A 57,671-nucleotide genomic window follows, 5' to 3' on the forward strand; every position below is an offset into this window, starting at 1 on the left:
CTGCCCCTGGACCTGCTGGTTCGGGGTCTGCTGACCCGGAACCTGCTGGTCGGGCGACAGCTGGCGCTGGGGCTGCTGACCGGGGTTCTGCTGGTCGGGAGCGTGCTGTCCGGGCGACTGCTGGTTCGGCGACTGCTGATTCGGGGACTGCTCGCCGACCGGCTGCTGGGCAGGCGGCTGCTCGACGGGCGTGTGCCGCACCGGCGGCTGCTCGGCGGACGGCTGGGCCTGGGGATTCTGGTCACCGACCGCCGGATCCACGCCCTGCGGCGCGTTTCCGTGCGGCGTCGTCGTGTCGAAGCCGGGCAAGCCCTGGTTCGAGCCGACGTCCTGCGGCGTGCCGGAGACCGGCGGCTGGCCGGCCGGTTGCTCCACCGAAACCGGTCCGGTTTCGATGCCCGCGGGTGGCGGCGTTTCCCCGCCGACGCCCGGGGGCGGAGACACCACCGGCGGAGCCGAAGCGGGTGGCGGAGAACCCACAGGCGGAGCCGACACAGGCGGTGGCGAGCCCGCAGGCGGAGACCCCACAGGCGACACACCCGCCGGCGGCGGAGCCGAACCGGGCCGAGAGCCCGCCGGTGGCGGAGCCGAACCAGGCGGTGGAGAACCCACAGGCGACACACCCGCGGGCGGTGGAACCGAACCAGGCGGCGGGGAGCCCGCAGGCTGCTCCGCGGCCGGGGGCTGGTACGCGGGCGGCGGTTCCTCGGACGGGGGCTGGTATGCGGGCGGGGGCTGTTCGTTCCCCCACACCTCGTTGGACGGTGGCGCCTCACCACGCGGCGAGTACGGGGGCGGCGGGACGTCGGAAGGCTTCCCGTCCGGGGAATCCGCAGGCGTCTTTGTGTCCGACCCGACCGGCGGATTCTTTGAGTCCGACCCAACGGGCGGCACCTTGGAATCCGCCCCGCCCGGCGGCGGGGCCTTCGAATCCGATCCGACCGGCGGCACCTTCGTGTCCGACCCAACCGGCGGCACCTTCGAATCCGACCCTCCACCGGGAGTGTCCTCGCCGCCGGGCAGGCCCTTGCCGTCCGGGTTGTAGGAGGGCGGGGGCGACTGGTTCGGGCCTCCGGTCGGCGAGTTGTTCGTGTTCCGGTTGTTCCGCCACTCACGCGACCTGATCTGCGCGTCCTTCTCGATCGTGCCCATCGTGACACTCGAGATATAGGTCTGGAACGGGTCGAAATTGCCGCCGGCGAGCGTGATGACCATCCCCTCGGCCGGCACCTCCGCAGCCGCATCAAGCTGCCCCGTCCCGATCGGCTTGCGCACGAAATCGTCCGTGTGCCTGTTCAGCTTCGCGAGACGGTGCAAGATCATAGCGTTGAACGCGGCATCGGCCCCCACGGCGCCCTCCAGCGCCATGCCCTTCACGTCCCAGCCGTTCTTGCGGTTGCCGTTCGCCGTCGTGATCCCCTGGGGCAAGAATGCCTGGAAGAACTCCTCACCGAACTCCTGAACGGGCTCCCACGCCATCCGCAACTGCCCGGAGAGCGTCGTGGCCTGTTGCTTGGCCGTCGCGATGATCTGGGAGAGATGCCGACGCCCAGCCGCGATCCATGCCGGGATCGCCTCGAAGAACCCGCTCAGATAAAGCCCGAGGATCGTGGATGCGAAAAACGCCAGGCCGATGAGGATGTCGTACTCGGCCTCCTCCCCGTTCAACCCGAACTCGTCCACCATGTCCGCCGCGTACCGCAACGCCGCCGCCCGCGCCTGAACCGGATCGGTCAACCCCCGAACGTGATCATCGAACGCTTTCGCGGTCTCACCCTCAAGATTCGCCCGCACACCAGACGACAACGAATTGACATTGCTCGTGGTGTTCACGTCAGCGTCCGCGTTGTCCCGCATCTCACGGGCCAACGCGTACATATCGTTCGAGATCACCAACGGCGGCTTCTCGATCAGCGCAGTTAGCGAATAGTAAATAGGCGCCCAGACACCATCCTGGGGAATCTGGATCTCACCCATCGCTCACCACACCATCCGATTCGGACTCGCACCGCCGACCACACCACCGCACGCCCGGGCTATCAGCTACTTGCGGAAGCGGAAGAAACTCGGTTCCCCGTCGCGGGGGAATTCCATGTAGACCTGCTCGTCGAACGACTTCCCGGGCTGCTGCGATCCGGGCTTCTCCGTGACCAGGAAGTGCCGCTCCCCGTCCTCGGTCGGGTAGGGCTTCGACCCGGACGGGTTGTTCGGGTCGTCGAGCGTCAGATCGCGGCCGTTCAGCGGCGTGATGTCGGAGTAGCCGTCGACGCCGATCCGCACCGCCCCGTTCGACAGTTCGGTGGCGCTGACGATGTGCTGCCCCTCGCCCAGCGGGTGGCCGTACACCATGGGCTGCTCATTCTCCCGCAGAGCGCGCAGGCGCATCGCGGAGGTCATTCCCGGCTTGCGAACCTCCACGTCCTCCGGTTTGAGCCCGTTCAGCGGGTATCCGCGGTCGGAAACGGGCAGCTGTGGCTTGAGGCCCTCGTTCGCGCGCCCGCCGGCGGGAACGGCACGCTGCGACTTCACGAACGTCCTCTTTTCTGAAGGCTTATTCGGCTCGACACCGCGGTTCGGCGCTAGCGCCTTCGAGGCCTTGGCCGCTACGTGGGCGGTCGATCCCTTCAGCGGGACGTCCTTCTGAGCGGGAACGTTGTGACCCGTCGACTTCACGGGCACGTTGACGGTCGAACCCTTCAGCGGGACGTCCTTCTGAGCGGGAATGTTGTGACCCGTCGGCTTCTGGGAATCGCCGGAACCGTTCTCGCCCGCGGTCTTGAACTTGTGCGACAGCTGGTCGGCCTCGTCCCGCGACCCGCCGTACATCTTCCCGTTCTCGTACAGGCCGTCGCTGATGTAGCCCAACGATTTGGCCTGGTGTTCGACCCCGTTGAGGAACTTCTCCTGGCCGTCTTTGAAGTTCTGGAAGAACTCGCGGCCCTCGTCATCGTCGCCGAAACTCGCCTGGTACCGGGCGCCGAGCTGAGCGGCCCGTTGCCGGAGCGCCAGCAACCTCGCCTGCACCTCTCCGTAACCCTGACCGCTCTTGCTCAGGTTCTCCGGATCCACCCAGAACTGGTTCATGGTCCTCATTCCTCCACTCACGCCCGTAGTCGAATCCGGTCCCGTTACCGCTTCTCCGGGGCGAACGAACCGCAAAACCCTTGCACGGCCGCGAAAGCGCGGCGGGCAGGTCTCAGCGCCGGTTCAGCCGCTCCCTGAGCAGCGGCGGCAGCTTGGACTCGTCGGGGGCCAGCTTCTCTGCGCTGATCTCCCCGTTCAGCATGGCTTTCACGTCCAGCCCGGGCGGCATCATCGGCGTCATGATCTCCGCGAGCTGGTCGTTCAGCTTGGCCCGGGCGTCGGCGATCGTGCTGGTCACCAGCTCCGACAACTCGTTCTTCGCCAGCCGGCGGTACGCGCTGGACAGGAACTTCAGCTCGGTGATCACGCCCTGCGGGCCGACCGTGACCGACAGCTCGCGGCGCGGGGACACCGCGGTCGCCGAGGCCTCGCTGATCCGCCGCTGCGACTCGGCAAGGCCGGTGACCTGGCGTTCGTACTCCTCCCGCAACATCTCCACGTTGCGACGATCCACTTCGGACATTCGAGCCTCCTGAAAGCTTTCCGAATCAAGTCAACGGCATGAGGAGCCGCTCCTGGTCGACGCGGGCCGACCAGGAGTCCTCCGGGCACGAGGTCTGCCCGGACCGCCACCTCAGCCGACCGAGGTCAGCCCACCGACCGCGGGCACGACCCGCGCCAGGCCCGCCAGGTCGGCGGCGGCCAGCGTGCGCGAAGCCGCCATCCTGGCCAGGTGCCGGGTGAGCCGGTGAACGCCGTGCACCGTGGTCTCCCCGGACGCCTCGATGTGCGCGCGCATCGCGGCGCGCACGTCGTCGGGCACCTCGTGGCCGCGTTCGCGCAGCTGCCGGACGGCGATGGCGGCCAGGTCAGCCGCGGAGTACGCGTCGATCTCCCACCATTCCCCGAAGGAGTCGCGCAGCTGCGGCACGCTGCCGAACAGGCGCTCCACACCGGGGCGGGTGCCGGTCAGCACCACCACCGGATCGGCGGCGTGATAGCGCAATGCGACCAGCAGCGCCTCCGCCTCCTCCGGCTGGGGCTCGCCGTCCGCGTCGACGTCCACCACGAGGAGTCCACCCTGCGCGTCCTGGAACGCCCTGTGCACCAAGGTTTCCGCCTGTCCCGGCCACGCCGGGCGCAGGTCCTCGGTGAGCGATGCGCGCACCACCTGGCCGATGCCGACCAGCCCCAGCTCGGCAAGCCCCTGGGCGTAGAGCCGGGCGAGTTCCCGCCTGCCGCTGCCCCGCGGTCCGGTCAGCACCGCGTTGCCGTGCTGGCCGATGGCCCGGCGGTGATTCCGGCGCTCGCACAGCGAAACGAGCAACGCGGCGACCGACTGGCGCGGACCTTCGAGCCCGATCAGGTCGGACATCCGCCGCCACGCCCGGCTGGCCCGCACCGCCTCGGTGGGATCGGTGGCGGCGTCGGGAGACGCCGTCTCCTCGGCGGGCAGTTGTTCCAGCATCGCGCTCTGCGGGGCGATGTCCGCCGCCGTCAGCCGGCTGAAGTCGGTGTCCCTGGCGGGCGGGCTCTGGGCGAGCCGGGACGCCTGGGTGCTGATCATCGACTCGAAGAGCTTGCGGGCGACGCGGCCGTTGCCGAAGGTCTCGCCCTTGGGCACCCGGGTGAAGTACTCGGTCAGCTCCTCCACCGCGTCGTCGGTGAGCTCGTAGTAGTGCTTGCGGCAGAGGTTGGTCGTGATCGTGACCAGTTCTTCGACGCTGTAGTTCGGGAACTCGATGGTCCGGGTGAACCGGGAGGCCAGACCGGGGTTGGACTGGAGGAACTTCTCCATCAGCTCGGAGTAGCCGGCGACGATCACCACCAGCTCGTCGCGGTGGTCCTCCATCATCTTCATCAGCGCGTCAACGGCTTCCTGGCCGAAGTCCGGGCCGACGCCGCCGGTGCTGGCGGTCAGGGTGTACGCCTCGTCGATGAACAGCACCCCGCCGATCGCCTTGGTCACCAGCTCGGTCGTCTTGATGGCGGTGGATCCGATGTACTGCCCGACGAGGTCCGCGCGGGCGGCCTCGATCATGTGGCCGCTGGAGAGGATGCCGAGCTCGCCGAGCACCGCCCCGTAGAGCCGCGCGACCGTCGTCTTACCGGTGCCGGGCGGCCCGGCGAACACCAGGTGCCGGCTCATCGGCGGCATCGGCAGGCCCATCTCCTGCCGCACCTGCGACATCCGGATCAGGTTGATCAGCCCGCGCACTTCCTGCTTGACGCCTTCCAGGCCGATGAGCGAGTCGAGCTCGGCGAGCGGGCCGTCGAGCACCGCGCCGCCCGCCTCGCGAAGGCTTGCATCGCCCTGCCCGGCGGCGTCGGGTTCCGGCTGCGGCCCGTCGTTCCCCGTCGGCCGCGGCGTGCTGCTCGCGGACTGGGTCACCAGGTTCTCCACCACGACCTGGCGGTCGTCCGACGGCCGCCGGACCGCCATGCCGCCGCTGTTCTTCACCACGCATTGGCTCAACCGCACCGGTTCGGTGGTCTCCAGGTGCGCGCCGTTCCCGCCGCTGTCGAGCAGTTCGCACTCCGCCAGCTCCGCGCGGGCGCCGTCGGCGACGCGGATGCCGTGCCCGCTCGCCCCGCGAATCCGGCAGCGGGTGCCGGTGATCGATCCGCCCCGGCCGACCCGGACGCCGTCCGAGGACACGTCGACGATCTCGGTGTCCCGCATCACGACCTCGGCGGAACCGACCGCCAGCCCGCCGCCGCGCAGCATCGACGAGATCAGCTCCGCGCGCCCGTTGCCGGTGAGCGCGACGGCCGATTCGGCGCCGGTGCTGATCGTGACGTCGGTGAGCTTCGCCTTCGCCGTCCCCGAAAGCTCCACCGCCGTGGCGGCGCCGGTCTCGATCGAGGCGTAGTCGAACTCGACCACGCCGCCGTCGACCAGCAGGCCGGCGCCTTCGGTCGCGTTGGCCCGGAAACCGGAGAAGTGCACCGACGCGGCCGTGGACAGCTGCGCGATCGCCTCGGTCGTCCCGCGCACGGAGGTCTTCTCGAACCTGGGCGACGCTTCGCCGTCCACGATGAGCCCCACCGGGGAGTCCGCCAGGACGCACTCGATGAGCCTGGCCGCCGCCTGCCCCGTCACCTGCACCGCGTTGCGCCCGGCGCCGGTGAAGGTGCAGCCGCGCAGCACCGGCCGCGCGGCGCCCGAGATGTGCGCGGCCTGCACCGCGGCGCCGGAGAACGTGGACTCGGCGATGGTGATCGAGGAGCCGCCGGTCAAGTAGAGATCGACGTTCGCGCCGTCCTGCACCGTGAGGTTGCTGACGTCGAGGCTGCCCTCCTGCTCCACGACGATCGCGGGCTTCGCGGCGGCGGTGATCACGCCCTGGCCGATGACGCACCGGCCGCGCCCGTTCACGCAGATGCCGTTGCCGACCGGCCGCTGGATCACGATCCGGCGCAGCGTCAGGGAACCGTCCTCGCCGACGACGGCGGCCGACGAGGCCACGTCGGCCACGACCGTGTCCTCCACGGTGCTCGGCGACGAGGAGGTGATCACGATGCCGGCGCCGCCGGTGTTGGTCACCTCGCACCCGCGCATGGCCAGCGATCCCGTTCCCCTGGTCAGCAGGGCCGCCCACGACGAGCCCGCCACCCAGCAGCCGTCGAGGGCGACCTCGCCGTGCCGCACGTCCACCGCCGCGACGGTGGCGTCATCGCAGGCCAGCCGCAGGCCCCGGAGCTGGACGCCGCCGGCGTCGACCACCAGCGCGCTGCCCTCGGCGGCGTGCACCTCCACCGTGCCGTCGCCGTCCTCGGCGGCGATGCTGACCATCCGGTTCACGACGAGGTTCTCCTCGTACCGGCCGGCGCGGACGCTGATCATCGCCCCGTCGGGGGCCGCCGCGAGGGCCGAGGCGATCGTGGGGTGCGCCCCCGCCCGATCTCCGCCCACCACCAGCAGTTCACGGTTCATCGCCCGTCATCCTCTCTCCGCCGCCCTCGATGCTTCCGCGCGAAATCGCCGTTCTCCCCCGCCATCACCGCTGCACCAGCCCCGGCATCCAGCCGAACCGGCGGGTGGCGGACTCCCCCACCACGCCTCGGGGCTGGGCCGCCGACCAGCGCTCGACGCAGCGCCGCAGGGACGTGATCGCCAGCTCGTCCAGCGACCCCCGCGCGGCCACCCGTCCAGATTCGTCCACTTCGGACTCCGCCAGTTCGCGGAGGAGGATCCGGCCGCGCGTGCCGTCGGCTCCCGGCTCCGCCAGTTCCAGGATCTTGAAGCTGGTGCCGGGCACGAAGACGACGCGGTTGTCGACCTCGTCGGCACCGCCCGGTTCGAGGAGCTTCGTGCGGCGGGCCGTCATCGACCACACCAGCACGTCGACCTCGCCCTGCTGGTCCGGGCTGGGCTCGGTCAGCGCGTGGATGAAGCTCCAGTCGGTCACCAGCCGCCGCTGCTCGTAGAGCTCCCACTGCTGCGGGGTCGGCGATGCCGTGAACGTGGTCGCGCCGCGGTGCGACGGCAGCCGGGTCAGCCCGGAGACCACGCAGCGGGAGAAGGGCACGTGCGGCCCGTTCTCGCCGGTCCGCAGGGCCTGGTCGATCGCCTCGCCGCGCTCCGAGAGGTGCAGCCGGACGGCGACGGCATCGGTCAGCACGTCGGCGGACGACCGGCCGTCGGAGCCCTGGAAACCGGGGTGTTCCGAGAGGATCCGGGAGGTCGAGTGGGACATGGTGTCGAAATCGCGGCTCAGCGTCCGGCGCAACCAGGCGCGCTCCTCGGTGAGGCCGTGGTCGGCCACCAGCGCCGACGCCGCGGGTTTCGGAATGGGCTGGAGCCGCGGTTCGGCGGGCTCCTCCGGCGCTTCCGCGCGGCCGCCTTCTGCCGGTTCCGGTTCCGGTTCCGGAGCCGGGGTGGGGTCCGGCGCGGGGGTGGCGCTCGGCGCGGGCGGCTCCGGCGCCGACGGCGCGGTGACGGCCGGCCGTGGCGCGGGCGGTTCGCCGACGGTGGGAACCGGCGAGCTCTCCAGGCGGATCGCCATCGCCGAAGCCGGGCCGGCTTCGGGCCGCGGCTCGGTCGCGGGCACTGCGGGGACGGGTGCGGGCGGCGCCTCGGCAACGGCCGCTGACGCGGCGGGTGCGGGCGGGACCTCGGCAACGGCCACGACGACGTCGTCGACCGGCGACCCGGTGTCGAGGGAAATCCCGGCATCGACCGGGGTTTCGGCGACCGGGATTTCAGCGACCGGGCTCGCGACGACCGCAGGCCCATCGGTGTCGGTGCGCACCGCGTCCAGCACCACGGGCAGCTGCACGGTGTCGGTCACCGACGAGTTGCCGGCCGCCCGCCCGGACGGCTGCTCTGCCTCGGCGACCAGCTCGCCCTGCGCGGGACCGGCGATGCGGATCTCCGCCCGGCCCACTTCCGAGGCCGGCACGAGCCGGCACCGCACCCGGGTGGCGGGGTCCAGCCGGGCCAGCACGTCCTGGGCGAGCAGCCGCATGCGCTCGGCGCGCTTCTCGTCGGTGGCGTCGAAGGCCAGGATGTTGACGTCGGCGCGTGGCGGCTCGGCTCGCACCGCCGCCGCGTTCTGCGCGCCCTCCGGCGGGCGCACCCACAAGCCGGACTGCACGACCTCCAGCACCGCGTCGGGCGTGTACCAGTAGACCGCCGGTGCGACCTGTTCCACCCCGCTGACCGGGATGCGGTGCGACAGCAGCGCGGGGGTCTCCCGGAACGCCGGGTCCGTCCTCGGCAGGTACCCGACCTCGCGGGCGAAGGCGTGCCAGCCGAGCCCGCCGTCCGCGCACACCGTGTAGATGTCCGGGGTCGTCGTCGAGCCGACCGGCATTCCCGTGTAGCAGACGACCCGGCTTTCGAGCAGGTCCGCGAGCGCCTGCCCGAGCGTGCCGCCCTGCGGCAGCCGGACGGGGCCGTACTGCACGAAGCGGACCTTCTCCCGGATCTGGCCGTCGAGCTGCCGCCAGAACCGGCTCACGTCATCGAGCGAAAGCGGCGGCGTGCCCGGGCAACCGAGCACGACGGTGAGCACGTCCGGTTGGCAGGGCATGCTGCTCACCAGCCGCGACCAGTGCTCGCCCGACTCGGTGTCGCGGGCGGCGGCGTGGATCCACACCCCGCCCGGGATCGGGTCGGCCATGCCGACGGCGCTGGTGGGCAGGGGGTCGGTGGCGCCGGAATCCCAGGAGGGCCGGGGAAAGCGCTTCGCCTCCCACTCCGGCGGCCGGCCCGGCCGGAACCGGACCCAGCCGCTGCCCTTGCCGGAATGGACGAACAACGTCCCGCCCACGCCCGGGAAGATCGCCCCGTCCGGGGCCACCACGGTGCGCCCGATGCGCTCCGACAACCACTGGCCGGTCAGGGCGGTGGCCTCCCGGGGGCGGCCGCCGAGGATGAGCCGGACCCCGCGGCGCCGCCGCGGCAGCAGCTCGGCGACGGAATCCCAGGCCGAGACCGGGACGCCGACGGGAAGGTCGACGACCACCATCTCGTGCTCGTCGTCGGGGGCCACGGACATGGCCAGCGCCTGCGCCTCCGGGGTCATCCTCTTCTCCGGGCACACCACGAGCACGTTGCCGACGGTGTGCCTGGCGAGCGCGAGCTCCGGCACGCCGCGGCGACGCCGGTTCAGCGGGGACAACGAGGACCGTGCGGCCATCACTTTCATCCCTTCCTGGTCGCGCCGACCGCGGCCTGGCTCAACGCCGGGCCGCTCGGCACGGTGGCGAGCAGATCGTTCGCGATGGGCCGCACCGGCACTCCGGCGTAACCCAGCGCCCGCATCGAGTCGTCGTCCGGCAGCAGGTACTTGCTGTCGCCGGTGATGAGGTAGCGGTCGGGAACGCGCTGGCCGGGCGGGATCGGCAGCGCCGCTACCACCACGCCGGTCCCCGGTCGCATGTGGACACCGCCCGCGGCGGCGCCCGGGCCCGCGAAGACCACCTCGCTGGCGATCCGCGGTCCGACGGGAGCCTGCCGGAGGCAGATCGCGGCCGGGCCGTGGTCCTGCCACCGAGCGCCGCTGAGGTCGGGGAGCCTCCCGAGGAGCGACCGGTCTGCCGAGCGCGGCGCCGAGGCGACGGCCGCCGGGTCGATCCGGGCCGGTTCCGGTGTGCCGGGGGCGACTTCGAGCAGCATGAACTCGGTCCGGCTGATCGGCGCCAGGCCCTCGCGGCGAAGCACGAACGTCTGCACGTCGCCGTTCGCGGAGCGCTGCTCGAAGAGCTGGCCCACCCGGTACGCCTTGCCGCCGATGGAGGGCCCCGAGGTGCCGCTGCCGTCGATCTGGGCCGACGCGAGCACCGGACCGTCTGGCAGCGCATCGAGCCACGGCTGCGGCGCCGGTACGGGCCGCGCGGCCGCCATGCCCAGCGCGATCGGCACGGTCGGCTCGGCCACCTGGTGCTTCGCGCCGCCCCAGAGCACGTACTGCGTGCCCTCCGGCGACTGCACGAGCGCGTACCGATCCGGGGGCAGCGGCGCGGCGGGAGCGCCGGGGTCGAAGTTCAGGGTCAGTTCCGGCGAGCCGGGCGCGACAGCGCCGGCCGAACCAGGCAGGCAGGTCAGCCAGTTCGAACCGACCAGGTCCTGCGCCGCCGGCAAGATCTGCGGCGCGTTCGGGATGCCCAGCGGCGCGCCGCGCGGCGCGTCCGCCAAGGACGCCCGGGAAAGCAACGTCACCTTGGCGCCTGCGTTCGGTCCCTGCAGCAGCTTCGCCGAGGCGTAGTTCAGCGTCGGGTGCAGCACGCCGTCCACGTTGACGTAGCGGGTGCCGGTCTCCTTCTCCACGACGATCGCGCCCTGCGCCCGCCAGGAGTTGTTGCCACCGGGGACGAGCCACCCGTAGATGCCGAAGCCGACGGCGATCAGCAATGCCAGCACCAGTCCGATGTAGACGCCGACCGCGGCCCGCCGGGCGGGCACCTCGACGCTGGCGGGATCGCCGAGCACCAGGGCGGAACTCATCCGGCCCATCAGGAACTGGTAGGCGTGCACGTGGTCTCGCTGGGTCTGCATGGTCCGCCCCTCACCCGGCCAGTCCGCGCGCCCAGGCGTACACGCCGAGCAGCTGGAGCAGCAGCGGCACCACCGCGAGCGCGGTGCAGGTGTCGAAGATGTTCGCCAGGTGTCCCCAGATCGGCAGCATCCGCCGCGTCTCGGGCCGCAGGGCGGCCTTGACCAAGGCGAACAGCACCAGGAGCAGCCCGAGCAGCAGGACGGTGCGCCACCCCGGCGAGAACTCCTGCGCGAAGTAGAGGACCACCAGGCCCAGGCCGAACGTGCCCGCCGCGGCCAGCGAAACCCGTTGCCAGGCACCGAGGAAGTTGCGGGAGCGCAGCAGCACCGCGCAGGCCAGCAGGCTCACCATGGCCCACGAGATCCAGCCCGGCTCGGCCAGGATGAACGGGAACGCCCCGACGAAGACGGTGGCGGCGACGACCATCGCCACGCTGATGTACCGGTCCGCCGCCGCCGTCCTGGCGAACACGTCGTCGGCGGGTGCGGGGTCGATGTCCTGCTGGAGGTCGTCGGCGTTGCGCGGCAGCTGCGGCCCGCGCAGGTAAGCGGCCCGGATGGTCAGCTTCGGCACGAAGACGACCACGCCGAACAGCACGGTGGCCAGCACCCCGGCGACCTGGCCGACCGCCAGGCCGAATCCCGCGCCCAGCCAGACGCCGCCGATCACCGCCGCCGCCACCAGCAGCATCGTGACGAACGGCGCGTACGGGATTCCGTCGGCGACGAACCGCCGCAGCACCAGCAGGATGGCTGCGCCGACGGCGGCTCCCGCGGCGCCGACCACGATTCCCGGGGGCGTCAGTGTCGCTGCGTCCGGCACTCCGTCGGCCGCGATCAGCCCGGCTAGTCCCGCGAACGCGCAGCCCACCAGCCCGGTCAGCCTGATCAGCCCGAGGTCGTCCAGCTTCTTGGCGACCGGTGCGGCCGCGGCCACGAAGACCAGGCCCAGCCCGAGCGCGAAGCCGGCGTGCAGCTCCGTCGGCCCCGGACCGAGCAGGACCAACCCGATCACCGCGGCCACCGCGGCCGACAGGGTGGTGAACAGGACGCGGCCGTATTCGTGCTTCCAGCGGTCCTTGCGCTGCCCGACGGAGGTCGCGATGCCGTCGGCCAGGTCGTCGAAGTCGAGCTCGGGCAGCGGATCGTCGGCCGGGCGCAGGTGCAGCTGTTCGCCCTCCAGCCAGTCCAACGTCTCCGGGGTGCCCGACTGGTCCAGCGGTGCCCCGCCGATCCGCTGCAACACCCAGGAGCCCTGCTCGCCGCCCTGCGGCTGCTTCCGGGTGTGGCTGAGCAGCACCGGCAGGAGATCGGCCACGGTGGTCGAGACGGGCACGGCGAGGTCGGCCTTGCCGTCAGGCCCGAACACCGTGATCCTGCAGAGCTCGGCAGCTCTGGTCATGAGCCATTCCTCCTGGGATGAAAGCTTTCGTCGACTCAGCTCGCGCGGCGGTCGTCGCGCGCGGAGGGGAATCCCACTGCGGTCCCCTACAAGCCGGCCGGTGAGGCGGTGGTGGTCGAATCGGCGGTCACGAGACCGGTCTGGATGAGGCCGACGCCCCGGCGGGTGACCAGTTGGGCGCGCCCCGGCGGCAGCTTGCGCGGCCCGGCCTCGCCGAGGAACTTCCCCTCTTCCTTGGGGTAGGACAGCAGCACGCCGGGCGTGCCGAGCTCCCAGAGCCTGCGCAGCACCGGGTCCATCATCGAGCGCATAGCGCCCGAGGTGCTCCGGGCGATGATCAGGTGGAGTCCGATGTGGACACCCTGCGGGATCATCGGCAGCAGCGGTTCCAGCGCCGAGCTGACGCCGCCCCGGCCGAGCAGTTCGTAGTCGTCCACGACCAGGAACAGCTCCGGGCCTTCCCACCAGTCGCGCTTGCGCAGCCGCTCCGAGGAGATGTCCTGGCCCGGCACCCGCTTGGTCATCGATCCCAGCGCCTGCTCGGCGAGCTGGAAGAGGGTGTCGGAGCTGAAGCCGAAGCCGACGCCGTACTCGGCGGGCACCTCCTGGTCGAGGTCCCGGCGCACGTCGCCCAGCACGATCTTGGCCTCGTCCGGGCCGTACCGCTGCCGGATCGAGCGCAGCGCCAGGCGCAGCAGGTTGGTCTTGCCGGTCGCACTGTCGCCGAAGACCATCAGGTGCGGGTGGACGAAGAAGTCGTGCCACACCGGTTCCAGCCGCTGCTCGTCGTAGCCGAGGCAAATCCGGAATTCCCGTTCCGGCGCCGGGAGTTCTGCCGCGGGCAGGTGGGTCGGCAGCATCCGCACCGGCGGCGCGCCGCGCCCGGGCCAGAACGCCCGCATCTCCTCCGCGACGCCCTTGGTCGCGTCGGCCAGGTCGTCGGCCCCGGAGGTGCCGTCCAGGCGCGGCAACGCCGAGATGAAGTGGAATCCCTTCGCCGTCATCCCGCGCCCCGGCTGGTTCGGCACGGTGGCCGCCTTGCGGGAACCGATCTCGGACTCCATCGAGTCACCGAGCCGCAGCTCGAACTTGGTGCCCAGCAGGTCGCGCAGCCACGGGCGGATCTCCGACCAGCGGGTGGCGCTGAGCACCACGTGGATGCCGAAGGAAAGCCCCCGGGAGGCCAGTTCGCCGATCTTCGTCTCCACGTCGGCGAAGTCCTGCTTGACCGTGAACCAGCCGTCCACGACGAGGAAGACGTGGCCGAACGGGTCGTCGATCTCGCCCCGCGCGCGGGCCCGCAGGTACGCCGAGATCGACTCGAACCCGTGCTCGGCGAACAGGGCTTCGCGGCGTTCCAGCAGCTGGGTCAGCTCCGCGATGGTTCGCACCACCCGGTCGTGCTCCATCCTGGTCGCCACCGAACCGACGTGCGGCAGGCCGGACACCGACATGATCCCGCCGCCGCCGAAGTCCAGGCAGTAGAACTGGACCTCTTCCGGCGTGTTGGTCAGCGCGAGCCCCAGCACCAGGGTCCGCAGCAGCGTCGACTTCCCGCTCTGCGGCGCGCCGGCGACGCCGACGTGCCCGTCGGCCCCGCCGAGGTCGGCGACCAGCAGGTCCCGCAGCTGCTCGAAGGGCCGGTCGACGACGCCGACCGGAACCCGCAGCACGCCCCGGCTGCCGGGGTCGTCGACGGTCATCCCGCGGGCGGGGTCCGGCACCACGGTGGGCAGCAGCGTGTCCAGGCTCGGCGCCTCGGACAGCGGCGGCAGCCAGACCTGGCGGGCCGGCGGGCCGCTGCCCGCCAAGCGCCCGATGATGACGTCGACCAGCGAGGGAACGTCCTCAGTGGACTCCACCTCGGGCTTTTCCTCCGGCGCCTCGGTGGAATCCGGTTCCTCCTCGGCGGGCCGGAGCGCATGCAGGCTCGGATACGGCTGCGTGCGGAACGAGACGACCTCGGAGAACGCACGGTTCTCCGTGGCGGCGACCGGGCCGTCGCTCGGCGGGCACGGCCCGGAGACGTAGGCGGCCTTGAAGCGGACCAGCGTCGTGGTGTCGATCTTCAGGTAGCCGTTGCCTGGATCGGACGGCAGCTCGTACGCCTTCGCCGCGCCGATGACCGCCCGCGACTCCATCGAGGAGAAGGTGCGCAGCGCGATCCGGTACGACAGGTGCCCTTCGACGCGGTGGATCCGGCCTTCTTCGAGGCGCTGCGACGCGAGCAGCAGGTGCACCCCGAGGCTTCGGCCGAGCCGCCCGATGGACACGAACAGGTCCATGAACTCGGACTTGTTGGCCAGCAGCTCGGAGAACTCGTCGACGACGATCAACAGGTCCGGGAACGGCACCAGCTGCGCGCCGCCCCCACGGGCCTTCTCGTACTCGAACGACGAGGAGAAGCCGCTCGCCCGCAGCAGTTCCTGCCGCCGCACGAGCTCTCCGTTGAGCGCGTCCTGCATCCGGTCGACCAGCGGCAGCTCGTCGGCGAGGTTGGTGATCATCGCCGAGGTGTGCGGCAGGCGGTCCATCCCGAGGAACGTCGCGCCGCCCTTGAAGTCGACCAGCACCAGGTTCAGGATCTCGGACGAGTGGGTCGCGGCGAGGCCGGTCACGAGGGTGCGCAGCAGCTCGCTCTTGCCGGAGCCGGTGGCGCCGATCAGCATGCCGTGCGGCCCCATCCCGCCCTGGGCGGGTTCCTTCAGGTCGAGGTCGACTACCTCGCCGTCCTCGGTGACGCCGATGGGCACCTGAAGGCGGGCCCGCTGCGCGGCGCGGGGCCGCCACAGCGCGGGCACGTCGAACGTGCGCGGGTCGCGGATGCCCAGCAGGCTGGTGAGCTCGAAGTCGTTCTCCAGCGGCTGGTCGACGACGTCGACCGAGCCGCTCGTCCGCTTCGGCGCGAGCAGCCTGGCCAGCGACTCGATCTGCGCCAGGCTCAGCTCGTCGCGCTGCGCGGACCCCGTCTCATCCCCCGCCGGGAACTCCACCGCGTCGCCTTCCGCCGTCAGGCGGAGCACTTTCGGCCCGCCCGGCATCTTGCCGGTGAGGTCCAGCAGCACCACGTTGCGCAGCCCGCCGTCGAGCAACCGGGAGGACTCGGGGATGTCCGCTTGGTGCGCCACCACCACGATGAACGGCTCGACGACGCCCGGCCGGCTGCCCGGATCGTGGTCGGGCCGGTCGGTGATGTCGGGGCCGAGCACGTCCAGCAGCTCGTCGTGGTCGCAGGCGAACAGCCGCAGCGGGCCTGCCGGGTCCTGCATCGTCGAGTGCGCGTTGTGCGGCAACCACTTGACCCAGTCCCATTCCGGCTGCCCCGTCTCGTCGGTCAGCACGGCCACCCGGAGCTCGTCCGGCGAGTGGAAGGTGACCAGCTGGCCGAGGATGGCGCGGGCCAGCCCCACCGCCGATTCCTGGGAACCGGCGAACTCCACGCTGGTGAAGCTGCGCAGGCCGACCGAGATGGGGATGCCCGACACCGTTCGGTACGCCTCCCGGAAGCGGCGCAGCGAGACCGCGGCGAGCGGTTCGAGGTCCTCGATCGGCTTCGTCGACGGTGCCGTGTACTCCACCGCCGCGGCCAGCGTGCCCAACCCGATCCGGGCCCGGCCGAAGTCGGTGTCGTTCGCCCGGCGTTCCCACAGCCTCGGCCCGCTCGCCACCGACCACAGCCAGGACGGCTCGGGGTGGTTCCACACGACCGCCCGCCGCTGCTGGTCCGCGGCTTCCCGCGCCTTCTCGCGCAATTGCGCGATGTAGCGCAGGAAGTCGCGGCGCTCGGAACGCATCTTGATCTTGCGCTCCGCGCCGGCACGCCCGATCTGGCTCAGGCCCATGATCAGCATGCCCACGCCCATGATGCCGCCCATCATGTACATCGCGGGCGACCTGCTGGAGGACGCGAACATCATGACCATCGCCGCCGAGCCGATGCCCATCGGCAGGAACATGGCCGCCGAGCGGAAGTCGAGCGCCGCGGGCTCCGCCATCACCGGCGGCTCCTGCAGCTCGACCTCGCCTTCGGGCATCTCCGGCCCGGCGACCCGTGGCGGCCGCTTCACCGTGATGGTGCTCATGGGTGTGCCTCATTTGCGGTCGGCGAGTGCGGAATCTCCCCTATCCGATCACTCCGGAAGGCGGCGTGGCCGGTCCTGCGCCCCAGGCAGAGTTATCCCTCACGAGCAGGTCCGCGCTGGACCGCTCCTTCTTCTCGTCCTCCTCCTCGGCTTCCGCCGCCGCGGCCTCCGCTTCGGCCTGGGCCTGCTTCTCGGCCCGCATGGCGGCCACTTCCTCCGGGCTCAGCGTCGGGCCGCCGCACATCAGCGGTTGCTCGTCCTCCACCGGTTTCCCGTTCCCCTCGGCCCACTTCGCGCTTCGCCAGGTGGCGTAGCCGTTGTCGGACGACGGCGCGCCGGTCCACGGCTTGCTGTCCCGAAGCGCGTGGTCCGGTGCGGGCCGGTCGCGCTCCGATTCCTCGGGGCGCGCGGCCACCGGGAACGGCACCAGCCACGGCAGGCCGTCGCTGGGCACGTCCCACGCGCTGGTGTCCTGCTCCGTCGCGTCGCGCCTGACGATCGGCACGTGGTCCTCCGGGGTTTCCGCCGGGTGCCCGGGACCGGCCGTATCGTCGGGCCGACCGGCGGCGACCGAGTCGGCCAGATCGGCAGGCGCCTCGGGTTCGCCGCTGTCGGGCTCGCCGCTCTCCCAAGGCTTTTCGCCGGCGTTCAGCAGGTCCGAGGCGTCCGGACGCTCTGCGCTGGCACCCTGACCACCGGCCCCCGGAGGCACCATCGGCGGAACCAACGGCATCCCACCCGGAACCTGCTGCCCGTTCTGCGGCGTGCTCTCGCCCGGTGACCAGCCCTGCGGACCCGACGCACGCGGAACGCCTTCGAGCGGCATTGCCGCGTCGAGCGGAAGCGCCGGAGTCTCCACATTGGCCGGTGGCATGCCGCGGCCCGGCCCGCCCGGAACGGCACCACCCGGTGCTTCCGGTTCACCGGCGTTCGGACCGGTGCTCTCCCAAGGCTTCTCACCTGCGTCCAGCAGGCCCGAGGCATCCGGGCGCTCCGCGTTGGAACCCTGACCACCACCGGCACCCGGAGGCATCATCGGCGGAACCATCGGCATCCCACCGGGAACCTGCTGCCCGTTCTGCGGCAAGCCCTGGCCCGGCGACCAGTCCTGCGGACCCGCCACCGGCGGAACGCCTTCGGGCGGCGCCTCCGGCTCGCCAACGTTCGGACCAGCGCTCTCCCAGGGCTTTTCGCCGGCGTCCAGCAAGCCCGAGGCATCCGGGCGCTCCGCGTTGGAACCCTGACCACCACCGGCACCCGGAGGCATCATCGGCGGAACCATCGGCATCCCACCCGGAACCTGCTGGCCACCCGGCGGAACGTTCAGCCCCACGCCGCCGGGATCGGCGCCCTGCGGCGCTTCCGGCAGCCCGAGTCCCGGCGGGTTCTCGCCCCAGGGCTGTTCGCCGGCGTCCAGCAAGCCCGAGGCGTCCGGGCGCTCCGCACCCGAACCCTGACCACCACCGGCGCCCGGGGGCATCATCGGCGGCATCATCGGCATGCCGCCGCGATCCTGCTGCCCGCCCGGCGGAACCTGGCCACCGGGAGGAGGCGACCAGTCCTGCGGGTTCGACACCGGCGGCGGAGTGCCGATGCCGCCCGGTGGCGGCGTCGAGCCCGGCGGTGACCCCAGAGGGGGCGGCGTACCGATGCCGCCCGGTGGCGGCGTGGAGCCCGGCGACCCCACTGGTGGCGGCTTCGAGCCCGGCGGCGGACCCACGGGTGGCGGCTTCGAGCCGGGCGGCGGAACCTCGCCTGGGCCCCCGCTCTGGTTGTCCTTCGGCGGGCTCTGGCCGGGCGGCGGGCTCACCGGAGGCGGCGGACCCACCGGCGGCGGCTTCGAGCCGGGAGGTGGTTGCGAACCAGGAGGCGGCGCCGAGCCCGGCGGCGGGCCCACCGGCGGCGGCGGACCCGGCGGCGGCTTCGAACCCGGCGGCGGAATCTCGTTGAACTGTCCGCCCTTCTGGTTGTTCTTCGGCTGGTTCTGGCCGGGCGGCGGGCCCACCGGCGGCGGGCCCACGGGCGGCGGCGAACCCGGCGGTGGCTTCGAACCCGGCGGGGGACCCACCGGCGGTGGCTTCGAACCCGGCGGCGGCGGACTCTTCTGCGGCGGGCTCTGCGGCGGCGGTGGGCTCTTCGGCGGCGGCGGAGAACCCGGCGGCGGCTTCTGCGGCGGCGGCGGTGGGCTCTTCGGCGGCGGCGGGGGACCCTTCGGCGGCGGCGGCGGGGGTGGGCCGCCTTTCTTGTCGATGGGCGGCGGCTTCTCGCCGCTTCCGCCCGGCGGCACCGGCGTCGTGGTCCGGACTTGGTCGACGGTGACGCCGTAGTTGTCCGCGAGCTTCTTGATGGGCTTCTGCATCTCGATGTTCATGGCCTTGACGACTTCTTCGTCGTCACTGACCTTGACCAACCCGTTGTCCATCACGTCCGCCACGCCGCGCCATCTCGCCACCTGGGCGTAGTGCTGGTCGATCTGGTTCACCGCGTCGCGGGCCCAGGCCAGCCAACGACCGTTGTCGTACAGCTTCGACGGGACCGGGTGCACCGTGTCCGGGCCGCCCAGCCGGTCGGCGTTGTCCTTGATGTTGTTGGCCAGGGTCTGGATCTTGGCCAGGAACACGCCGGCCGCCTGGCCCTTCCAGGAGCCGTGCTCCCCGGCGACCGCGTTCGCCTGGGCCTCCAGGTTCTTGGCGACGGCGTGCATGGTCTCCTGGATGTGCAGGAAGGCATTGCCCGCCGCGTACAGCGTGTTGGGGTCGACCTCGTGCCAAGCCTGTTCCCACAGGGCGTCGCTCGACAGGGCGGCACCGCCCCACAGCGCGGCCTTGATCTGCTTCCAATCCCAGGCTCTGAAATCCTCGTCTTTTCCGTCTTGGTAGGGCGCCTTGTGGTTGATGAACACCGCGTGCTCGTCGATTTCGTCCTTCCGGAAGACGTCCGCGTCGTAATCGCCGAACTTCAGCCTTTCGTTCTCTTCCGACTCAGCCATCGACCATCACGCTCCCTAGAAGACCAAACCAAGATCAGAATTCAGCGCCCGTACGCCACCGGCAGGCCCCGCCACGGCCCGGCCAGCGCGCCAGAACCGCCGTCCACCACCGGCACCGGGCCCGCTACTTCGAGCGCGAGCTCGAGTCGATGAAGCCGAACGAGTCCCGCATCACCTTGTTGAGCTTGTCGGTGGTGAGCTTGTTCAGCTCTTCGGTGCTGTCGTAGTCGACGATCAGCTTCCGGACCTCGTCCCGGACGTTCGCCAGCGCGATGTCCAGCCCGTCCATGTAGTTGCGCACGTTGCTCTTCAGGCCGGGATCCTTCTCACCGGTGCCCATGATCTTGTCCCGCAGCTTGAAGGCGACGTTGAACCCGCCGGGCAGGACGTTCACCTCGTCGGTCTTCTTCTTGGATTTGCCGATCATGACGCGCAGTGCTTCCACATTGTCGGCGAACACCGCGAGGGCCTTGGTGTTGACGCTGATGACACCGTCGCCGCCCTTCTTCTTGTCGCCGCCATCGCCCGGTACCTTGGGAACGTCGCCCACCGGGGTCTTCTCAGTTCCCGGAATGTCGGAGGGTCCGTCCTTGTGGTAGTCCTTCCCGTCCTGCGGGCCGTCGTCCCAGTCCGGCGGGGGGATGTCCTCCGCCTTGGTTTCGTCGTTGAAGATCGGGTCGTTCTTGTGCTTCTCGTCGACGTCGAGGTATTTCTTCCACGCCGCGTCGGTCTCCGAGAACCCGCCCGACGAGTCCGGGCTGAGCGCGACCATGCTCCCGTACGCGTGCAGGTACTTCCGGTCCTGATCCGTGAGCCAGCCGTGCTCGACGTAGGCGTCGATCTTCGACCAGTCGGCGACCTTGGTGTCCTTCCAGGCGTCGCTCGCCAGGAAGTAGTCGAGCCCCTTCAATTCTTCGGCCATTGCGAACCTCCCTTTCTTCAGGACCTGCCGCGGATCTCAGCCGCGAACGGCCGCCGGAGAAGTCCGAACCCTCCCCGGCGGCCGAACCGCGGATCGCGGCAGGTCAGCGGCTGCCGTCCCAGATCTGCTTGGCCCGCTGCTCGGTGGTGCCGTAGTTGTCCGAGATGGAGAGCAGGGTCTGGCGCCCCGACTCCAGGTAGACCGGCATCTGATCGGCCTGCTGGTTCCATTCCAATTTGGCCGCCCGATAGGCCTCCTGGGCGACACCGGTCCAGTCCGAGAGGGTCCGCTCGACCTGGGCTTCCATGTCTGCGAGCGCGCTTTTGACGCGGCCGTTGACCGCGTTCATCTCGTCGAGGGTCATGTCCGCGACGTTGAAGTCGAACCTGTAGTCGGACAACTTCTTCTCCTTATGATTCGGGAGGAATGTGCGTCAGACGCCGGGCAGGGCGGTGGCGAAGGACTGGGCGGTGTTGGCCGCGTCGTCTTCGGACGCCACGTAGTCCTTCGTGTTGACGCCCATCACGTCCATCATGTTGATCAGCTTGTTGATGATCGCCTGGAAGGAGCGCTCCCAGTTGTCCATGGCGGCGTTGAAGTTGTTGGACGCGGTACCGGTCCAGCTGCCCTGGAGGCTCGCCATCATCGAGTTGATGCGCCCCAATTCCTGGGTGAACTCGGTGGCCCGGTCGCTGAAGATCTGCGCAGCCTGCTGCATTCCCGGCTGCGACGTCTGCACCTGCGGAAAGTTTGCCATTCAGGAACTCCTCCGGTCTCTGTTGGACCCGCGGTCACGCGCCGGACCGGCCGACTCGCGGGCGCGGGCACCTGTCAAGTCTTCCGCCGGGTTCGCCGCGCGCCCAGCCGATCCGGTGCACCCCTACCCGAAAGGGAGGCAGCCTTGCCCGTTCCGGCACGCCGGGGTTTGCCAGATCACCTCGAGCCCGCGAACAGGCAAAACCTGAGGCCACCGAAGGCAATCCGACGGGCGGCCCGCACATCCGCGGGGTCGTTCCAGATCCGGCCGCGAGCCCGTGCGGGACGTGGCCGCACGAGGCGCAGAGCGACGATTTCGCGCGAAATCGTCGCTCCACGTGAGGGCGGGATGGTGATTTCGCGCGAAATCGGCGCCAGGTACCGGGTGTCTTCGGATGAGCCGGGCGGAGCCATTCTGGAACGACCTCTAGCCCGCACCACAGGCGCTCAAGGGCCTGACATCGTCTGGCCACAATGCTCGCCGGTGGGTTCGCAGACGCCGGCGCGAAGAATTACGAATGGGACATTCCGGTATCGCACAACACCTTCGCGGAGCCGGATTCACCGAGTCTTTTTCATCCTGGTCGATCCGCAGCCGCCTGAAGCCCCGCGCCTCGGGGCTGCCGCAAGGCGGCGCAGCCGCCTTAGCCCACCCTCGCAGCTTGCACCGCCGCGGGTTCACGGTGCCCACCCCTCCGGGGTTCCCTCGGCGAGGACGGCCCCTCCGCCGTGTATTGGACATACATCAGGAGGGGCACCCACAGACCAGGGAGCCTCTGAGGTTCCGCCACCCGCACCGCCACGCAAAACGAGGTTGGAAAAGGCTCACCAGGGCCGCGCGGGTGCAGTTCCGATCGGAACTGCACGCGGACAGCGTTGCACCCGCGGCGGGCGCGTCATTTCGTGGGGAAGACCCCGCCAAGGTCGCTCTCCCAGCCCACCCACGGGCCGCTGGCGGGGATCGCCTGGTAGGTCTGCTCCATGCCGCCCCGCTTGCTGATCCCGTAGACGGCCAACCTGCCCTGCGAATCCTGGGCCGAGGCCACCAGCTTGGCGATGCTGCCGGCGTGGTCGTGCCACTCGCTCCACAACTTCCGATCCGGCAGCTGGAAGATCTCCTGCACGGTGCCGTTGACGGTCAACACGTGCACGACCACGCAGCCCTTGGGATCCGCGACGGCCAACGGTCGCCCCATCAGCTGGCCGCCCCGGCTCTGCCAGCCCCTCCAGGTGTCCGACGCAGCGCTCAACTCGACGTTGTCGAGCAGCGAGCCGTCCACGGTGAGCGAGAAGACCCGCAGGCTGCCCTGGTCGTCCATGGCCACCGCGGGAGGCCCGGTCGTGGCGCCGCCCAGGCTCCGCGGGGCGTTCCACTCGTCGACGGCGAGCCCGGCCTGCGCCATCGTCCGCAGCTGACGGTCCGGTCCGGCCGCGAAGATGCGCAACTTCCCCTTGGAATCCCGGAAGAGCGCGGGATCGTGGGCCGCCGGCATCGGAAGGCTCCGCCACTCGGTCCAGGTGCTGCCCCCGGGCTGGGTCTGCTGGGCCGTCCACAGCGACCCGTCGGCGGCCCGGGCCACCACGACCAGCTTGCCCACGGCGTCCTGCGCCACGGCGGGCATTCCCACGAGGTTCGTGCCGCCGAGCACGCGCCAGTTCGCCACCGCGCCGGTACTCGGCTTCGCCTGGTAGTTCTCCATCAGGGCGCCGTTGGTGCCGATGGCGAAGGCCACCAGCTCGCCATCGGCGTTCGTCGCGATGACCGGGTCCCCCGCGGCGCTTCCTCCCAGGTTGACCCACCCGGTGGTGGCCGATCCCGAGGACGGGGCGACCTGGGTACTGCTCAGTACCTCGTGGTTCTGCCCCCTCGCCACCACCACCAGGCGCCCCGCCTTGTCCAGGCGGGCCGATGTCGCGGGCAGCGGGGAGATCTGCGTCGGCTGGGCCGCGTACGTCCCCGTCTCGAAGGGGAGCTGCATGCCTGCGGGGTCGCCCGTGTTGATCCAGGGCGGGCGCTCCCCGCCCAAGGCCTGGCTGAACACCACGACCGGGGCCGCGATCAGCACCAGCCCGCCGAGACCGGCCAGCACCAGCAGCTTCTGGTCCTTGCGCCGATCCACCCTCTTGATGGGCATGGTCGGCTGGTCGTAGACCGAGGGGAACCCCTGATTCGCACCGGATTCGGCAGGTTTCGACGAGCCACGGTTGTCGGACGGGTGATCCGATCGGCCGCCAGCCGAGAACAAACGCACCTGCCACCCCCATCCCTGTCAAGAGGCCATCGCTGATTCCCACACTATCGGGAATGACCTTGGGGCAGAATGCACCCCCGCGCACCGATTTGGTGTACAGACGTACATGATTCAGCACCCCGGAGCACACCCGCGGCCCGGCGCTGCAGGGCCGGAATCGGCCCCGGAAAACGACTGCGCCGTTGCCGCGGTTCGCGGCAACGGCGCAGTTCGGCCTTCGACCGGTCCCGTCAGAACGGGTAGAAGCTCGGCCCGTCGACGGTGGCGATGTTCAGGCCCGCACGACCGTCGTAGGTGACCGACCCGATGACGCCGTCACTGTTGGCGTTGACGATGTCCACCCGCTCCGGGCCGTTGCCGCCGTAGTTGAAGTCCTGGCACTCGCCACTGCGGACGACGAAGGTGGAGAAACCGCCGCGCTCCGGGAACGTCGCGTAGGAGTCGTAGGACCCCTTGGAGCACAGCTTGAAGACGCCCGGGGTGGCGGCCTGCGCGGTGCCGAACGTCCCCATGGTGAGCGCGGCGCCCGCCGCGACGGCGAGGGCGATTCCCCGACCCGTCCAACGCTTGGTGGCCTGCTGCATCAAGTGTTCCTTTCAGCGGTTTTCGCTTGCAGAACAAGTCAACCAAGCGCGGGACCGATTGGCCGCGATCCGCTGCGCGCCGATGACGTCCGGGTAAAGGCGCTGCCCGATCACGCCGGGAAAGTGAACCTCTCGCGGACGTGGTTCGTGTACCAGGTTGGGACCACCAGGTTTCCGCCGACGACACCGGTGCGGAGTCCAATGTGACCAGCCGGCCGTCCCATTGCGACAGCGCGTCCTCGCGGCTTTCCACATCGGACAACCGCTGCCCGATCAGGGCCGCCTTCACGAGGAAGGGCGGTCCTCCTCGAGAATCGCGTTGACGCGTTGCAGGACGTCGATCTGGGCCGGGTTGTACAACTCGACCAGCCCCTGGACTACGACCGACATGGTGAAGGCCTCGCCCCGGGGGGCCGTTGCACCCGCATCTTCCAGCGCCGGGTGGTCCTGGTACTGCCGGCGGATCTCGGGGGCGTAGCGTTCGGCCAGCTGCTGCCGGGCTTCCTCGCTCGCGTCCGCGGGCAGGGCATCGAACTCCGAATCGACCGGGGTGCGGGGAGCGGCCTGCAGCTCCTGCAGGGCTGCCATCGTCGCGGGCCCGAAGACCCGGGAGAAGATCAGCAGGAGGGCCCGATCGGCGGCCGGCAGATCGGCGGCGCTCGCGTCGAAACCCGGCGGCAGGTCGGCCATGGCCCGATGCCGGAGGACCACGGCCAGTTCCTCCCGCATCCGCTGCTGGCGTTCGATGCTCGCCGCCAGCTCGGCATCGAGGGAGCGGAGCGCCTGGTCCGCGTTCTCGTCCGACTCGTCCATCGCGGCGATGTCAGCCAGCGGCACGCCCAGGTCGACGAGCCGGCGGATCCGCAGCAGCCGGATCAGGTGCCTGATCTGGTACTGCTTGTACCCGTTCGCCGCTCTTTCCGGCTCGTCCAGCAATCCGACCTTGTGGTAGTAGCGGACGGTTTTCAGCGTTGTGCCGGCGAGTTCGGCCAACTGACGCGTGCTCCACGCCACCGGACCGCCTTCCTCTCGTGCTCTCGGCGGGAACCCTCGCCATCGTTGATCGGACCGCTGGCCCGCCGTGTCCCGACTCCAGCGTCGGCGATGTGCGTGGCCGGGTCTCCGCGCTCGACCGGTGTCAGGCGCGAGCCCTCTTGACGATGATGCCGATCTCGATCGTTTGCCCCGCCCCGACGCTCGGAACGATGGTGTTGACCGCCTCCCAGCCCTGGCTGCCGAGGTCGTCGAGGTCGCGTTCGATCTGGGCGTAGTCGAAGCCCTTCCACCCGAGCTTGTAGGTCAGCACCTTGTGCTCCCATCCGGCGGCCATCGGCGCGTCCTCCCTGGTTCGGGCTCGGGACCAGTACCGAGCCGCTGAGTCGTCTGATGTCGCCGGCATTGGAAACCATGCCCCGAGGGCATGGTCAAGCACCGACCCGCGCGCCGCTTCTCGGCTCTTCATGACCCGTACATGGAGTAAACGCGCCGCCTCCCGTGTTGTCGCACTTGTTACGACGACTAGACCGCGGTCCACCGCAGGGAGGGGACGGGAGCCGATGAGCCTTCGTCAGTACGAGTACGCCCTGGCCGTTGCCGAGGAGGGCTCGGTGACGGCGGCGGCGGAACTGCTGCACGTCGCTCAACCATCGGTGTCCCAGCAGATCCGCAGCCTGGAGCGGGAACTCGGCGTGCAGCTGTTCGCCCGCACACCGACCGGACTGGTGCCCACCGTGGTCGGCCGCGCGTTCCTGCGGGAGGCGGAGGTCGCGGTGAGCGCGTCGCGGCGGGCGAGGGCGACGGCGCGGGCCGGTGCCGATGAGCTGGAGGGCGAGCTGCTGGTCGCGGCGCAGATGGGCCTGGGCACGCGGCAGCTGCCGAGCGCGCTGGCCGCGCTGCGCCGCCGCTTCCCGCGGCTGGAGGTCACCGTCTTCGAGGAGCCGAACCCCGCCGAGCTGGAGCGGCTGGGGCGTCGGGGCGTGCTGGACCTCGTCCTGGCGGCTGCGCCGTGCGAGGAGGGCGCCGCCGACGCCCACCACCTCGGCGACGAGGAGTTCGTCGTGGTGCTGGGCGCCGGGCACCGGCTGCTCGCCGCGGACCGGGTCGAGCTGGGCGAGCTGGAGGGCGAGCCGTGGGTGAGGTTCGACCGCGACAGCGCGCTCGACGGCGTGCTGAGGGACGTGCTGCGGGACAACGGGCTGACCCCGACCACGGTCGCCCGCGTGTCCCAGACGGCGACCGCCGTGCGCTGGGCCGCCCACGGGCTGGGGGTGACGCTCGTCCCGGCCTCCGCGGTGCCCCCGGGTCACGAGCACTTCGCGCGCCCGGTGTTCCCGGTCGTGTCCCAGCCCGTCCTCGCCGCGGTCCGGCGCGGCGCGGGCCCGGCGGAGACCGCCCTGCTCGAACTCCTGCGCCAAGAGACCTGGCACAAATCCGCTTTCTTCGCACCGGTGTCCTGACGACTGAGGAGGAAGCGGACGCCGCTCAATTCTTCTTGCCGAAACCGGCGTTCCGGAATTCCGTCGGCGTCAGCCCCTGTGGAATTCGCCGCCGTCCACGACGAGACTGCTCCCGGTCAGCCAGCTCGCCCGGTCGGACGCGAGGAACAGCACCGCGTTGGCGATGTCGTCGGGCTGACCATCGCGCCCCAGCGGCACGGTGCTGCTGGTCTCGCTCGGCTCCGCGGTGTTGTTCTGCTCCGGCGCCGCGTCCATCTGCGCCCACTGCTCCCGCGTTGCTTCGCCGCCGGGGGTGGCGGTCCTGCCAGGAGACACGGTGTTGACCCGGATTCCGAACGGGGCCAGCTCCGAGGCCAGGCCCCGGCTGTAGTTCTCCAGCGCCGCCTTCGCCGCCGTGTAGTGCAGGAACGGCGCGACGGGGGTGGGGACCGCAGCCGAGGAGACGTGCACGATCATCCCCGAACGTCGTTCCCGCATCCCCGGTGTCAGCAGCGAGTCCAGCCGCACCGACGCCAGGAGGTTCAGGTCCAGCGCGTCCTGCCACTCCTCGTCCGGGATGGCCGAGCTACCCTTGTGCGGTCGCGCCCCACCCGCGTTGTGGACCACTATGTCCACCCCGCCGAGCGCCTCCTGCGCGGCTGCGGCGAGCGCCTCCGCTCCAGCCCGTGTCCGCACGTCGGCCTGCACGAAGGTGGCCCCCTCCGGCACCGCGCTCGTCGTCGATCTGGCGGTCGCGAGCACCTCGGCGCCCGCGTCCAGGAGTTGGCGCACGACGGCCGCTCCGATTCCTCGAGAACCACCCGTGACCAGGGCCCGCTTTCCCGCGAGTTCCCGCGTTCCCGATCCGTTCTCAATCGTGGTCATGCCACCGGTCCTCTCGATTGCGCGTTCATCCGCTCGATGAAAGAAGGATCGACGTGCGCAGCGCGCGAATCTTCGGCGAAATCGCGGCGGGCACCTCGTCGAGCTGTTTCACGCTACGTCCGGAAAAGAACGAGAGGCAAAGACGAAAAGCCAGCAGCCGCCATAGAGAATCCCTATGGCGCCCGTGATCGGCGCGGGAAGCGGTCGAGGTGACTGCCCGAGGAGGGGAGCGACCTGACTCCGCTCTGATGCACGTGCACGCCACTACGCGAGGTGGCCTGAGCTTCCGCGAAGCGCGCCGTCGACGCGGCGGGCGATTCCGAGTGGGTTGTCCTCCCGCAGCGCGGCCGGCAGCAGGGCGTCCGGCACGTCCTGGTCGCCGGCCCGCTGCTCGGCGGAGCCATCGCGGGCGTGGCGTACCAGCTGACGCCGCTCATCCCCGCCGCGGGTTGAAACCAGGCAGCGATCGACGAAACTGTTGCTCGACCGTGGTCGGCGCCGATCATCGTGCCCCTCACAGCGCCTCGCCCCACAGTATCGATCCGATCCACGGTCAGCTCACCGAACAGACAACCTGCTGGCCACACACAGTGCCGCGGCTCCAGAAAAGCCCGCTGACCTGCATTCATGCGCCGATCAGCGGGCTTCCGCGAACATCGGGCCGACAGGATTCAAACCTGCGACTCCTTGCTCCCCAAACAAGTCCACAAGAGACACTGTCCACCGAAAACACTGGAACCGCAAAACAACCTGGCGCAGTTCACCGCAGTTCAGTGATCACACAGGGGCTTTGATGATCAGTTCTCCACCAGCCGACGGCCCGCTGACCAGCGGACCGCGAGCTACCGTCGGTTCTCGTTCCGAATCACTCCCCCCCGTTGCAGGGCGGCCTGGATCTCCAGGATGATCTGGACCTTTTCCCCGAGCGCCACGCCGCCGCCGGGGATGGAGCCGTTGTAGCTGATGCCGAAGTCCATCCGGTTGATCTCGCCGGTGGCGGTGAATCCCGCGCGGGCGCCGGCCGCCGGGTCGGGGGCGAAGGGGTCGACACCGAAGCCGTTGATCTCCAGTTTCAGCGGGACCGGCAGGGTGACGCCCTTGAGGGTCAGCTCGCCGTCCACCAGGAAGTCGTCACCGTCAGCCCTGATGCCGGTGGAGCGGTAGGTCATCGTGGGGTACTTCTCGACCTCGAAGAAATCGGCGTTGCGCAGGTGTTCGTCGCGCTGTGCGCTGGCGGTGTCGATCGATGTCATGTCGATGGTGGCGGTTACCTCGGACTTCAGCGGATCCTCGGCGGTGACGATCCGGCCCTCGAATTCGGTGAAGTGACCCTTGAACTTGCTGATCACCAGATGCCGGATGACGAAACCGACGTCGGAGTGGTTCGGGTCGATCGTCCAAGTGCCTGCGACGTAGCCGGGGATCTCGATCAGGTCGGCGGACATGGTTGCTCCTTTGAATTCTTCCTGGAAATGATCGGTGGCGCGTCAGGCCCGGTGGGATCGACGTCCCCGGGCCTGACGCGAAGCGGTGCGGCTATCCCCACTGGCCGGGCTGGTAGTCGCCGGCGGGCTGCTGGGTGATGACGTTCAAGCGGTTCCAGGCGTTCATGATGGCGATGAGGGACACCAGGGCCGCGAGCTGGTCCTCGTCGTAGTGCTCGGCGGCGTTGGCCCAGGCTTCGTCGGTGACGCCACCGGCGGCATCGGCGATGCGGGTGCCCTGCTCGGTCAGTTCCAGCGCGGCCCGCTCGGCGTCGGTGAAGACCGTGGCCTCCCGCCAGGCGGCGACCAGGTTGAGGCGCACCGAGGTTTCCCCGGCGTGCGCGGCGTCCTTGGCGTGCATGTCGATGCAGACGGCGCAGCCGTTGATCTGGCTGATGCGGATCTCCACCAGGTGCCGCGTCGCGGCCGGCAACGTCGAGTCCCACACGGCCTTGCTGCCCGAGAGGATGTGCTTCACGACCTTGGCCCCGACCGGGTTGCTGCGGTGGTCGAAACGAGCGTCCATGCTGATCTCCTTGCCGTTCTTGCTGTTGCGCCCCTTTGACCAGACAGCCCTGCAGGATGTGAGCCGCCCGGGAGTGATCTACGTCCCCCGCCCGCGTCAGCCCGTCGTCCAAGGCCGGAGTTTGTCGGGGTTGCGCACCGCCCAGATGCGCTTGATCCGGTCGCCTGCGACCTCGAACGCGTACACCGTCACGGTGACGCCGTCCTGCTGGGCGACCAGACCGGGCAGGCCGTTGACGGTGCGCTCCAGAATCGTCAGGCCGGGTGCCGCGTGGGCGATATCGACGTAGGCGCGCGCGACCTGCTCGCCGCCTTCGATCGGGTGGAGGTGGGCGGCGGCCCGGCCGCCGCCGTCGCCGATCGCTGTGACTCCGGGGTCGAGCAGGCCGACGAGCGCCTCGATGTCCTTGGCCTCCCATGCCTGCTTGAAGTCCCGGACGATGCCGGCCTGCTGCGTCGTCGGGGTCGCGGAAGGCTGCGACGCGCGGATGCGGCGGCGGGCCGAGGTGGCCAGCTGGCGGCAGGCCGCCGGCGTGCGGCCGACGATCTCGGCGATGTCGGCGAAGGGGTAGCGGAAGACGTCGTGCAGGATGAACGCGACGCGTTCGGCCGGGGTCATCGATTCGAGCACGACGAGGAAGGCCATGTTGATCGACTCGTCGAGGGTGACCCGGTCGGCCGGGTCGATGGTGGTGTCGCCCGGCCGCTCGTCGATCCGCTCCGCGTAGCCGGGCAGCGGCTCCGGAATCCATTGGCCCACATAGCGCTCGCGCCTCGCCCGTGCCGAACCGAGCAGGTTGAGGCAGATGCGGCTGGCGACCGTGGTCAGCCAGGCGCCAGGGGATTCGATGGCGTCCTGCTGCTGCGGGGTCAGGCCGTACCAGCGGGCGTAGGTCTCCTGCACCGCGTCCTCGGCCTCGGCCAGGGAACCGAGCAGCCGGTAGGCGAGATTGATCAGCCGACGCCGCTCGCTCATGATCGCGCTCAGGCTCGGGTCGGGCCGGCCGTGTCCTGTCCCGGCTGGGGTGTTCATGGCGCGCTGTCTCCCTTGGTCGCATCTACCCTCACCGATTCGACAGGACAGCGCACCGGATTGTGAGGCCGGGGCGCCACTTCAGGTCCCGATCGCACGCCACTCGCCCGGCTGCTGAACGGGTAGAGCCCCCCAGGTCTGAACGATTCCGTTGTGGACTCTCCAGCACGAACACCGGGAGCCGAACCGGCAGCGCGGCTGCGCCCTCCCCGACCGCTCCAGGGACCAACAGCACCGTGATCGGCTACCGAGCACAGTTTGGGATCCCGAGTGTTGACGGGCGCCGAGCGCCGGACGTACAGTGCTCGGGATCCCAAAAGGAGATGACTTTCCTCCTCATGTGAAATGCGCGCATGGACGAATGCAGGCTCTTCCTTCGCACCGCGGGACATTGGAGCAACGATGGTCCATCAAGATTCGACGCCGTTGACGACGACGTCGACGGTCGAGGAGCGCGACCGAACGTTCAGACGCGTGGTCCTCCGGATCGTTCCGTTCGCAACCCTCGTGTACGTCATCGCCTGGATCGACCGGGCGAACGTCGGGTTCGCCAAGCTGACGATGCTCAACGACCTGTCGTGGAGCGATGCCGTCTACGGCGCCGGCGCGGGAATCTTCTTCCTGGGCTACTTCTTCTTCGAGGTGCCCAGCAACCTGCTCCTGCAGAAGATCGGTGCCCCCAAGACGATCAGGCGGATCGCCCTGGGGTGGGGCGTGGCAACCGTGCTCATGGCTTTCATCACCGAGCCGTGGCACTTCTACGTCCTGCGATTCCTGCAGGGCGCGTTCGAGGCCGGTCTGCACCCCGGGCTCATCCTCTACGTGACCTACTGGCTCCCGGCGCACCGGCGGGCAAAGGTCGTCGCCATCTTCATGTCCGCTTCGCCGATCGCGCTGTTGGTCGGCAGCCCGCTGGCCGGCTACATCATGACCTACACCGATGGGCTGCTCGGGACCGCGGACTGGCAGTGGCTGTTCATCATCGAGGGCGTCCCCTCGATCGTCCTCGGCCTGCTCGCCGTGCTCCTCATGACCGACAAGCCGAGCAATGCCAAGTGGCTGAGCCAGGAGCAGCGCGACCACGTGGCCTACGAGCTGGCCGAGGAATCCGCCGGGCTGAGCGGCCGCGAGCACAAGTTCCTCGCCGCTCTGCGCACGCGAACCGTGTGGATCCTCATCTTGACGTTGTTCTGCATCATCACCGGCAACGCCACGTTGTCCTTCTACGGCCCCAGCCTCGTGGAAGCCACCTTCGACGTCGACTTCGCGACCCTCGGGTGGATCATGTCGGGCATCTTCACCTTCGGGTGGCTCGGGATGATCGTCAACGGCTGGTTGTCCGACCGCAGGGCCGAAGCGCGCTGGCACACGGCCTGCGCCGCGGCTTTGGGCGCCCTGGGCCTCATCCTCGCCGCGATCGCGCTGGCGGCCGGAAGCGGGGTGGGCGTGATCGCCTCCCTGGCGCTCTCGGCCGCCGGGACCATGGGCTCGATCCCGGTCTTCTGGGGCCTGCCAGCGCAGTTCATGTCGGGGACCGCGCTGGCCGCGGGCGTGGCGCTCATCAACTCCGTCGCGAACCTGGCGGGATACCTCTCCCCCCAGTTCCTCGGCACCATCAAGACTGCCACCGGCACCTATTCGTCCGGCCTGTACGTCATCGCCGGAGTGGAGTTCATCGCGGTGGTGCTGATCCTCGTCTTCATCAGCAAGGACGCGGCGGCCGGCACCAGCAGGACCGAGCAGGCCGAGCCCCGGGCCGAGCAGGCCGCCGAATAACCCTCCACAGTGGAATCCAGCTTGTCCCTCACATCAACCGATCGAAAGGAAATCATGACCATCGCCGGAGAGACCTTCCAGAACAGGTCGATGGAACTCCCGGACGAACTGATCCACGGCACCAGCGATGTGCACGTGCACAGCGGGCCGTGGCTGAAGTCCTGCCCGGGCCGCTTGGACCCGTTCCAGATCGCCGAGCAGGCCAAGGCCGCCGGGATGAAGTCGCTCGTGTTCTACGACCACACGCTCGGCGTCAGCAACGGTACGTCGATGCTCGTCAGCCGGCAGGTCCCCGGCATCGAGATCTTCGGCGGGATCATCCTGACCACCGCCCTCGGCGGTCTCAACCCGCGCGCGGTGAAGACCGCGCTGCACTATGGCGCCGGCGCCAAGTTCGTCCACTTCGGAGCCCACTGCACCCACTTCATGGCAAGCCATGAAGGCAGCTTCGTCGACGGCAAGCCCGTTCCGTTCAAGGATCAGTACCCGAAGTTCGCCGAGCAGGAACTGGCGAAGTCCATCCGGATCCCGCTGGAAGGCCCGGTCCCGGACGACCTCGCGGAAATCCTCCAGCTCATCGCCGAACGCCCGGACGTCCACCTGAACACCGGTCACGTGTCGGTGCCGGAAGCGTTCCGCCTGGTGGATCTCGCCATCGAGGCCGGGATCGAGAAGATCGTCGTGGCGCACCCCTGCCGCGGGCGCATGACGACCGAGCAGCAGAAGAAACTGGCGAGCAAGGGCGTGCTGCTCGAAGGCGCGGTCTCCGACTGGATGTTCCACCGGGGCCTGCCGCGGACGAACTACTACGTGGAGCGCGAATGGGCCGACGAGATCGCCGGCATCGCCAACTCCCCGGAGTTCAGCGGAATCGTGCCCTGGGCGAAGCAGATCCGGGAAATCGGCATCGAGCACTTCATCATCGGAACCGACTACGGCATCCGCTCCGGGCCGACGCCGGCCGAGGGCATGCGCACGTTGATCAGCTCGCTGCTCGACCTCGAGTTCACCCCCGAGGAGATCCACGCGCTGGTCAAGGGGAACCCGGAGAAGCTGCTCGATCTCGAGCCGTGATCCCGGCGGGAGCGGCGACCCGGCGAGACCCCGCCGGCGCGGTCGAGCCGATCGCCGCTCCCACCCGCCCGCCGTCTCAGACGGCGACCACATCAGCACCGAGACGAGGACGAGTCCGCGACCTGGACGGCTGCACCAGGTCGGCCGTGCGTGACCCCGCCATGCGAGACCGCGTGGCGGGGTCGCGCGCGACATCGGCCGATTGCGCCCGGGGCTCCGGTCGTGTCGAGCGCCGCCTTCGACGATCCTCGGCTGGTAGCGATGCCCACGATGCTCCGCGGACGCCTCCGCCGGAGATGCAGCCACACCTTGAGAGGACGGCCCTGTTGTCGCACACCGACACTCCGACGGTCATCGTGGTGAATCCCAACACGAACCGGGAAACGACCACGATGATGGCTGATCTGGCGCGGCGCCACCTGGCACCGGCCGGCCTCGCGGTCGAGGGCATCACGGTCGCACGAGGTCCTTCGATGATCATCGACCCCGACGCCCTCGCCGAGGCCGCCGAGCACGTCGTGGACGCGGTGCGGCGCCACCTCACCGGGCCGGTCGGCGACCGGGTCGTCGCGGTGATCGTCGGCGCGATCGGCGATCCCGGCCGCGCGGAGCTCGCCGCCTCGTTGGACGTGCCGGTCGTGGGGATCGGGCAGGCCTCGATCCTCGCCGCGGCCGGTCCGGGCCGACGGTTCGGCATGGCCACCAGCACTCCGCTGCTCGTCGACTCCCTCGCCGGATTGGTCGAGGGGCACGGCAAGGCCGAGACGTTCACCGGCGTGCGCCTCACCGGTTCGGCCCCGCTGGTCCTCGCCCGCGACCCCGAACGGCAGTACTCGGAGTTGGCCGCGGCGGCGAGGGTCTGCGCCGAGGAGGACGGCGCGGAGGCGGTCATCATCGCCGGCGGGCCGCTGAGCCAGACCGCTCGCCGGCTTGCCGAACTCGGCTTCGTCGAGATCGTCGAGCCGCTGCCCAGCGCCAGCAGGCTGGTCGTCGACGTACTGGCGAAACGGCCCGGAGCGGCCGGCCGTTCAGCGCAGGCCCAGCCAGGCTGATGCGGCCGCCGCTGAACCTCCCCGGCCGTGGTCCGGGGAGGTTCAGGCGCCGAAGAGGAACTCCAGCGTGCGTTCCCGGGACGCGCGCACGTGGTCGCTGGCCGCCGCGGCGGCCACGCCGGGGTCGCCCGAGGAGATGGCCTCGCACAGCGTCTCGTGCTCGGCGTGAATGAGGTCGAAGTCCTCGATCTTGCGGCGCAGCCAGCCGACCTGACCCATGAGGGGTTCGAGCGTCTTCCGCAGCAGCGCGTTGCCGGAGAGCTCGGTGATCTCGTCGTGCAGCCTGGAATTCGCCGCGTGCGCGGACTGGACATCGCCGGTGGCGATGGCCTCGCGCGCCTCCTGCATCGTCGCGGCGAGGTGGTTCTCGGTTCCCTCCGCGATGTGTTCGGCGGCCTGCTGGGCAGCGAGTATCTCCAGCATCTCGCGAACGTCGAACAGTTCCCTCACCTGGCGCCGGTCGAGCACGCGCACGACGAGCCCGCGAGTGGGCAGGTACTCGACGATCCCCTCGTTCTGCAGGATGCGGAGTGCCTCGCGGACGGGTAGTCGCGAGACCGAGTACTGCTCGGCGAGCTCGCGCTCGACGAGGCGGGTGCCGGGCGGCAGCGTCCCGTCGTAGATCCCGTTCCGGATGCGTTCGCCGACGATGTCGCGCAGCGGCTTCTCATGCCGGTACAACTTGCTGGACGGCGTCGCCACTGATCACCACGTACTTTCGTCGGGCCTGCATCGGATGCCGCCATCTTATCGACCTGCGCGACCTCCGCTGGCCCGACGAGACCACCTGGACGGGAACCCCGCGATGACCACTCCTGCACCGACGGCCCCGCCTCCGCGCTCGCTGATCGCGGGGCTCGCGCCCGGCGGCGCAGGGGTGGCGGCCCGCTGACGTGCTCGATGATCATCGCGGCGAACGGCGCCGCCGCCGTTCAGGTCGGCAAGGTGCCGGGCGTGCTCGCTGCCGTTGAGCGCAGGAGTCTCTCTCCTAGAACTCTCCGGGAATCGCGCCGAGCTGCCGCAGCTGAGTGAGGACGTCGACGACTCCCCGGATCTCGACGATCCGGCCGCCGGCGAAGCGGACGATGAAGATCTCGTTGTACGTGACGGTCTTCCCGGTGGACGGGAGGCCCCGGTACTCGCCCAGGTGGGTCCCGGTCACCGTGTTCCTGAACACGACCTTGTCCCCCTCTGCGACCACTTCCTCGACCGCGACGTGAATGTCGGGGAACGCGCGCAGGAGCACCGCCCACACCTGCTTGAGGGCCTGCGGCCCGCCCACATCCATCGGCACCGGCGTGTGGAACTGCACGTCCGGCACGACGAGCTCGTCGATCGTCTTCGCGATGATCTCCGCATCACGCGTGTTCATGGCGTCGTGGAAGCGGCGGAACGTCGCCTTGTTGTCGGCTTCCTGGTCCGTTGGCATCTGGTTTCTCCTCAGGTCGGACATTCCGCGTTCGGGGTGCGGGCGCCCGCACCCCGAACCGGTTGGCGTCACTTGCTGTAGTTCTTCCCCGGGGGCCTACCGGGGATCGGCTTGCCGATGAGGGCGACCGGGACGAACAAGCAGAAGTGCCCGATCGCCATGGTGAGCGTCCAGAGCGCTTGGTCGTCGTAGTGGGCCGCGGCCTTGGCGAACAATTCGTCGGAGACGCGCTCCCCGAACGGGTTCGGGGTGAGGACGGCCTCCACGAGTTCCAGTACGACTCGTTCGGCGTCGGTGAAGTAGGGCGCGTCCTGCCAGGTGGCGACGGCGGTGATGCGCTCCTCGGACTCCCCTGCCTTGCGGAGGTTTTCGGTTGCTCGAATGGTGTGGTAGGTGCTGCCGACGATCTGCCCGGCTCGGAGCTGCATCAGGCCGATGGTGCCCTGCGGGACCGGGCCGTTCCGGGTGGCGTTGAGGACGGCCGCGGAGAGCTTCGCCAGCTCGGGGAACTGGTCGGTGAGGTCGGGCAGGCGCGACTTGATGTCATCGCGCTGGGTCGTCGTGGGTGTGGACATGGCCAGGTGTTCCTCTCTCGATCCCAGTGGCGCGCTGGACCGCGTCACACCACTTCGACAACGCCGGACTCCGGAATGTGAGGCGAGGTGGCGATGTCACAGTTCGGCGCGCTGTCTTGTCCTACTGGTGAGGACAGCTGCGACCGAGGGAGCCGGCGACACATGACCACGCGATCCGAACCCGCGCACGACCGATCCGACCCGAACCTGGGCGCGATCATGAGCGAGCGGCGTCAGCTGATCAATCTCGCCTACCGGCTCCTCGGCTCCCTGGCCGATGCCGAGGATGCCGTCCAGGAGACCTACGCGCGCTGGTACACCCTGTCCCGGGCGGAGCAGGACGCCATCGCATCGCCCGGCGCCTGGCTGACGAAGGTGGCCAGCCGCATCTGCCTCAACCTGCTCGGCTCGGCACGCGCCCGGCGGGAGCGCTACGTGGGCGAATGGCTCCCCGAGCCGCTACCCGAACCCGCGGAGTGGACCGGCGTCGTCGTCGACCCGGCCGACCGGGTCACCCTCGACGAGTCGATCAGCATGGCCTTCCTCGTCGTGCTCGAGTCGATGACCCCGGCCGAACGCGTCGTGTTCATCCTCCACGACGTCTTCCGCTACGCCTTTCCCGAAGTGGCCGACATCGTCGGCCGAACACCGGCGGCCTGCCGCCAACTGGCCACCTCGGCCCGCCGCCGCATCCGCACCGCGCAGGCACCCGCGACCCCAGCGGCCCGGCGAGCCGACATCGTCCGGGACTTCAAGCAGGCCTGGGAAGCCAAGGACATCGACGCCCTCATCGGTCTCCTCGACCCCCGCGTCACGGTGATCGGTGACAGCGGCGGGCTCGCCAGCACCAGCCGCCATCCGGTCGAAGGCGCGGAGCAGGTCGCGCGTGGCCTGGTGGGTCTTGCGACCCGCGTACGCGATGTGGAGTTCCTGGAACGCACGGTCAACGGCCAGCCCGGTCTGGTCGCGCAACAACACGGCGCCATCGTGACCGTGTACGCGTTCGGCATCGCAGAAGGGAAGATCAAGAACATCTGGGCCGTGCGAAACCCCGAGAAGCTGCGGCCGTGGAAGTCGTCTCGTTGAAGGGGCGCGTTCTCCTTGCCCGGTCACTTGAAGCGTGGGTGCACGCGAGGGCCGTTCCTGCTGATTTCGCGGGCAGCCTTTCGATTCTTCGTTGCCTGCTGTCAACTGCGCCGATCATGCTGCAAGATTGACGCACGGGGAATTGCGGCCAAAGGGGCGGTCGGCGAACTCCTCCCGTTACCTTTGATCACGAAGAATGAGGCAGAGCTTGGGAGACGTTCCGCCGAGCCGGCACGACCGCGCCCCGCGCGGCAATCGCCGGCTCGCCGCGTTGGCCGGGTTGACGCTCTTGCTCGGAGTGCTCGCCGTGCTCGCGCCGGTGAAGGCGGATGCGCCGCTGGTCACCTGGCCACGAGCCGGTGACGCGACGCCGTCGACGGTGTTGCCGCTGTCGCCGTACCGGCCGCTGGACTTCACCGCCACGATCCCGTGCGAAGCGCTGCGCACCAGCACCGCAGCCGCGTTGCGCACGCACGCCCCGGGCAACCCCGGCCTGGAAGTGGCTGCGCGGGCAGGGCAAGCACGGTTCCTGGTCGACGGCAGCGAGATCCTCGCCGACCCGCTGCGCGCGACGTGCGAATACCAGGTGATCGCCGACGCCACCGGAATCCGCGTCTCCCGTGACGGCGCGCTCCTGGTGAACCGGCCGGACCTGCTGCCGCCGCAGGTCTCCGAGCTGTCCACCACGGGCTCGGTCGACGGCCTCGAAGTCGCGCTGCACGCCGACGCGCGCTACGAATCCTCGCCCAGTGCCTTGAAAATCGCGCTCCTGCTGGCGCACGCGGCGTGCCTGATCGCGCTGCTGGTGCTCGCATGGCGGCGGTGGCGGGGCAGGCAGTCGATGAGCGGCCTGACGATCCCCCGCCTCGCCGCCGCCGACGCGGTGATGGTGCTGGTCGCTGCGGCGTGGGTGCTGCTCGGGCCGGTCAACATGGACGACGGCTGGTACCTGATGATGGCCCGCAACGCGGGCGGATCCGGCTACGTCGGCAACTTCGTCTACATGTTCAACGCGACGGAGAACCCGTTCGTGCTGAGCCAGTACCTGCTGCAGTGGTGGGGCGAGCTCGGCGGCTGGTCGCTCTGGTGGATGCGCCTGGTCCCGATGTTCTGCGGGCTCGCGACCTGGGTGCTGCTGCGCATCGTCTTCGCCACGCTGCTCGGGCGTGCGGCCAACCTCCGCGCGGTGCCCTGGGCGCTGCTGGTCGCGCACCTGGTCTGGTTCTTGTCCTACGGCATGTCGCTGCGCCCGGAACCGGTGATCGTGGTCTGCGCGGCGGCGGCGCTGCTCTTCGCGGAGGCCGCCGCCCTGCGGCATTCGATCGGCGCGTTAGCGGTGGCGACGATGTTCGCGGCGCTGGCGATGACCGCCTCGCCGTCCGGGCTGGTCGCCGCCGCTCCCCTGGTGCTGAGCGTGCCGTGGCTGCTGCGCTGGCTGCGCCGGCAGCCCTGGTCGGGGCGCGTCGCCGCGGTGTTGCTGGCGGCTGCTTCGGCGACCGTTGTCGTGCCAGTGGGTTTCGCCGACGCGAGCTTGGGCGATGTCCTCGAAGCGACCGACATCCACCGCTGGTACTACCTGTCCTTCCCCTGGTACGAGGAGTTCGAGCACTACAACACGCTGCTGAACACGGCAGGTTGGGCGCGGCGGCTACCGGTGCTGCTGACGTTGGCGATCGTCGGCGTGGTCGCGTTGGCCAGCGGACGCGGCGGCATGGGCCGGGATCCGATCCGCCGCCTGCTGATCACCAGCGCGGTCACCACCGCGATCGCGCTGGTGCTGATCGCGTTCAGCCCGACCAAGTGGGTGAGCCACTTCCACGCGGTGGCCGCCGCGCCGACGGTGCTGCTGGCGGCGGCGCTGCTGCGCTCGCCGTTGCCGCGCCGAGCCGGGCCGGTGGTCGCGGGCGCGAGCCTGGTGCTGATCATCGGTGCGGTTTCGTTGAGCTTCGCCGGGGACAACTGGTGGGTCCCGTTCTCCGACGCCGGGCAGCGCTTCGGCGAACACCTCAACCGGGATTCGCAGACCAACAACCTCGAACCGCACTTCGGCCCGCTCTACCTGCGCAATCCGCTGTTGTGGATCGGCATCGCGGTGGTGGCGTACTCGTGGGCGAAGTGGCGTCGCCGGCGTGGCGAGCCGGTGCGGGTGGGCCCGGACCGCGCGGTGCTGGGCGTTGCGTCGATCGGCTCGGTGCTGCTGCTGGTCGCGTTGTTCTGCTACGCGCCGATCGGGCAGTCACCGGGGTGGACGATCGCGCGCTCCGGCGCGCAAACCTTGTTCGGCGACGGCTGCGGCCTGGCCGGCGATGTTCGGGTTCAGCTGCCGTCCGGACGGCTCGGCGCACCGAGCACGCCGGAACTCGCCGGTGATTTCCAGGTCGGCGACGTGCTGCCGACCGGCCCGTGGCCGGAGCCGGTGACGGTCTGGAACACCGATCGTCCGGACGGGACGACGCCGGGCGTCGGTCGACTGGTCACCGGCTGGTACCCGCTGTCCGGCCCGGGCACGCACGTGACGGTGCCGGTGGCGGGGCTGCTCGCGGGCCAGATCCTGGAAGTCGAGTTCGCGCGTCCTGGCGGTGTCGTCGCGCAGCAGCTGCACCCGGAGTTGCGCCGACCCGCGTTGCGGGAATGGCAGCAGCTCGCGGTCCCGATCCCGGCGGGCGCGCAGTCGGTGCGGGTCGTCGCGACCGACCAGGTGACCGGGGCGCGGTCGTGGTTGGCCGTCGCGGAACCGAAGACGACCGAATCCCGCCCGATCACCGAACTCACCCGCGGCCGGCCGGTGCTGGCGAACCACATCAATGCGCCGTTGTGGCCCTGCGTCGACCAGGTCGGCATCCGCGACGGCGTCACGGACACGCCGACGGTGCGGCTGACCGCCGACGAAGGGCTGCCGCCGGAGTGGCTGGACAACATCAGTTACCTGGAGTGGGGCGGCGCCTGGACGCAGACGACCCGGGAGTGGACGCAGACCCGGTTGGCCGCGGAACTGCCCGGCGGACCGCCCCGACTGCCGTGGGGGAACGTGTTCGTGGTCCGCTACCAGCTCCCGGTGGGCCGCTACGACCTGCGCGTTTCGCAGGAGACGCGGTGGGGCTGGACGCGCCTGCCGACGCTCGCCGACAACGACTACCCGGACATCTCGCGCAACGCAGGCGTTCAGGCGCCCGACGACGACCCCGTCCGGTAAGGCCGGGGCGGAACACAGACGTCTGGATGGTGTTCGCCTGCCGTTGCGCCATTTCCGTGCGGTACACCAGCCGGATCGGCTTCACCACGCCGACTACCCCACCGCCGACGCGGAACACGCGTCGTGGGCTCCTGCACCGGATGTACGCCGCGCAATCCTCCCGAAGTGCCGAAAATCGAGCCGGCGCCCATAGGGACGATCGCGCAAGAGCAACAACGGCACTGGTGTATCTGGCGACGACGGACCACGCCGGATGAGGGAGATCCGCTCAGGGTCGGTTGATCCGCTTCACGTCGTTCAACGAGAGACAGCATGCCCGAACCGCATTCGGAGATCGCGCTACCGAAGGTCCGGTGGTTCAGCGGCCGATGCCAGTCGGTCGTGCAGCTCCGAGTTCACCTCCAGCAGGAGTTGGATCGCCGGACGTTGCGCCATTTCCGTGCGGTACACCAGCCGGATCGGCATCACCACGCCGAGGTCCGGCAGCGGAAGCCGGCGCACGCGGCCCTCCGCCAACGCCCTGGCCGCGGCGTACCACGGGACCACCGCCACGTACCCGGCGCTCGCGGCCAGGTCGACCGCGACGTCCGGGGTGCCGACCAAGCGGATCGGGTGGTCCGGCCCGCGCTGCGGGCCCGCGAACATCGCGACGATCTCCTTGGCTTGCTCGCTCCAGTTGTGCACGATCACCGGCGTGGTCGCGAAGTCGTCCGGTTGCGGCGCGGCCAGCTCGACGACCGGGTTGTCGGGTGCGGCCACCGCGATCACCGGTGAGTCGGCGACCGCCACCGAATCGAGCCCCGCCGGCAGTACCCGCCGCAACACGTATGCCGCGTGCGTGCTGCCGTCCAGCAGTGCGGCGACAGCTTCGTCGCTGTGCTCGATCTGGCACACGACGTCCACGACGTGTCCGGGCATCGCGGCGAGCACGGTGGGAAACACCGCCATGCCGATGCTCGCCGGCGCGGCCACAACCAGCCGTTCGACGCCCTCGGCGCGCACCGCAGCCTCGGTCTCGGCGAGCAGCGCCAGGCAACGGCGCGCGTAGTCGCCCAGCCGCTCGCCAGCCCGCGTCGGCACGGTGCCGCGCGGACCTCGGTCGAACAACCGGGTGCCGAGCTTGCGCTCCAGGGCCGCCATCCGCGCGCTCACCGACGGCTGTGCGAGTTGCAATTCCACGGCCGCGCGGCCAAAGCTTCCCGCTCTGGCGACCGCCAGGAACACCCTGAGGTCCAGGATGTCGATGCTGGTTCCGGACATAGCCGGATGCTATGTCCTGTCCCAGGCAAACGACTACTACTGCAAATGAATGGCAAGAGTCAGGGTGTCTCTCATGCCCGCCCGGGCCGGTCACAACGGGGTGACCGCAGCGGGCGGGCAAGGAAAGGAGGGCATCGTGACCGGAACGCTTCCGCGCCCGGACCGGGCCGGCGTATCCCCGGACGACGACCGCCGCCTGCACCGCAGCCTGGGCACGGCGTCGCTGTCCGCGATCACGTTATCCAGCGTGATCGGATCGGGATGGTTGTTCGCCGCCTACAACGCCGCCAAGGTGGCCGGCCCGGCCGCGCTGTTGTCGTGGCTGATCACCGGCGTCGCCACGCTGCTGGTCTCATTGGTGTTCATCGACCTGGCCTTCCGCCGGCCGCTTTCCGGCGGCAACGTGCGCTGGCCGCAACTCGCCTCGGGCCCGTTGGTCGGCGCGGTCATCGGCTGGGCGGTCTTCCTGCAGGCGGTCTACGCCGGGCCGAGCGAGTCGACCGCGCTGGCCCAGTACGCCGCCAAGTGGATACCGGGCCTGGTCGAGAACGAGACGCTGACCTTGTTCGGGCGGCTGTTCGCAGTCGCGGTGCTCGGCCTGTTCTTCTTCGTCAACATGTTCGGCGTCCGGTTCATCGCGAAGGTCAACAACGTGGTGACCGTGGTCAAGGTCGCGGTGCCGCTGCTCACCGTGGTCCTGTTGCTGGCCAGCGGATTCGACACGACGAACTACGACGTGGGCGGCGGATTCGCGCCCTACGGCGTGTCCGCAGCGCTGACCGCCGTCGTCGGCAGCGGCCTCGTCTACTCGTTCACCGGGATCAATGCGGCCGCGGTGTTGTCCGGTGAGGCTTCCGACGCCCGCAAGACCGTGCCACGGGCCACCTTCATCGCGTTGGCCCTCGCTTTCGCCATCTACTTCGGACTCCAGCTGGCCATGCTGTTCACCATGCCGACCGATCAGCTGTCCGGCGGCTGGCACGGGATCAACTTCAAGTCGCCGCTGGCCGAGCTGGCCAGCCTGATCGGCCTGGTGTGGCTGTCCTGGCTGCTGCTCGCCGATGCGGTGTTCTCACCGGCCGGCTCGATGCTGGTCTCGGCGGGCGTCAAGGGCCGCTACACCTACGGCGCGGCACAGAACGGGATCCTGCCGCGGTTCTTCGCCGGTGTGCACGAACGCAGCGGCATCCCGCGACGGGCGCTGCTGCTCAACCTCAGCCTCGGCGCGGTGATCATCCTGCTGTTCGGCGACTGGAAGTCCATCGCCAGCTCGCTGAGCTTCTACTACGGCCTGAGCTACGCCGCGGTGTCGATCGCGGTGTGCGTGTGGCACGCGGCCGAACCGTCGTCGGGCTGGCTGGGCCGGTGGAGCCTGGCGGTGGGCGCGACGTCGTTCGTCCTCTCCGGACTGATCCTCTACTGGTCCGGCTGGGAGAAGGTCCGGGTCGCGATGCCGTTGCTGCTGCTCGGGTTCCTCATCTACCTGTGGCGCGTCCAGCGCGGCGGGGCGCCCGGGTTCAACGGGGTGTGGCTGGTGGTCCTGCTGGTGGCCCTGACCGGCGTTTCCGCCGTGGGCAGCTTCGGCGGCACCGGCACGCTGGCCACCCCGCTGGACAGCGTGCTCGTGGCGATCATCTGCGGCGTCGGGGTCTGGTTCGGTCGGCGATCCGGACTGGCTTGGCGGAACACCCAACAACACGAGGAGGCTTGATGACCTCGCTGGACGCGCAGCCGGTGTGGCGCGTGAACGGCATGGGCAAGCGGTGGTCCACGCATGGACCGGGCGTGCTGGACCTCAGCGTCGCGGAGATGGACGTCTCGGCGTGCCCGCCGGTGTTCGACGCGGTGCGAAGAGCGGTTTCGGCGGAGGCGTTCGGGTATCCGATGCCGGATGCGCGCAGCGGGGTGCCCGAAGCGACATCCCGCTGGCTGTCCGGCTTCGGACTCGCCGTTCCGGTCGACGCGGTGCGGATCGTGCCCGATGCGCTGCGCGGCATCGCCGCGGCGATCCGGAACCTGACCAGGCCGGGCTCGGCGGTGATCGTGCCGACCCCGACGTACCAGCGGTTCATCGAGGTGGTTCCGCTGACGGGGCGCGAAACCATCGAGGTCCCGCTGGTCGGTGGCCGCGTCCTGGACCTCGATGCCATCGAGCGCGCGTTGGCCGCCGGTGCGGGCAGCGTGCTGTTGTGCCACCCGGTCAACCCGGCCGCCGTCGTGTTCGGCGCGGACCAGCTGACGGCCCTGGCCGAACTGGTGGATCGGTGGGGCGGCCGAGTGATCAGCGACGAGGTGCACGCACCGATCCGCTACGGCCACCCGTTCACGCCCTACGCGGCGTTGAACGACACGACCCGGGCGCATGCGGTGACCGTGACGAGTGCGACCAAGGCGTGGAACTTCCCGGGGCTGCGCACCGCGGTGATGGCGCTGACCAATCCCGCGGACGTCGAGGTGTGGGATGGGCTGCGGCATCTGGAAACCAGCGGAGCGAGTCCACTGGGGATGATCGCGACCACCGCGGCCTTCGATCATGGGCAACCGTGGCTGGATGCGGTGCTCGCCGATCTGGACGACCACCGGCACCAGGTGGTCGAAACCCTGGCCGACAACGGGCTCGGCGAGATCGCGCAACTGCCCGACGCGACCTACCTGGCGTGGCTGGACCTGCGCGCGTGGGACGAAAGCAGGCCGGCGGAGCTACTGCGCGAGACAGCGGGCGTGGCGCTCGGCGAGGGCGCGCTGTACGGCGCGGCCGGAGCGGGCTTCGCGCGGCTGAACTTCGCGACGGCGCCGGACGTGCTCGCGGAAGCCCTCGCCCGGATCGTTCGCGTCCTGACGAAGTCCAGATCCACCGGCGGTCCTGGCTAGCGGCCGGGAGCAAGAGCCCGAGATGCCCTCCCGATCTGGGAAGATGGCTCTGTCCGTCCGAGCAGGGAGGGCATCTCGGCGAATGCGGTCTTCTCGCAGTGCCGCGCCGGTGGATGCAGTGGTCGATGAGCCGAACCTCAGAGACCGTTCAGCGCCCTGAGCCAGGTGCTCCGCTGCTCGCGGCATCCACCAACCCGCCGGTCGAGGCGGCGGCGAGGGCTTGGTCGAGGTCGGCGCGCAGGTCTTCGACGTCCTCCAGGCCGATGGACAGCCGCAGGATGTCCGCGCCCGGCCGGGCCTCTTCCGGAACCGGGCGGTGCGTCAGCGCCGCCGGATGCTCGATGAGCGAATCCACTCCGCCCAGCGAGACGGCGTGGGTGAACAGCCGTACGCGATCGGTGACCCGCATCGCGTGCTCGTGACCGCCTGCGAGCCGGATGGAGATCATGGCGCCCGACCCGCTCATCTGGCGTCCGAGGAGGCCTGCGCCGTTGCCGTCCAGCCCCGGGTAGAACACCTGCCGGACTCCGGGCCGGAAGCGCAGCCAATCGGCCAGTTCCGCAGCCGTTTCCTGCTGCCTTCGGACGCGGACCGGCAGCGTGGCGAGACCTCGGTGCAACAGGTACCCGGCCATCGGGTGCAGCAGTGCGCCGGTCACCGCACGGACCCGCCGCAACGCCGCCGACCATCCCGCATCGGCCGCGATCACGCCCCCGACCACATCGCCATGACCGCCGAGGTACTTCGTGGCGCTGTGCAGCACCAGGTCCGCACCGTGCAGGGCGGGCTGCTGGAGCACCGGTGTGGCGAAGGTGTTGTCCACCAACACCGGGCACCCTGCCGCCGCGGTCGCCACGGCACCGATGTCGGTGAGCTCCAGGGTGGGATTGGCGGGTGTCTCGACCACCACCAGGCAGGTGTGCCCGGTCACCGCGTCGGCGACCTGGTGCGGTTCGCAGTAGGTGACCTCGACGTCGAGCAGCCCCGATGCGAGGAGGTGATCGGTTCCCCCGTACAGCGGCCGCACGGCCACGACGTGGCGGCCGCCGAGTTCGGCCTTGGCGGCCAGTACCACTGCCGTCATGGCGGCCATTCCGGAGGAGAACGCCACGGCATCTTCAGTTCTCTCCAGCTGCGCCAACGCCGACTCGAACCGGGCGACCGTCGGGTTCCACAACCGCGCGTACACGGCGCCGCCTTCGGCGAGCGGCCGGCCACCGCCGGCCATGGACTCGTAGGAGGCGCCACCGGCCTCGGAGTCGGGCAGCGGGTTGGTCGATGAGAGGTCGATCGGCGGGGCGTGCACGCCGAGTCGGATCAGGTCTTCCCGGCCTGCGTGGACGGCGATCGAGTCGAAGGAGCGAGCACTCTGGGTCATGCGCCGTAGGATGCAAGAAAACATCGGCGTGAAGCGGAATGGACGAAGGAACCTCGGTCTACGGCGAGATCACCGAAGATCCTGACGGAAGGTGGCGTGGTGAGGGTGGCCAGATCGAAGAATTCGCCGGAGCAGGCCGGGCTGGACGCCACCGATCTGGAGATCCTGGCGGAGCTCGCGGCCGACGGCCGCATCACCAACGCCGCGCTCGCTGCGCGGGTCGGCATCGCGGAATCGACCTGCATCCACCGAGTGCGCGCGCTGCGGGAGGCCGGCGTCATCGCGGGGTTCCACGCACAGCTCGACCTCGCCGCGCTCGGCCTGCCGATCCAAGCGCTCATCAAGGTGCGGCTGGGCAGCCACAATCGCGACGAGGTGCTCAGATTCCACGCCAAGCTCGCGAAGATCCCCGGCATGCTGACCGCGTTCCACGTCGCCGGTGAGGACGACTACCTCCTGCACGTCGCCGTCGCGTCCCCGGAAGTGCTGCGCGACCTGGTCTTGGAACACATCAACGTCCACCGGGCCGTCCGGCAGACCGAGACCCAACTGGTTTTCAACGTTCTTCCCGGCACCGGCCCACTGGCCGCCCGGCCTTGAGCACAGCGTTCCCGGGCCGGATGGCACCGCGTGGCGCCTGCGAGCCCGCGGAACTGCGCGCCGTAGCAGCCTCACCGGACCAGGAACCCAGCAACCCGAGGCAGGCGCACCCTGGCCAAACGTGAGAACCATTCATATAATCCTTGGTCCGGTGGTGATTCGACAGGAGGCAGCATGTTGCGGTTGCCCAGGTTGTTGCTCGTCCTCGCGCTCGCATCGACCATGGTGGGCGCCGCGGCCCCGGCACAGGCCGCGCCCGCCGATCCCCCGCTGCGCATCGACGGTCGCTGGTTCGTCGACGAGCAAGACCGCGTGGTGCTGCTGCACGGCGTGAACAACGTCGACAAGGACGCTCCGTACATCGAGCCCGGCGACGGCTTCACGTTGACCGCGGACGACGCGCGGTTGCTGGCCCGGCACGGGTTCAACACCGTTCGGCTCGGGGTGTCCTTCGACGGACTCATGCCTTCCCGGGGCGACGTCGACGAGGCCTACCTCGACCGCCTCGCCGGGGTCATCGACGTGCTGGGGGCGTCCGGGATCCACGTGCTGCTGGACAACCACCAGGACGGACTGAGCAAGAGCTGGGACGGCAACGGTTTTCCGGAGTGGGCCATCGAGGCACGACCGCAGTCGTGGGAGTCGAACCCGGGATTCCCCCTCTACTACCTGATGCCGAGCATGAACGCGGGCTGGGACGAGGTCTGGCACAACTCCAACGGCGTGGTCGACCACCTCGGTGACGCGCTGGCCGCGCTGGCCGCCCGGGTCGCCGACAAGCCGAACGTGCTCGGCATCGAGCTGCTGAACGAACCGTGGCCCGGAACGGCCTTCCCGACCTGCTTCCCGTTCGGCTGCCCGTTGTTCGACCGCCGGTACCAAGCCGTGCACGAGGATCTGACCGAGCGGATCCGCGAGGTCTCCCCCACCCTGCCGGTGTTCTGGGAACCCAACGTCACCTGGAACCAGACCATGCCGACCCACCTCGCCGAACCGCCGCTGACTCCACCGATCGGCGACCCGAACGTCGCGTTCTCCTTCCACGACTACTGCATTATCAGCCAGTCGGCGATCTACCTGGGAATGCCCAAGGAACTGATCGGCATGTGCCCGCTGCAGCACGACATCACCTGGGGCAACGCCGACAAGTTCACCGAACGCACCGGAACACCGGCGCTGCTCACGGAGTTCGGCGACAACGACCCCTCGGTGCTCGGCAACTCGCTGTCGCGCGCCGACGAGCGCTTCATCGGATGGCAGTACTGGCACTACGCGAGCGTCAGCGGCCCGGAACCCGAAGAGGACCCGTTCCTCGGCGAGGCCGGACGCCAACTCGTGCGCACCTATCCGCAGGCCACCGCGGGCACACCGGTCTCGATGAACTTCGACCCGGACAACGGCGCTTTCCGCTACACCTACCGCCCCAACAGCACGGCGCAGACCGAAATCTACGTGTCCGACCTGCACTACCCGGACGGCTACACCGTCTCGGCGGCCGGTGGCGAGGTCACCTCCCCACCCGGAGCACCGATCGTGACCGTGCGGGCGACCGGCGGCGAACCGGTCACGGTGAACATCCAGTAGCGATCCGGTGCCGGCCTGCTCCGCAGTGCGAGAACGCATGGCCGCCGCCGCGCTCGCACATAGAGTGCGGCCGCGAGGGAGTCCAAGTCCGTCTTCACACACCGACGTTGGACTCCCTCCTTCTATGCGCGCAGGCATCTCCTAAGATCGGTCGGCTTATGCGGTGGCATGCCTGAGCGGCAGCGTCTTCCTCCAGCAGCGGGGACCGCGCAGTCGATACATCGGGGGAGACAGGCCGTGGACGCGGTACGCAGTGTTGTCACACGGGATCACCTGGAAGGCGTCGCGCGTGCGGCTCTGGGCACCGAACACCGCCTCGTCGGCGTCTCGCGGCTCCGAGGTGGAAGCAAGAAGGGCGTATATCGCCTCACCATCGACGATGGCTCCACCGCGATCGTCTACATCTGGGACGACTCCGAGAACTACTGGCCCACCACACAGACCGACGACGCCGACAACCACACGGACCCCCTCTCGCCTGCCTCCGGCATCGAGCTCTTCGAAGCCGCCCACCGGCATCTGAACACCCTTGGAATCCGCACGCCCCGGATCCATCTGGCCGACCGTGGCGGGAGCCACTGCCCGGCAGACGTCGCGGTGGTCGAGGACGTGCCCGGCGACAACTTGGAAGCACTGCTCCACCAGAACCCGCGCAGCGTGGAAGCGACCATGGCGCGACTCGCCGAGGCGCTCGGTGCGATGCAGAGGCAACAGGGGCCACGCTTCGGGAAAGTCGCCCTGATCGACAGGGGTGGCGGCTCCGAGGGCAGCTCATGTGAGCAGCTCGTCCTGAGCCGCGCCCTCGATGATCTCACCGAAGCCGCCTCTCGCGACACGCGGATCACACGTTCCCACGACCAGCTGGAGACTGTAGTTCGCAAACTGGCTGCGGCTGTGCGCCCACGATCGCAGTACGGGCTCATCCACGGTGAGCTCGGGCCGGACCACGTGCTGGTGGACCGGCATGGGCAGCCGGTCCTCATCGACATCGAGGGATTGATGTTCTTCGATGTCGAGTGGGAGCACGCGTTCTTGCGACTGCGCTTCGGCGAGCACTACCGGTGGCTGGACCGCCGTGGCCTCGACGAGCAGCGTCTGACGTTCTACACGCTGGCGATGCACCTGTCTCTCGTCGCCGGACCACTGCGGCTCCTCGACGGCGACTTCCCCGACCGCGACTCCATGAGGGGAATCGCCGAGCACAACCTCCGAGAGGCGCTCGCCTTCCTGCTCATGGACGACCGCTGAACCCCTTGGAATAGATCATCTAGCGCCCGTGCACGGCTTTCGGCTCGCACATCGACAGCTTCACCAACGCCGAGGGCCCGTGGTTCTGGACGAGTTCCACCACCGCCTGGTCACGTGTCCTTCAGGATCAGCAGCTCGCCTTTGCCGATCGGGGCCAGGGAGCTGAGGCAACCGTCCGAGGCTGCGACCAGCCGGTTGAAGTCTTCCATCTGGTGCGCGTGGGAGATCGCGTTGTCGACGACGAGCAGGCAGCCGTCCGCGAGGATCCGCTGCAACGAAGGCCACCAGTCGGCGTACTGGCCACGATCGCTGTCCAAGAAGATGAAGTCGTACTCGCCGGCGGTGCGTGATGCGATGAATCGGCCGGCGTCGTCCGCGATCTGCTGAATGCGGGGGCGGAGCCCGGCGCGCTGGAAGTTCTGCTCGGCCATCGCGATCTTGTGCGGCGCTCGCTCAATCGTCGTGACCGAGCCGTCCTCACCCACCGCGTCGGCGAGCCACAGCGTCGAGTAGCCGTTCGACGTCCCGATCTCCAGCACGTTCTCGCACTTGCCGACCTTGACGAGCAACGCGAGGAACTTGCCGGTGTCGTGGGTGATGTTCAGCATCTTCCGGCTTCGGTCACCGGTCGCCGCATCGTTGGTCTCGCCGAATTCTTCCAACTCCCGCAGCAGCCCGGTCAGCTTCTCTTCCACGTTGCTTCCTCGTCTCGTTTCACTGAGCTTTTCCAACCTCTGTGCGGAATGCCCGTGTCTCTGGGTCGTGAGTGGTCATGGCTGCTATGACGACCATAGGCACTCACGACCCCTGTGCATTCGGGACCTGACCTGACACCGCAGATCAGGATGAAAAAGGCTCACTACGACATGAACCCGTCGTACTCGCCAGGACATTTCGCCACAGCACTCCCAACATCCGGAGTGCATTGTGATTCACATTACACGGCCGGCACATGCCCGCGGTGCTTTCACGGCAATTCATCGACATCGCCGACGACCACCCGGCGAAATGCCGTTGGGCGCAAGGGAACCGCTGTGACCGGTGCGGCGAACGTGGTGGCATCTCCCGGAGGTGGAAGAATGCCGGTCATGGCAGTTGCAGGTGACGAGCCCGAATCGGCCCGAGTCGTCCGACACATCCGCGACGAGATCCTCGACGGCATCCGGAAGCCGGGGAGCAAGCTCGTCGAGCGCGACCTGGCCAACGAGCTGGGCGTGAGCCGGGTGCCGGTGCGCGACGCGTTGAAGACGCTCGTGGCCGAGGGCCTCGTGACGCCCCGGCCTCGGACCTGGGCGGTCGTGCGGGAGTTCACGCCCACCGACATCGCCGACATCAACGAGGTTCGTTCCGCGTTGGAGGTGCTCACGTTCAAGCTCGCCGCGCAGCGCCACACCCGCGAGGGCCTGGCCCGGCTCCGCGCCGCGCTGGATGCCGAGTTCGAGGCGGCACGCGTCGACAACGCCATCGCCGCGCGCCGGTCGGCGGCGGACTTCCACGAGATCGTCACCGAGCTGGCGGGAAACCACCTGCTGAACGAGCTCGGGCAGACGATGCGCAGCCGGATCCGGTGGTTGCTGGTCCAGCACGACGATCTGATGCGCGTGGCCGAGGAGCACCGGACGCTGTACGACGCGATCGCTCAGCGGAACGTGGCGCTGGTCGGCGAACTCGTGCTCGACCACATGGAGACCGGGCGGTACCTGCACGGCACCCACGACGCGGCGGCCCGGCCGGAATAGAACTGACCCGACCGGGGGCCCGGACTCCTCCTTCGCGGACGGGCCCCCGCTTCGTCGTTCCTAGGCGTAGACGATGCCTTCGGCCACGTCGCCGCGGATCTCGGTGCCGACCTTGCGGGCCAGCAGATCGTCGAGCCGGTCGAGCGGGCCGATCAGCGCGCGCCCACCGGCCCGCGCCACGCGGATCGCGGCGTCGACCTTCGGCTTCATCGAGCCCTCGGCGAACGCGAGGGCCGAGATCGCGTCGGCCGAGGCGGTGAGGATGTTGCGCTGCTCGGGCGTTCCCCAGTTCTCGCTGACGAAGTCGCCGTCGGTGAGCATGATCAGCGTGTCGGCTTCGAGCTCGGCGGCCAGCGCGGCGCTCGCGAGATCCTTGTCGACCACCGCCTGCATGCCCGTCTGGCGCCCCTTCTGGTCGGCCTTGACTGGCACCCCGCCGCCACCGACGCACACCACGAGCCGATCGTTCTCCAGGAGCAGCCGGACCATCGGCGCCTGCACGACGCGAACCGGGTCGGGCGACGGGACGACTCGCCGGAAGGCCGCGCCGTCGCGGGCGATCGTCCAGCGGTACTCGGCCGCGGCTTCCGCCGCGTCCTGCGCGGAGTAGGTCGGGCCGATCAGCTTCGTCGGCCGGTCGAAGGCCGGGTCGTCCTCGTCCACGACCGTCGTCGTGAGCACGGCCGCGACCTCGCGTTCGCCGGCGAGGGCGTTGGTGAGCTCCTGCTGGATGACGTACCCGATCATGCCCTGGGTTTCGGCGCCGAGGATGTCCAGCGGATAGGCGGCGACGTCCTGGTAGGCGAGGTTCTGCAGCGCCAGGAGCCCGACCTGCGGGCCGTTCCCGTGGGTGATGACGACCTCGTTCTCGCGCGCCAACCCGGCCAGCGCCTGGCAGGTCGACTTCACATTCGCCCGCAGCCGGTCGGCCGTCATCGGCTCCCCGCGCCGGGCCAGGGCGTTGCCGCCCAACGCCACAACAACTCGCATGCCTACGTCTCCTCCAGTGCTTTGAGCTGCGACTCACGCGAACCTGCTGCCGCGGATATTGATAATGGTATACCATTTGCGGAAGGCTGTGCGGCCCGGCGACTCCGAAAAGCAAGCAGGGGTGATCCCGATACTCATGCTCCGTACCACTGCGGGCGCGCTCTCGATCGACGCGGAGGCCTCCGACCACCTCGCCGCGAACCCCGGGCCCGGTCGCGTGCATTCGGTCTTCAATCGCGTGGTAAACGTGCTATCCGACAGCAACAAACTCGTTGCGCTGTGCGCCGGTAAACTGGACGACGCGCCATGGAGCGTGCGCGTCGATATTCCACATTGGACGAAATGGCGGCTCACCGCGGGCGATGACGTCCGGCTCTCCTCGGCGGCGATCGTGTTCGCGGGCCGTGCGCCTGGGGTCGTCCGGCTCACCGAAGCGGCCAAATGGTATACAAATTATGTTCCGGTCGATATCGGGCATGACGAACTGGGACGCCGCGCGAAGGCACTCGCCGCGCTGCTCTACGTCCACGGCGTCCGGGGCGAGGCGCTCACGGCTTTCGACGCCGAGATCCGGAACTGCCTGGCGCAGGCGTGCACCGCGCTGGTCGCCGCCATTCGTCGCGGGGATGCCGCGGGCGTGGCCGGCGCCGCGACGAGCCTGCTCGGCCTCGGACCCGGGTTGACCCCGGCCGGCGACGACTTCCTCACCGGCATGGCCCTGCTGGCGGCGCAGCCGCGCAGCCGCCTGTCCTGGATCGCTCCCGTCATCGGACGGGTCCTCGACGACGGCCCGGAGCGGACCACCCTGCTGAGCCGCACCACGCTGCGCGAGGCACTTCGCGGGCGCGCGCGGCAATGCCTGCTCGACCTCCTGCCCGTCCTGCTCGCCCCCGACCCCGACGGGCGCCTGGAGGAGCGACTTCGGATCCATGCCGGACCGGTGCTGGGCATCGGCCACACATCCGGAACCGACATCTTGTCCGGCCTGCTGACCGGACTCCGCCTGGAAGAAGAACTGAGAGGTTTCATGTGACTGTCACAGCAGTGATCAAGGAGAACACCTACTTCGACTCGGTGTCGCTGATGTCGATCTCGACGAAGGCGAACAAGATCGACGGGGTGGAGCAGGCCTTCGTGGCGATGGCGACCGAGATGAACAAGGGGGTGCTGAAGAACCTCGACCTGCTCACCCCGGAGCTGGCGGCCGCGGGCAACGGCGACCTCATGATCGTCGCCGTGACCGCCGACGGGGTGGCCACCGACGACGTGATCGCCCAGATCGAGGACCTGCTCACCCGCAAGGCGCCGGCCGGCGGCGAGGCGGCGATCACCTATCGCACGATCGCCTCGGCGGCGGCCGGGGAGCCGGGCTCGAACCTCGCGATCCTCGCGGTGAACGGCGCGTACGCGGCGCGTGAGGCGCGCAAGGCGCTGGAGAACGACCTGCACGTGATGATGTTCAGCGACAACGTCACCGTCGAGGACGAGATCGAGCTGAAGACCCTGGCCCACCGGAAGGGCCTGCTGATGATGGGCCCCGACTGCGGCACGGCCATCATCAACAACGTCGGGCTCTGCTTCGCCAACGCGGTCCGCCCCGGCACGATCGGCATCGTCGCCGCCTCCGGCACGGGTTCGCAGGAGGTGAGCGTGCGCATCCACGCGCTCGGCGGCGGGATCTCGCAGCTCATCGGCACCGGCGGGCGCGACCTGTCCGCCGAGGTCGGCGGCATCATGATGATCGACGGCATCCGCGCCCTCGCCCAGGACCCGCGGACCGAGGCCATCGTGCTGGTGTCCAAGCCCCCGGCGCCCGAGGTGGAGAAGAAGGTCCTCGCGGAGATCGCGACGGCCGGCAAGCCCGTCGTCGTGTACTTCATCGGCGGTTCCGAGCAGGCCGTGACCGCCGCCGGGGGCCACTTCGCGTCGAGCAGCCAGGACGCGGCGCTGCAGGCGGTCCGCCTCTCGGCCGTCCCGGACGCGGTGGTGCCGGAGCTCGACACCGCCCGCGTGGCCGAGGTCCGCGGCGAGCTCGGCGCGGATCAGCGCTTCGTGCGCGGCCTGTTCTGCGGCGGCACGCTGTGCGACGAGTCGATGTACGCGCTGCTCGACGACGGCGAAGAGGTCTTCAGCAACATCCAGAAGAACGCGGACTTCGTCCTGCGCGCCGCGGACGCCAGCACCGGCCACACGTTCCTGGACTTCGGCGACGACGAGTTCACCAACGGCCGCCCGCACCCGATGATCGACCCGTCGCTGCGGTTGGAGCGCCTGGTCCGGGAGGCCGCGGACCCGACCGTCGCCGTGATCGTCATGGACTTCGTGCTCGGCTTCGGCGCGCACGAGGATCCGATCGGCGTCACCCTGCCGGCCATCGCCGAGGCCAAGCGGATCGCCGCCGACGCCGGCCGCCACCTGGAGATCGTCGGGTACGTGCTCGGCACCGACATCGACACGCCGTCGCTGGCCGCGCAGGTGGCCGCCCTCGAAGCCGCCGGGGTCACCGTCACCCGCAGCAGCACCGAAACCGGGCAGTTCGCCCGCGCCATCATCCGGAAGGACGCCAACGCATGAGCACGCCCACCACGCAGCTGTTCGGCAGCGAGCTGAACGTCATCAACGTCGGCCTGGCGATGTTCGCCGACGACATCGCGGCGCAGGGCGGCGCCGTCACGACGCTCGACTGGACTCCGCCCGGCAACGGGAAGCCCGAGGTGATCGCCGCCCTCGACCTGCTGGAGCGCCCCGAGATCGCCGCGAAGATCGAGCAGGCGAACGCCGAGGCGGCCGACCGGGTCATGAACGCCAAGCCGATGCTCGTCGGCTTCGGCCGGGCCATCGACGTCGTTCCCGGGATGACGCCGACCACCATCATCCACGCCGGCCCGCCGATCGAGTTCGAGCGGATGTCCGGCCCGATGAAGGGCGCCGTGATGGGCGCGCTCGTGTTCGAGGGACTCGCCGCGGACCTGGCGGAGGCGGAGCAGGTCGCCGCATCCGGGCGGATCGACTTCTCGCCGTGCCACGAGCACGACTGCGTCGGCTCGATGGCGGGCGTCACCTCCGCGTCGATGTACATGCACATCGTGCACAACGAGACGCACGGCAACTACTCCTACACCAACCTGTCGGAGCAGATGGCCAAGATCCTCCGGATGGGCGCCAACGACGAGAGCGTCGTCGAGCGCCTGATCTGGATGCGCGACGTGCTCGGCCCGATGCTCGAGGAAGCGATGGAGATCGGCGGGCCGGTCGACCTGCGCCTGCTGCTGGCGCAGGCGCTGCACATGGGCGACGAGGCGCACAACCGCAACAACGCCGGAACCCTGCTGCTGTTCCAGGCGCTGGCGCCGTCGCTGCTGCGCACGAGCTTCACCACGGAGCAGAAGAAGGAGGTCTTCGACTTCATCGCGAGCTCCGACTACTTCTCCGGCCCGACCTGGCTGGCGATGGCGAAGGCCGCGATGGACGCCGCGCACGGCATCGAAGGCTCCACAGTGGTCACCACGATGGCGCGCAACGGGGTCGAGTTCGGGCTGCGGGTGAGCGGCCTGCCCGGCAACCACTGGCTCACCGGCCCGGCCCAGAAGGTCGTCGGCCCGATGTTCGCCGGGTACAAGCCCGAGGACGCCGGTCTCGACATCGGCGACTCCGCCATCAGCGAGACCTGCGGCTTCGGCGGCTTCGCGATGGCGGCCGCCCCGGCGATCGTCGCCCTGGTCGGCGGCACCGTCGAGGAGGCCGTCGCCTACACCCGGGACATGGGCCAGATCACCACGGCCGAGAACCCGAACCTGACGATCCCGTCGCTCGGCTTCCAGGGGCTGCCCACCGCGATCGACGTCCGCAAGGTGCTCGACACCGGGATCCTGCCGGTCATCAACACCGCCATCGCGCACAAGGAAGCCGGCATCGGCATGATCGGCGCCGGCATCACCAACCCGCCGGCCGAGGTCTTCGAGAAGGCGATCATCGCGCTCGCCGAGAAGTTCGCCCAGCAGTTCCCCCGCACAGAAAACTGATACCGCGGACATGACACAACCATCAGGAACAGCGCAAGATGCCCACGCCGGGATCGAACTCGAGTCGGAGTTCGAGCACAGCCCGGTTCCACCGTCCCACCGGAAGTCGCTCCTGACGGTTTCGGCCGTCTGGTTCGGATTCCCCATGATCCTGACCAACGCCGTGCCCGGTGGCCTCGTGGTCGCCCTGCTCGGCTTCTGGCAAGGACTGGCCGCGATCCTGGTGGCCAACGTCATCATGTTCGCCTACGTCAGCCTGCTCAGCTACCGGGCCGGGCAAACCGGCAAGAGCTTCTCGCTCCAGGCGACCGAGACGTTCGGAACCGCCGGGTACGCGATCGCCTCCGGCTTCCTGTCCACAGTGGTCGTCGGATGGTTCGCCTTCAACACGGGCGCGACCGGGGCGAGCCTCAACGAGGCGTTCGGCTGGACGAGACCTTCGTGGCGGGCGCGGCCGGCGTCGTCTTCATCGCCGTGACCTACCTCGGCATCAAGGCGCTCTCCTGGCTCGGGGCGATCGCGGCGCCGCTGTTCATCATCGCGGCCGGGACCGCCATGGCCGTCGCGGCGAACAACGGCGACTTCGGGCGGATCACCGAATTCCACGGGGCCGGCGGCGGCGCCATGACGTTCGGGGTGGCGGTCACCACGATCATGGCGACCTTCGCCGACTCCGGCACCATGACGGCCGACTTCACCCGGTGGTCGAAGAACGGCCGCCAAGCCGTGTGGGCCACGGCCACGGCGTTCCCCGTGGCGAGCCTCGTCGCACAGCTCAGCGGCGGCGTCCTCGTCGCCGCCGGCGCGATCGCCTCGGCCGAAACGGCGGGTGGTGACTTCACGCCGATCCTCACCGGCGTGGGAAGCCCGATCCTGAACGTGCTCGTCGTCGTGTTCGTGGTGATCAACCTGGGTTCGGTCTGCACCCACTGCCTCTACAACGGGGCGCTGGGCTGGTCGCACCTGGTCCGCTCCAAGATGCGGCTGCTCACCCTGGTCCTCGGCGTGATCGGCGTGATCGTGGCGCTGCTCGGCGCCTGGGACTACTTCGTGAACTGGCTGTCGATCCTCGGCGTCCTGGTGCCGCCGCTGGGAGCGGTGCTCATCGCGGACCAGATCATCCTCCGCGGCCGCCTGGCCGGCCGGGCCGAGACCAGGTTCCGCCAGACGGCGTTCATCGCGTGGGCGGCAGGTGCGGCGGTAGCCCTGCTCGTGCACGTGGTCGCGCCGTCGTTCTCGGACGCGGTGGTCGGCCTGCTGGTGGGCCTCGTGGTCTACCTGGCGGTAGAACTACCGCGGAAGCAAGTTCCGCAGGCGTGAGGAGAGGGCCCCGACGGGGCCCTCTCTGCATTCCGG

The 57,671-nt window shown here is 69.7% G+C and carries 44 protein-coding genes and 1 tRNA gene (1 of these 45 only partly in view); 17 read left to right on the forward strand and 28 right to left on the reverse strand.

Annotated features, from left to right (window positions below):
* From AB0H93_RS13680 to AB0H93_RS13755, 16 genes are all read right to left on the reverse strand, one after another.
* Positions 1–1,737, reverse strand: partial view of a DnaJ domain-containing protein gene (locus tag AB0H93_RS13680; RefSeq protein ID WP_358572031.1) — the 5' end (the start) only. Its footprint begins 33,330 nt before the window's first position; only the first 1,737 of its 35,067 coding nucleotides appear in the window; its start codon is at positions 1,735–1,737; the stop codon falls past the left edge of the window.
* Positions 1,738–2,043: 306 nt separating this feature from the next.
* Positions 2,044–3,084, reverse strand: coding sequence for a hypothetical protein (locus AB0H93_RS13685; RefSeq protein WP_358572033.1), 1,041 nt, complete (start codon positions 3,082–3,084; stop codon positions 2,044–2,046).
* A gap of 112 nt (positions 3,085–3,196) precedes the next feature.
* Positions 3,197–3,607 (reverse strand): YbaB/EbfC family nucleoid-associated protein, encoded by a 411-nt coding sequence (locus AB0H93_RS13690; RefSeq protein WP_358572035.1) that lies wholly within the window; start codon positions 3,605–3,607, stop codon positions 3,197–3,199.
* A 111-nt stretch (positions 3,608–3,718) separates the two neighbouring features.
* Positions 3,719–7,021, reverse strand: coding sequence for a right-handed parallel beta-helix repeat-containing protein (locus tag AB0H93_RS13695; RefSeq protein ID WP_358572037.1), 3,303 nt, complete (start codon positions 7,019–7,021; stop codon positions 3,719–3,721).
* Positions 7,022–7,085: 64 nt separating this feature from the next.
* Entirely contained in the window at positions 7,086–9,731 is a 2,646-nt protein-coding gene (locus tag AB0H93_RS13700) for a hypothetical protein (protein WP_358572039.1), read from the reverse strand.
* Positions 9,732–9,736: 5 nt separating this feature from the next.
* Positions 9,737–11,089 (reverse strand): type VII secretion protein EccB, encoded by a 1,353-nt coding sequence (eccB, locus tag AB0H93_RS13705; RefSeq protein ID WP_358572041.1) that lies wholly within the window; start codon positions 11,087–11,089, stop codon positions 9,737–9,739.
* Between the two features lie 10 nt (positions 11,090–11,099).
* The gene (gene eccD, locus AB0H93_RS13710; RefSeq protein WP_358572043.1) at positions 11,100–12,491 is read right to left on the reverse strand and encodes a type VII secretion integral membrane protein EccD; all 1,392 of its coding nucleotides are present in this window, start codon (positions 12,489–12,491) and stop codon (positions 11,100–11,102) included.
* Between the two features lie 86 nt (positions 12,492–12,577).
* Positions 12,578–16,573 (reverse strand): type VII secretion protein EccCa, encoded by a 3,996-nt coding sequence (eccCa, locus tag AB0H93_RS13715; RefSeq protein WP_358572045.1) that lies wholly within the window; start codon positions 16,571–16,573, stop codon positions 12,578–12,580.
* 40 nt (positions 16,574–16,613) lie between these two features.
* Entirely contained in the window at positions 16,614–19,562 is a 2,949-nt protein-coding gene (locus AB0H93_RS13720; protein ID WP_358572047.1) for a hypothetical protein, read from the reverse strand.
* A 124-nt stretch (positions 19,563–19,686) separates the two neighbouring features.
* Positions 19,687–20,484, reverse strand: coding sequence for a hypothetical protein (locus AB0H93_RS13725; RefSeq protein ID WP_358572048.1), 798 nt, complete (start codon positions 20,482–20,484; stop codon positions 19,687–19,689).
* Between the two features lie 103 nt (positions 20,485–20,587).
* Positions 20,588–20,884, reverse strand: coding sequence for a WXG100 family type VII secretion target (locus AB0H93_RS13730; RefSeq protein ID WP_358572050.1), 297 nt, complete (start codon positions 20,882–20,884; stop codon positions 20,588–20,590).
* Positions 20,885–20,917: 33 nt separating this feature from the next.
* On the reverse strand, positions 20,918–21,241 hold the full coding sequence (locus AB0H93_RS13735) for a WXG100 family type VII secretion target (RefSeq protein WP_358572052.1): 324 nt from the start codon (positions 21,239–21,241) through the stop codon (positions 20,918–20,920).
* Positions 21,242–22,136: 895 nt separating this feature from the next.
* Positions 22,137–23,375, reverse strand: coding sequence for a hypothetical protein (locus AB0H93_RS13740; RefSeq protein WP_358572054.1), 1,239 nt, complete (start codon positions 23,373–23,375; stop codon positions 22,137–22,139).
* Between the two features lie 347 nt (positions 23,376–23,722).
* Complete coding sequence (locus AB0H93_RS13745) at positions 23,723–24,076, reverse strand: hypothetical protein (RefSeq protein WP_132490895.1); 354 nt, start codon at positions 24,074–24,076, stop codon at positions 23,723–23,725.
* A 285-nt stretch (positions 24,077–24,361) separates the two neighbouring features.
* Positions 24,362–25,090: a MerR family transcriptional regulator gene (locus tag AB0H93_RS13750; protein ID WP_358572056.1), complete on the reverse strand. Its 729-nt coding sequence runs from the start codon at positions 25,088–25,090 to the stop codon at positions 24,362–24,364.
* A 124-nt stretch (positions 25,091–25,214) separates the two neighbouring features.
* Positions 25,215–25,406: a DUF4177 domain-containing protein gene (locus AB0H93_RS13755; protein WP_358572058.1), complete on the reverse strand. Its 192-nt coding sequence runs from the start codon at positions 25,404–25,406 to the stop codon at positions 25,215–25,217.
* A 226-nt stretch (positions 25,407–25,632) separates the two neighbouring features.
* Here AB0H93_RS13755 and AB0H93_RS13760 point away from each other — a divergent pair, with 226 nt between their 5' ends.
* Positions 25,633–26,532: a LysR family transcriptional regulator gene (locus AB0H93_RS13760; protein WP_358572060.1), complete on the forward strand. Its 900-nt coding sequence runs from the start codon at positions 25,633–25,635 to the stop codon at positions 26,530–26,532.
* A 69-nt stretch (positions 26,533–26,601) separates the two neighbouring features.
* Here AB0H93_RS13760 and AB0H93_RS13765 read toward each other — a convergent pair whose 3' ends face one another.
* From AB0H93_RS13765 to sigJ (AB0H93_RS13785), 5 genes are all read right to left on the reverse strand, one after another.
* Entirely contained in the window at positions 26,602–27,396 is a 795-nt protein-coding gene (locus AB0H93_RS13765) for an SDR family oxidoreductase (protein ID WP_358572062.1), read from the reverse strand.
* A 656-nt stretch (positions 27,397–28,052) separates the two neighbouring features.
* Positions 28,053–28,149, reverse strand: a tRNA-Ser gene (locus AB0H93_RS13770).
* Positions 28,150–28,238: 89 nt separating this feature from the next.
* A complete protein-coding gene (locus tag AB0H93_RS13775) occupies positions 28,239–28,841 on the reverse strand; it encodes a YceI family protein (RefSeq protein WP_358572064.1) in 603 nt (200 codons plus the stop codon).
* Positions 28,842–28,932: 91 nt separating this feature from the next.
* Positions 28,933–29,406 (reverse strand): carboxymuconolactone decarboxylase family protein, encoded by a 474-nt coding sequence (locus AB0H93_RS13780; protein WP_358572066.1) that lies wholly within the window; start codon positions 29,404–29,406, stop codon positions 28,933–28,935.
* 96 nt (positions 29,407–29,502) lie between these two features.
* Positions 29,503–30,438: an RNA polymerase sigma factor SigJ gene (sigJ, locus tag AB0H93_RS13785; RefSeq protein ID WP_358572068.1), complete on the reverse strand. Its 936-nt coding sequence runs from the start codon at positions 30,436–30,438 to the stop codon at positions 29,503–29,505.
* 402 nt (positions 30,439–30,840) lie between these two features.
* On the opposite strand from sigJ (AB0H93_RS13785), the gene AB0H93_RS13790 reads away from it, so the two are divergent.
* The 3 genes from AB0H93_RS13790 to AB0H93_RS13800 all read left to right on the forward strand — a co-directional run bounded on the left by AB0H93_RS13790 (position 30,841) and on the right by AB0H93_RS13800 (position 34,340).
* Positions 30,841–32,214 (forward strand): MFS transporter, encoded by a 1,374-nt coding sequence (locus AB0H93_RS13790; protein ID WP_358572070.1) that lies wholly within the window; start codon positions 30,841–30,843, stop codon positions 32,212–32,214.
* A 54-nt stretch (positions 32,215–32,268) separates the two neighbouring features.
* Positions 32,269–33,288, forward strand: a complete 1,020-nt coding sequence (locus AB0H93_RS13795; protein ID WP_358572072.1) for a DUF6282 family protein — start codon at positions 32,269–32,271, stop codon at positions 33,286–33,288.
* A 326-nt stretch (positions 33,289–33,614) separates the two neighbouring features.
* Positions 33,615–34,340 (forward strand): aspartate/glutamate racemase family protein, encoded by a 726-nt coding sequence (locus AB0H93_RS13800; RefSeq protein WP_358572074.1) that lies wholly within the window; start codon positions 33,615–33,617, stop codon positions 34,338–34,340.
* Between the two features lie 42 nt (positions 34,341–34,382).
* Here AB0H93_RS13800 and AB0H93_RS13805 read toward each other — a convergent pair whose 3' ends face one another.
* From AB0H93_RS13805 to AB0H93_RS13815, 3 genes are all read right to left on the reverse strand, one after another.
* Positions 34,383–35,042 carry a GntR family transcriptional regulator gene (locus tag AB0H93_RS13805; RefSeq protein WP_358572076.1) on the reverse strand — a complete coding sequence of 220 codons (660 nt, stop codon included), beginning with the start codon at positions 35,040–35,042 and terminating at the stop codon, positions 34,383–34,385.
* A 286-nt stretch (positions 35,043–35,328) separates the two neighbouring features.
* The gene (locus AB0H93_RS13810) at positions 35,329–35,769 is read right to left on the reverse strand and encodes an ester cyclase (protein WP_358572078.1); all 441 of its coding nucleotides are present in this window, start codon (positions 35,767–35,769) and stop codon (positions 35,329–35,331) included.
* A 68-nt stretch (positions 35,770–35,837) separates the two neighbouring features.
* Positions 35,838–36,344 carry a carboxymuconolactone decarboxylase family protein gene (locus AB0H93_RS13815; protein WP_358572079.1) on the reverse strand — a complete coding sequence of 169 codons (507 nt, stop codon included), beginning with the start codon at positions 36,342–36,344 and terminating at the stop codon, positions 35,838–35,840.
* Positions 36,345–36,506: 162 nt separating this feature from the next.
* On the opposite strand from AB0H93_RS13815, the gene sigJ (AB0H93_RS13820) reads away from it, so the two are divergent.
* Both sigJ (AB0H93_RS13820) and AB0H93_RS13825 read left to right on the forward strand, forming a co-directional pair.
* On the forward strand, positions 36,507–37,430 hold the full coding sequence (gene sigJ / locus AB0H93_RS13820; RefSeq protein ID WP_358572081.1) for an RNA polymerase sigma factor SigJ: 924 nt from the start codon (positions 36,507–36,509) through the stop codon (positions 37,428–37,430).
* Between the two features lie 196 nt (positions 37,431–37,626).
* Entirely contained in the window at positions 37,627–40,623 is a 2,997-nt protein-coding gene (locus tag AB0H93_RS13825) for an arabinosyltransferase domain-containing protein (RefSeq protein ID WP_358572083.1), read from the forward strand.
* Positions 40,624–40,962: 339 nt separating this feature from the next.
* On the opposite strand, the gene AB0H93_RS13830 is transcribed toward AB0H93_RS13825, so the two are convergent.
* Positions 40,963–41,883, reverse strand: a complete 921-nt coding sequence (locus AB0H93_RS13830) for a LysR family transcriptional regulator (protein WP_358572084.1) — start codon at positions 41,881–41,883, stop codon at positions 40,963–40,965.
* 136 nt (positions 41,884–42,019) lie between these two features.
* Here AB0H93_RS13830 and AB0H93_RS13835 point away from each other — a divergent pair, with 136 nt between their 5' ends.
* A complete protein-coding gene (locus tag AB0H93_RS13835) occupies positions 42,020–43,594 on the forward strand; it encodes an APC family permease (protein WP_358572086.1) in 1,575 nt (524 codons plus the stop codon).
* Complete coding sequence (locus AB0H93_RS13840; RefSeq protein ID WP_358572088.1) at positions 43,594–44,754, forward strand: aminotransferase class I/II-fold pyridoxal phosphate-dependent enzyme; 1,161 nt, start codon at positions 43,594–43,596, stop codon at positions 44,752–44,754. The genes AB0H93_RS13835 and AB0H93_RS13840 overlap by 1 nt, the downstream gene beginning before the upstream one ends.
* 148 nt (positions 44,755–44,902) lie before the next feature.
* Here AB0H93_RS13840 and AB0H93_RS13845 read toward each other — a convergent pair whose 3' ends face one another.
* A complete protein-coding gene (locus AB0H93_RS13845; protein ID WP_358572090.1) occupies positions 44,903–46,132 on the reverse strand; it encodes a PLP-dependent aspartate aminotransferase family protein in 1,230 nt (409 codons plus the stop codon).
* Between the two features lie 105 nt (positions 46,133–46,237).
* Here AB0H93_RS13845 and AB0H93_RS13850 point away from each other — a divergent pair, with 105 nt between their 5' ends.
* The 3 genes from AB0H93_RS13850 to AB0H93_RS13860 all read left to right on the forward strand — a co-directional run bounded on the left by AB0H93_RS13850 (position 46,238) and on the right by AB0H93_RS13860 (position 49,564).
* Positions 46,238–46,732, forward strand: a complete 495-nt coding sequence (locus tag AB0H93_RS13850; protein WP_358572092.1) for an Lrp/AsnC family transcriptional regulator — start codon at positions 46,238–46,240, stop codon at positions 46,730–46,732.
* Positions 46,733–46,906: 174 nt separating this feature from the next.
* Entirely contained in the window at positions 46,907–48,316 is a 1,410-nt protein-coding gene (locus AB0H93_RS13855; protein WP_358572094.1) for a cellulase family glycosylhydrolase, read from the forward strand.
* Positions 48,317–48,553: 237 nt separating this feature from the next.
* The gene (locus AB0H93_RS13860; RefSeq protein ID WP_358572096.1) at positions 48,554–49,564 is read left to right on the forward strand and encodes a phosphotransferase; all 1,011 of its coding nucleotides are present in this window, start codon (positions 48,554–48,556) and stop codon (positions 49,562–49,564) included.
* A gap of 110 nt (positions 49,565–49,674) precedes the next feature.
* Here the strand turns inward: AB0H93_RS13860 and AB0H93_RS13865 are convergent, their stop codons facing one another.
* A complete protein-coding gene (locus AB0H93_RS13865; RefSeq protein WP_358572097.1) occupies positions 49,675–50,259 on the reverse strand; it encodes an O-methyltransferase in 585 nt (194 codons plus the stop codon).
* A 393-nt stretch (positions 50,260–50,652) separates the two neighbouring features.
* Here AB0H93_RS13865 and AB0H93_RS13870 point away from each other — a divergent pair, with 393 nt between their 5' ends.
* Complete coding sequence (locus tag AB0H93_RS13870) at positions 50,653–51,303, forward strand: GntR family transcriptional regulator (protein WP_132490931.1); 651 nt, start codon at positions 50,653–50,655, stop codon at positions 51,301–51,303.
* 60 nt (positions 51,304–51,363) lie between these two features.
* On the opposite strand, the gene AB0H93_RS13875 is transcribed toward AB0H93_RS13870, so the two are convergent.
* Entirely contained in the window at positions 51,364–52,293 is a 930-nt protein-coding gene (locus AB0H93_RS13875; protein WP_358572100.1) for a carbamate kinase, read from the reverse strand.
* Positions 52,294–52,414: 121 nt separating this feature from the next.
* Here AB0H93_RS13875 and AB0H93_RS13880 point away from each other — a divergent pair, with 121 nt between their 5' ends.
* Genes AB0H93_RS13880 through AB0H93_RS13900 form a run of 5 tightly spaced genes read left to right on the forward strand, consistent with a single transcriptional unit; the run spans position 52,415 to position 57,635 of the window.
* Entirely contained in the window at positions 52,415–53,326 is a 912-nt protein-coding gene (locus tag AB0H93_RS13880) for a DUF2877 domain-containing protein (RefSeq protein ID WP_358572102.1), read from the forward strand.
* Positions 53,323–54,867 (forward strand): acyl-CoA synthetase FdrA, encoded by a 1,545-nt coding sequence (gene fdrA, locus AB0H93_RS13885; protein ID WP_358572104.1) that lies wholly within the window; start codon positions 53,323–53,325, stop codon positions 54,865–54,867. Before AB0H93_RS13880 ends, fdrA begins: the two co-directional genes overlap by 4 nt.
* The gene (locus tag AB0H93_RS13890; RefSeq protein ID WP_358572106.1) at positions 54,864–56,315 is read left to right on the forward strand and encodes a DUF1116 domain-containing protein; all 1,452 of its coding nucleotides are present in this window, start codon (positions 54,864–54,866) and stop codon (positions 56,313–56,315) included. Before fdrA ends, AB0H93_RS13890 begins: the two co-directional genes overlap by 4 nt.
* 10 nt (positions 56,316–56,325) lie before the next feature.
* Positions 56,326–56,793, forward strand: coding sequence for a cytosine permease (locus tag AB0H93_RS13895; protein ID WP_358572108.1), 468 nt, complete (start codon positions 56,326–56,328; stop codon positions 56,791–56,793).
* On the forward strand, positions 56,757–57,635 hold the full coding sequence (locus AB0H93_RS13900) for a cytosine permease (RefSeq protein ID WP_358572110.1): 879 nt from the start codon (positions 56,757–56,759) through the stop codon (positions 57,633–57,635). The genes AB0H93_RS13895 and AB0H93_RS13900 overlap by 37 nt, the downstream gene beginning before the upstream one ends.
* Positions 57,636–57,671: the final 36 nt, after the last annotated feature.

The organism is Saccharopolyspora sp. NPDC050642 (genome assembly GCF_040654735.1).
GTDB classification, from domain to species: Bacteria; Actinomycetota; Actinomycetes; order Mycobacteriales; family Pseudonocardiaceae; genus Saccharopolyspora; species Saccharopolyspora elongata.

Excerpts from the sequence above, each read along its gene's own strand:
- AB0H93_RS13685 (WP_358572033.1), bottom strand. The coding sequence starts at position 3,084 with ATGAACCAGTTCTGGGTGGATCCGGAGAACCTGAGCAAGAGCGGTCAG.
- AB0H93_RS13690 (WP_358572035.1), bottom strand. The coding sequence starts at position 3,607 with ATGTCCGAAGTGGATCGTCGCAACGTGGAGATGTTGCGGGAGGAGTAC.
- AB0H93_RS13695 (WP_358572037.1), bottom strand. The coding sequence starts at position 7,021 with ATGAACCGTGAACTGCTGGTGGTGGGCGGAGATCGGGCGGGGGCGCAC.
- AB0H93_RS13700 (WP_358572039.1), bottom strand. The coding sequence starts at position 9,731 with ATGGCCGCACGGTCCTCGTTGTCCCCGCTGAACCGGCGTCGCCGCGGC.
- eccB (WP_358572041.1), bottom strand. The coding sequence starts at position 11,089 with ATGCAGACCCAGCGAGACCACGTGCACGCCTACCAGTTCCTGATGGGC.
- eccD (WP_358572043.1), bottom strand. The coding sequence starts at position 12,491 with ATGACCAGAGCTGCCGAGCTCTGCAGGATCACGGTGTTCGGGCCTGAC.
- eccCa (WP_358572045.1), bottom strand. The coding sequence starts at position 16,573 with ATGAGCACCATCACGGTGAAGCGGCCGCCACGGGTCGCCGGGCCGGAG.
- AB0H93_RS13720 (WP_358572047.1), bottom strand. The coding sequence starts at position 19,562 with ATGGCTGAGTCGGAAGAGAACGAAAGGCTGAAGTTCGGCGATTACGAC.
- AB0H93_RS13725 (WP_358572048.1), bottom strand. The coding sequence starts at position 20,484 with ATGGCCGAAGAATTGAAGGGGCTCGACTACTTCCTGGCGAGCGACGCC.
- AB0H93_RS13735 (WP_358572052.1), bottom strand. The coding sequence starts at position 21,241 with ATGGCAAACTTTCCGCAGGTGCAGACGTCGCAGCCGGGAATGCAGCAG.
- AB0H93_RS13740 (WP_358572054.1), bottom strand. The coding sequence starts at position 23,375 with ATGCCCATCAAGAGGGTGGATCGGCGCAAGGACCAGAAGCTGCTGGTG.
- AB0H93_RS13745 (WP_132490895.1), bottom strand. The coding sequence starts at position 24,076 with ATGCAGCAGGCCACCAAGCGTTGGACGGGTCGGGGAATCGCCCTCGCC.
- AB0H93_RS13755 (WP_358572058.1), bottom strand. The coding sequence starts at position 25,406 with ATGGCCGCCGGATGGGAGCACAAGGTGCTGACCTACAAGCTCGGGTGG.
- AB0H93_RS13760 (WP_358572060.1), top strand. The coding sequence starts at position 25,633 with ATGAGCCTTCGTCAGTACGAGTACGCCCTGGCCGTTGCCGAGGAGGGC.
- AB0H93_RS13765 (WP_358572062.1), bottom strand. The coding sequence starts at position 27,396 with ATGACCACGATTGAGAACGGATCGGGAACGCGGGAACTCGCGGGAAAG.
- AB0H93_RS13775 (WP_358572064.1), bottom strand. The coding sequence starts at position 28,841 with ATGTCCGCCGACCTGATCGAGATCCCCGGCTACGTCGCAGGCACTTGG.
- AB0H93_RS13780 (WP_358572066.1), bottom strand. The coding sequence starts at position 29,406 with ATGGACGCTCGTTTCGACCACCGCAGCAACCCGGTCGGGGCCAAGGTC.
- sigJ (WP_358572068.1), bottom strand. The coding sequence starts at position 30,438 with ATGAACACCCCAGCCGGGACAGGACACGGCCGGCCCGACCCGAGCCTG.
- AB0H93_RS13790 (WP_358572070.1), top strand. The coding sequence starts at position 30,841 with ATGGTCCATCAAGATTCGACGCCGTTGACGACGACGTCGACGGTCGAG.
- AB0H93_RS13795 (WP_358572072.1), top strand. The coding sequence starts at position 32,269 with ATGACCATCGCCGGAGAGACCTTCCAGAACAGGTCGATGGAACTCCCG.
- AB0H93_RS13810 (WP_358572078.1), bottom strand. The coding sequence starts at position 35,769 with ATGCCAACGGACCAGGAAGCCGACAACAAGGCGACGTTCCGCCGCTTC.
- AB0H93_RS13815 (WP_358572079.1), bottom strand. The coding sequence starts at position 36,344 with ATGTCCACACCCACGACGACCCAGCGCGATGACATCAAGTCGCGCCTG.
- sigJ (WP_358572081.1), top strand. The coding sequence starts at position 36,507 with ATGACCACGCGATCCGAACCCGCGCACGACCGATCCGACCCGAACCTG.
- AB0H93_RS13825 (WP_358572083.1), top strand. The coding sequence starts at position 37,627 with ATGAGGCAGAGCTTGGGAGACGTTCCGCCGAGCCGGCACGACCGCGCC.
- AB0H93_RS13830 (WP_358572084.1), bottom strand. The coding sequence starts at position 41,883 with ATGTCCGGAACCAGCATCGACATCCTGGACCTCAGGGTGTTCCTGGCG.
- AB0H93_RS13840 (WP_358572088.1), top strand. The coding sequence starts at position 43,594 with ATGACCTCGCTGGACGCGCAGCCGGTGTGGCGCGTGAACGGCATGGGC.
- AB0H93_RS13845 (WP_358572090.1), bottom strand. The coding sequence starts at position 46,132 with ATGACCCAGAGTGCTCGCTCCTTCGACTCGATCGCCGTCCACGCAGGC.
- AB0H93_RS13855 (WP_358572094.1), top strand. The coding sequence starts at position 46,907 with ATGTTGCGGTTGCCCAGGTTGTTGCTCGTCCTCGCGCTCGCATCGACC.
- AB0H93_RS13870 (WP_132490931.1), top strand. The coding sequence starts at position 50,653 with ATGGCAGTTGCAGGTGACGAGCCCGAATCGGCCCGAGTCGTCCGACAC.
- AB0H93_RS13875 (WP_358572100.1), bottom strand. The coding sequence starts at position 52,293 with ATGCGAGTTGTTGTGGCGTTGGGCGGCAACGCCCTGGCCCGGCGCGGG.
- AB0H93_RS13890 (WP_358572106.1), top strand. The coding sequence starts at position 54,864 with ATGAGCACGCCCACCACGCAGCTGTTCGGCAGCGAGCTGAACGTCATC.
- AB0H93_RS13895 (WP_358572108.1), top strand. The coding sequence starts at position 56,326 with ATGACACAACCATCAGGAACAGCGCAAGATGCCCACGCCGGGATCGAA.